Source organism: Salinarimonas soli, from assembly GCF_008386575.1.
Lineage (GTDB): Bacteria > Pseudomonadota > Alphaproteobacteria > Rhizobiales > Beijerinckiaceae > Salinarimonas_A > Salinarimonas_A soli.
Genome location: NZ_VUOA01000036.1, coordinates 29341 through 84509, shown reverse-complemented (window position 1 = coordinate 84509; position 55169 = coordinate 29341). Strand labels below are relative to the sequence as shown.

Here is a 55169-nt window from a genome sequence, read left to right as displayed (position 1 = left end):
AGACGCGCGCCCAGTCCGGCTCCTTCATGGTGAGCCAGCGCCGATAGGCGTCGAGGCGCCACTCGAGCATCCACTCGGGCTCGCCCTTCTTGGCCGAGATGTAGCGGACGGTGTCCTCGGTGAGGCCCTTGGCGGGCTTCTCCATCTCCACGTCCGTGACGAAGCCGTACTTATACTGGTCGACGTCGATCGACCGTACCTGTTCGATGGTCTCCTGCACCGCAGGCATCGCAATCCTCCTGTCACGGCTTCAAGGGCCGCGGGTCTGACGTGCCGGGGAAGGCGGACGGGGCGCAGCCTCAGGCCGCGTTCGCCTGCCCCTTATGTAGTGCGGCCAACGCCTTTTCGTAGGCCGCCGCGAAAGTTTCCACCGCCTGGGCGGTCGTGCCGCGCCCCATGCTGAGCCGCAGCGCCCCCTCGGCGAGAGCGGGCGCCACGCCCATGGCGTCGAGCACGTGCGAGCGCCGCACCTTGCCCGACGAGCAGGCCGATCCCGACGAGAGCGCGACGCCGGCAAGATCGAAGGCGATCAGCGCCGTCTCAGCCCGCAGGCCAGGGGTGGCGAAGAGCACCGTATTGGGCAGGCGCGGCGCGCCCGCCCCGAGCACCACGCTGCCAGGCGAGAGTCGCCCGATCGCCGCCTCGAAGGCCCCCCGCAAGCCGGAGAGCCGCTCACCTTCGGCCACGAGATCTCTAAGGACGGCCTCGGCCGCGGCTCCGAACGCGGCGATGCCGGCCACGTTCTCGGTCCCGCCCCGGCGGCCGCGCTCCTGCCCGCCCCCGCGCACCAGCGGGGCGAGCTCGTAGCCCTCCGAGGCAAGCACCAGGGCGCCGACGCCCTTCGGCGCACCGAGCTTGTGGCCCGACAGCGTGAGGGCATCGACGCCGAGCGCCGCCATGTCGACCGGGATGCGGCCTGCCGCCTGCACCGCGTCGGAGTGGACGAGGCCGCCATGCGCTCTCACCCTTTCCGCGATGCGGGCGAGCGGCTGGATGACCCCCGTCTCGTTGTTCGCAAGATGCACCGACACCAGCACCCGCCGAGGCGCGAGCTCGGCGAGACGCCGCTCCAGCCAGGCAAGGTCGACGACGCCGTCGCGATCGACGGGAATGCGCTCGACCGCGTCCTCGGGGAAACGGTGCCCCTCGAGGACGCAGACGTGCTCGGTGGCGCAGACCAGCAGCCGCTCGGGCCGCGCGCCGTCGGAGAGCCGCCGGAAGCCAGGGCTCATCACGAGGTTGGCCGCCTCCGAGCCGCCGCTCGTGAAGGTCACGCCGCCCGCACGAGCGCCCGCGAGGGCCGCGACGCGATCCCGTGCAGTCTCGACGAGCGCGCGGGCCGCCCGGCCCTCGGCATGCACGGAGGACGGGTTTCCAGGCAGCTGGAGCGCGTGCGTCAACGCCTCCGCGGCCTCCGGCAGGAGGGGCGCGGTCGCGTTGTAGTCGAGGTAGGTGCGCTGCGTTGCCGCCATCGTCATCCCGGCCCGGACAGAAAAGCCCAGCAAATTCTTGCCCCGGTCCCCGGTTGCCGTGTTAAGGCACGGCCACCACATCCCGGCGGTCAATCGCGCGCCGGCACTCCGCGGCCCCGGCAGCAGTTTAGAACGGCTCTAATTGGTTAGAACCATTCTAAAGGTCAATTAGGGGTCGGCTGGTCGGTGAGTCAAGGCGTGGTGAACGGATTTGTCGGCTGAGGCCGAACGGGTGCGAGATCGGGGACCTGAACCATGCCTGAAGTCGTTTTCACTGGCCCGGCCGGCCGTATCGAAGGCCGCTATCACCCCTCCAAGCAAAAGGGTGCGCCGATCGCCATCATCCTTCATCCCCACCCGCAATTCGGCGGGACGATGAACAACCAGATCGTCTACAACCTCTACTACACGTTCGTGAACCGCGGCTTCTCGGCCCTGCGCTTCAACTTCCGCGGCGTCGGCCGCAGCCAGGGCTCGTTCGATCATGGCGGAGGCGAGCTCTCCGACGCCGCCGCCGCCCTCGACTGGGCGCAGTCGGTGAACGGCGACGCGCGCACCTGCTGGATCGCTGGCGTGTCCTTCGGCGCCTGGATCGGCATGCAGCTCCTCATGCGCCGCCCCGAGGTGGAGGGCTTCATCTCCATCGGGGCGCCCGCGAACCGCTTCGACTTCTCGTTCCTCGCCCCCTGCCCGTCCTCCGGGCTCTTCGTCCACGGCTCCGAGGACCGGGTCGCCCCAGTCAAGGAGGTCATGTCCGTGATCGAGAAGGTGAAGACCCAGAAAGGCATCCAGATCGAGCACGCGGTGGTCGACGGCGCCAACCACTTCTTCGACGGCCGCATCGAGGAGCTGATGCAGACGGTCGACGGCTACCTCGACAAGCGCCTGGGCAAGCCGGACGAAGAGGCCGCCTGAGGTCAGGCTTCGGGGCCGGAGGCATCGCATCTCCGCCCGGGAGAAATCGCCCGAGGGGCTTCCCCTTCGGCGCCGGCCTCCCTATATTGAGGGGGTCGGTTTAGCGGCCGGCTATGGTGATAAACAGCCATCGTAATAAACCTTTCAGACCCGGGGGCGGCACCCAGCGCCCCTATCCGAGCCCAGGCTCAGCCTGGGTTTCGCCGTGGGCGAAACAGGATCGACGAAGGTGTAAAGGGTGGGCTTTCGCCTGGGATGGTTCCGTCGTCACAGGGCCGAACGATAGCTGCCGACGACAACTGTGCCGTGGATGTTTGCGCGGCCGCGTCATGCGGGCTAGCAAGTCCGACCAAAGCCCTCGGGGGTAGCACTTCGAGGCAGGGTTCGCAGGCACCTCGCAACACAAGCCTCTACTTTCCCTTTTGGACGTGCCGATGGCCAAAGACCTGATCCGCTACGATCTTCTCGTGCAGGACGCGCTGAAGGGCGTGGTGCGCAAGGTGCTGGGCGACGCCACCCGCGAGGGGCTGCAGGGCGACCACCACTTCTACATCTCCTTCCGGACGGACTTTCCCGGCGTGCGGCTCTCGCAGCGCATGCGGGAGAAGTACCCCCAGGACATGACGATCGTCCTCCAGCACCAGTTCTGGGACCTCGGCATCACGGAGCACGCCTTCGAGGTGGGCCTGTCGTTTTCGGGCGTGCCCGAGCGGCTGCTCATCCCCTTTGACGCCCTGACCGGCTTCTTCGATCCGTCCGTCCATTTCGGGCTGAAGTTCGAGATCCAGGACGCCGCGGCCGGCGCCGACGAGAGCGCCGCGCCTGTCGGCGACAGTGCTCCCCCTGTCGCCCTGCCGACCCGGCCCGCGCCGGAGCCCTCGCGGGCCGCGGAATCGGCGGCCGACAACGACAAGCCTACCGCCGACGGCTCCGCGAGCGGCGCCGAGGTCGTGAGCCTCGACGCGTTCCGCAAGAAGCCTTAGGCGCGCCGCGACACCCGCATCGGCAGCCCGCCCTCGGGGCGCAGGGTCACCCGGTGCACGGGCGTGACCTGGTGCCCCTCGGCGAGCTCGAAGCGCGCCGTGCGGATGATCTGCGCGAGCACCACCACGGCTTCCTGAAGCGCGAAGCTCGCGCCGATGCAGACCCGCGGGCCCGCCCCGAAGGGCAGGTAGGCGAAGCGGTCGACGGACCCGCGGCAATCCTCCATGAAGCGGTCGGGGTCGAAGGCGTCGGGATCGGACCAGAGCGTCCGGTGACGGTGCAGGATCCAGGGCGCCACGATCACGAGCGTGCCCCGGGGCACCTTGTAGCCCGCCACCCGGTCGTCCTCGACCGCGGCGCGGCTCATGAAGGGCACGGGTGGGAAGAGCCGCATCGTCTCCTCCAGCACGGCCCGCACGAAGGGCAAGCGCGCCAGGTCCTCGGGCCCGATCGGGTCGTCGGAGAGCGCCGCGTCCACCTCCGCCTCCAACCGCGCGCGCACGTCCGGCGTCTGCGAGATGAGGTAGAGCGCCCACGACAGCGCGTTGGCCGTGGTCTCATGCCCCGCGCCGATGAAGGTGATCACGTTCGCGCCCACCGCGATGTCCGACAGCCCCCTCCCCGTCTCCGGGTCGCTCGCTTCGAGGAGAAGCGTGAGGATGTCCCGCGGCACGGGCCCGCCCGCCGCGCTGAGGGCTTTGCGGGCGTCGATCAGCTCCGTGACGACCCGCTCGAAATAGGCGAGCGCCGGACGGGCCTGGAGGCGCCCGAGGCGGGGCAGCCAGTCCGGCATACCGAACACGTCGAGCGGATCGATGGGCCCGACCGCCTCGAAGAAGCGGGTGATGGCGCGCCCGAGCGCGTCCGGGTCGTGGGCAGGCCCCTGCGTGAAGATCGTGCGCTCCAGGACGTCGAGGGTGACCCGAGTCATCTCCAGCGACATGTCGAGGATGCGCCCGTCGCGGCGCCGCCAGCGGCGCAGCATCCGCTCCGTGGCAGCCCCCATGGCGGGTACGAAGCCCTGCACCGTGCGTGGCGTGAAGAGCGGCGCCAGGGTGCGACGCTGGAGCCGCCATTCCTCCCCATCCGCGGTGAGCAGGCCGTCCGCCATGCCGGGCGCCAGCACCCGCCGCTGCAGCTCGTCCTTGCGGTAGGCACCCGCGTTGTCGACGAAGACGTGCCGGATCGCGGCCGGGTCGTTCACGATCATGACGCGCCCGAGCACGCCCTTCGTCATGACGATCGGCTCCTCGAAATGCACGTCCATCCAGCTTGTCAGCGGGTTGGTGCGGGCCGCGTGCAGGAACGCGAAGAGGTCCGGCTGCGTGGTTCGGGGCGTCGGTGCGGGCGGGCGAAACAGGGTCTGGGCGGTCACAGGAGCCATCGTTCTAGGGGTGTAGGGCACAACGGGGATCGCAAGGGTTCGATCCGCTTCCTACATGGGGCGGGCGCTTCACCGCAGGGAGTGACCGATGACCGCGACCCGCACCGAGACCGACACCTTCGGACCCATCGAGGTTCCGGCCGACCGCTACTGGGGCGCCCAAACCCAGCGCTCGCTCCAGAACTTCCGCATCGGCGGCGAGCGGATGCCGGTGCCGCTGGTGCGAGCGCTCGGCCTGGTGAAGCAGGCCGCGGCCCTCGTGAACCGCGATCTCGGCGCCCTGGAACCGCGCGTGGCGGATGCCGTCGCGGCGGCAGCCGCTGAGGTCGTGGAGGGCCGCTTCGACGACGAGTTCCCCCTCGTGGTCTGGCAGACGGGCTCGGGCACGCAGTCCAACATGAACGCCAACGAGGTGATCGCGAACCGGGCCAACGAGGCGCTCGGCGGGCAACGGGGCCAGAAGTCGCCGGTCCACCCGAACGACCACGTCAATCGCGGCCAGTCCTCCAACGACACGTTCCCGACCGCGATGCACCTCGCCGCGGCGATCGAGATTAACCAGCGTCTCGTGCCGGCCCTGCGGCACCTGCGCCGGGAGCTCGCCGCGAAGGCCGACGAGTTCGCGGACGTGGTCAAGATCGGCCGCACCCATCTCCAGGACGCTACTCCGGTCACGCTCGGCCAGGAGTTCGGCGGCTATGCGGCGCAGGTTGAGCTCGGGATGCAGCGCGTCGAGGCGACCCTGCCGGGGCTCTACGCCCTCGCGCAGGGCGGCACGGCGGTGGGAACGGGCCTCAACACCCATCCCGAATTTGCCGAGCGCTTCGCCGCGAAGGTCGCGGAGCTCACGGGCCTGCCCTTCGTGACGGCGCCGAACAAGTTCGAGGCGCTAGCCTCCCACGACGCCCTCGTGTTCACCCAAGGCGCGCTCGCGAGCCTCGCCGCCGGCCTGTTCAAGATCGCCAACGACGTGCGCCTCCTGGGCTCGGGGCCGCGCTCAGGCCTCGGCGAGATTTCGTTGCCGGAGAACGAGCCGGGGTCGTCGATCATGCCCGGCAAGGTCAACCCGACCCAGGCGGAGGCCCTGACCATGGTCTGCGCCCAGGTGATGGGCAATGCCGCCACGGTCTCCTTCGCGGGCAGCCAGGGGCATTTCGAGCTCAATGTGTTCAAGCCCGTGATCGCGAACGCGGTGCTGCAATCGGTGCGGCTTCTCGCCGACTCGGCCGTGAGCTTCGCCGACAACGCGGTGAGCGGCATCGAGGCGAACCGCGAGCGCATCGGGGATCTCATGAGCCGCTCGCTCATGCTCGTCACGGCGCTCGCGCCCAGCATCGGCTACGACGCGGCGGCGGCGATCGCCAAGGCGGCCCACAAGAACGGCACGACCCTCAAGGAGGAGGCGGTCCGCTCCGGCCACGTTACGGCCGAGGAGTTCGACCGCGTGGTGCGGCCGGAGGGCATGCTGGCGCCGGGCTAGGGTCGCGATCCACCCTCCCCGCGCTTGCAGCGGCTCGCCCCTGCATGACAGCGCGCCGCCTCCCGGCTAATCAGGGGCAGCGAGGGGGGATGCCACATGACGGACGACACGAAGGTCGCGCTGGTGACGGGCGCAGCGCGGGGGATCGGGCTTGCGGCCGCGAAACGCTTCCTCGCCGACGGATGGCGCGTCGCGCTTCTCGACGTCCAGGGCGACCTCCTGCGCGAGAGCGTGGCCGCCCTCGACGCGCCAGACGCCGCGCTCGCCGTGGAGGCCGACGTGTCCGACCCCGGCGCGGTGACCCGCGCGGTGGCGGCCGTGGCGGCCCGGTTCGGGCGGCTCGACGCGCTCGTAAACAATGCGGGCATCGCCGTGTTCAAGCCGCTGCTCGAGACCACGCACGAGGACTGGACGCGGGTGCTGGCCGTGAACCTCACCGGCCCGTTCCTGTGCGTCCAAGCCGCCGCGCCCCTCATGGCCGAGACGGGCGGTGGCGCCATCGTGAACATCACCTCGATCTCGGGGCTGCGCGCATCGACCCTTCGCGTCGCCTACGGCACCAGCAAGGCGGCGCTGGCGCATCTCACCAAGCAGGCCGCAGTGGAGCTTGCCCATCTCGGCATCCGGGTGAACGCCGTCGCCCCGGGCCCGGTCGACACGGCGATGGCGAAGGCGGTCCACAGCCCGGAGATCCGCGCCGACTACCACGACGTGATCCCCCTGGAGCGCTACGGCCTGGAGGAGGAGCTCGCCGAGACGATCCACTTCCTGTGCAGCCCCCGCGCCTCCTACGTCACGGGCCAGGTCCTTGCCGTCGACGGCGGCTTCGACGCGGCCGGGATCGGGCTCACCACCCTGCGGGCGGCTCGGCGGAACCTGTGATTCCCCTCCCAGTCCCTCTGCCTGCATGGCGGGGAGAGGACGGCACGACGCGACGCCGCGGCACGTGACAGCGGCGCCGACCCTGCTAAAACCGTGCCCAAACCAACGGCATGCCGCATGAGGACCCGATGATCCCGAACGCCTCCCGCGAGTTCAATTTCGACCTCGGCGAGACCGCCGACGCCATCCGCGAGAGCGTGCGCGGCTTCGCCCAGGAGCGCATCGCGCCCCGCGCCGAGGAGATCGACCGCACCAACACCTTCCCCCGCGACCTGTGGCCCGAGATGGGCGCGCTCGGCCTGCACGGCATCACGGTCGACGAGGAGTACGGCGGCACGGGCCTCGGCTACCTTGAGCACGTGGTCGCCATGGAGGAGGTGTCCCGCGCCTCCGCCTCGGTGGGCCTGTCCTACGGCGCCCACTCGAACCTGTGCGTCAACCAGATCAGCCGCAACGGCAACGACGCGCAGAAGCGGACATACCTGCCCAAGCTCATCTCCGGCGAGCATGTCGGCGCGCTCGCCATGTCCGAGCCGGGCTCCGGCTCCGACGTGGTCTCCATGCGCACCCGCGCCGACAAGCGCGGCGACCGCTACGTCCTCAACGGCAACAAGTTCTGGATCACGAACGGCCCCGAGGCCGAGACCCTCGTGGTCTATGCCAAGACCGACCCGGAGGCCGGCCCACGCGGCATCACTGCCTTCCTGATCGAGAAGGGCATGAAGGGCTTCTCCACCCACCAGAAGCTCGACAAGCTCGGCATGCGCGGCTCGGACACGTGCGAGCTGGTGTTCGAGGATTGCGAGGTGCCCGAGGAGAACGTGCTCGGCGAGGTGGGTAAGGGCGTGAACGTCCTGATGTCCGGCCTCGACTACGAGCGCGCCGTGCTTGCCGCTGGACCGCTTGGCATCATGCAGGCCTGCATGGACGTGGTTCTTCCTTACGTTCACGAGCGCAAGCAGTTCGGCAAGCCGATCGGCACCTTCCAGCTCGTCCAGGGCAAGGTCGCCGACATGTATGTCGAGATGAACGCTGCCAAGGCCTATGTCTACGCGGTGGCCAAGGCCTGCGACCGCGGCGAGACCACCCGCGAGGACGCGGCGGGCGCCATCCTCTACGCCGCCGAGAAGGCGACGAAGTGCGCGCTGGACGCCATCCAGCTGCTCGGCGGCAACGGCTACATCAACGACTACCCGACGGGCCGCCTGCTGCGCGACGCCAAGCTCTACGAGATCGGCGCCGGCACGAGCGAGATCCGCCGGATGCTGATCGGGCGGGAGCTGTTCGAGAAGACGGCCTGACGGCCGAGGAGACGCGGGCCACGCGAGCCGAGCCACCTCCTCCGGCCTCTGGTGCCGTGAGGTCAGCCGTGGCATCGTCCGGCCGCCACAAGGAGAACCCTCGATGACAGCAGCCCACCTCGTCCAAGCCAGCGGCGCCGCGATTCCGGCGATCGGCCTCGGCACCTGGCCGCTCAAGGGCGAGGACTGCTCGCGGGCCGTCGCCGAGGCGCTGCGGGTCGGCTACCGGCACATCGACACGGCGGCGATGTACGGCAACGAGGAGGCCGTCGGCGCGGGGCTGAAGAGCTCAGGGTTGGGCCGCGACGAGGTCTTCGTCACCACGAAGGTCTGGTACGAGGAGATCGCGCCCGGCCGCCTTGAGCGATCGGCGGAGGCCAGCCTGCGGCGCTTGGGTCTCGACCAGGTCGACCTTCTGCTCATCCACTGGCTGAGCCCCGACGTGTCGGTGGAGGATTCGGTGGGCGCGCTCTGCAACGCGAAACGCCAGGGTCTTGCCCGGCACGTGGGCATCTCGAATCATCCAGTCGCGCTCATGCGGCGCGCCCTGAGCGCCACGACCGAGCCCCTCGTGGCGAACCAGTGCGAGTACCACCCGCGGCTCGAGCAGAGCGCGGTCCTGGCGGCCTGCCGCGAGGCCGGGATGGCCTTCGTGTCCTACTCGCCCATCGGGCGGGGCGACCTGTCGGACGACCCGGTCGTGACTGAGATCGCGGCCCGCCATGGCAAGACCTCGGTCCAGATCTTGCTGCGCTGGCACGTGCAGCAGCCCGGCGTGGTGGCGATCCCGAAATCCGGCAACCCGACGCGCATCGCCGAGAACCTCGCCGTGTTTGACTTCAGCCTCTCCGAGGAGGAGATGGCCCGCCTTCACGGCATGGCGCGCCCGGACGGCCGCAAGGTCGCGCCGGACTTCGCGCCGCGCTGGGATTGAAGGCTACACGGCCGGCAGCCAGGCGCGCAGCCGGCGCACCGCCTCGCGGCAATCGTCGTGCGACCCGGCGAAGGAGAAGCGCACGTGGTGCGCCCCCTCGGCGGCGTCGAAATCGACCCCGGGCGTCGCGGCGACGCCCGCCTCGGCCAGCATGCGCCGGCAGAAGGCGATGGAGTCGTTCGTGAAGCGCGCCACGTCCGCGTAGATGTAGAAGGCGCCGTCCACGGGATGGGTATCCCCCAGGCCGAGCGAGGGGAATGCGTCGAGGAGGAGGGCCCGGTTCGCCGCGTAACCCTCCTTCACGGCCTCCAGCTCCTCGCGCGCCTCGAAGGCGGCGAGCGCCGCGACCTGCGAGAGATAGGGCGCCGAGATGTAGAGGTTCTGCGCCAGGCGCTCGACGGCACGGGTCAGGCGCTCGGGGACCACGAGCCACCCGACCCGCCAGCCCGTCATGCAGAAGTACTTCGAGAAGCTGTTCACGATCACCGCGTCGTCGTCGACCGACAAAGCCGTGCGGGCGGGCTCGCCATAGGTGAGCCCGTGATAGATCTCGTCGGAGACGAACCACAGCCCGAGGCGGCGGCACGCGCCGCCGAGATCGGCAAGCGCCGCGGCGCCGATCATCGTGCCAGACGGATTGGCGGGGCTCATGGCAAGGATGCCGCTGAGCGGCCGCTCGGCGTGAGCCCGCTCGACGGCGGCCGCTGTCATCACGTAGCCGGTCGCCCGCTCCAGGGGCAGCGCGACCGCCTCGATGTCGAGGGCCTCCAGGATGTTGCGGTAGGCCGGGTAGCCAGGAGCGGTGATGGCCACGCGCGCGCCCGCGTCGAAAAGGCTCAAGAATCCGAGAACGAAGCCCGCCGACGAGCCCGTCGTCACCACGATCCGCTCGGGCGCGACCGCGACGCCGTAGGTCTCGGCATAGTGGCGGGCGATGCGCTCGCGCAACGGCGCGATGCCGAGAGCCTCCGTGTAGCCGATCCGGCCGAGGTCCAGGGCGGCCTTCGCGGCCTCGCGCGCGGCCCGTGGCGCGGGCGCGGAGGGCTGGCCCACCTCCATGTGGACCACATGGTCGCCCCGGCGCTCCTTCGCGGTCGCGGCGGCGAGCACGTCCATGGCGAGGAAGGGGGCGACGCGCTCGGCGCGGCGCGAGAGGGCCGGAAGGGCGGAGGGATGTCGGGTCATGGGGGACAGGTACAGCCTCGCCTCCCCGCCCTCAAGCGCGCCGGGCCGGCCGGCTTGCGAAGGCGTGATTTGACCGGCCGCCCAGAAAGCCTTTAACGCAAGGGCTCATGAGGCCGTTCAGCTCCCTCCCCTCCCTCGCCCGCCGCGCGCTCGCGGCAGCGCTCGCCGTGAGCATCGGCGCGGGCGCGGCCCAGGCCCAGGCGCCGAACGGCCGCTCGCTCCCGATCATCCGCGACGCCGAGATCGAGACCCTCCTGCGAGAATACGCGGCGCCGATCTTCAAGGCGGCCGGCATCGACGCCAAGGCGGCGCAGATCATCCTGGTGAACGACCGCTCCTTCAACGCCTTCGTGGCGAACGGGCGAAAGATCTTCGTGAATGTCGGTGTGCTCATGGACGCCGAGACCCCCAACGAGGTGATCGGCGTCCTCGCCCACGAGGCCGGGCACATCGCCGGCGGTCACCTGGCACGGCTCAGGGCGGAGCTCGCCAACGCCCAGATTCTGTCCGTGGTGGGCATGCTGGCGGGTGCCGCCGCGGTGGCGGGCGGGGCGGCCTCGGGCGGGCGCATCGGCTCCAACGGCGCGGGCGCGATCGGGGCGATCGTCGGCCCGCAGGAAATGGTCCGCCGCAACCTCCTGTCCTACCAGCGCTCCGAGGAGCAGGCGGCCGACCAGGCGGCGGTGCGCTACCTCAACGCCACGGGCCAGTCGCCGCGCGGCATGATCACCACGTTCCGGCGCTTCGCCGAAAGCGGCCTGTTCCGCTCCACGTCCGTGGATCCCTATCTCCTGAGCCACCCCCTGCCCACCGAGCGGATCGCGCAGCTCGAGACCCTCGCCAAGGCGAGCCCGCATTACGGCGCCAAGGACGCGCCGGCCCTCCAGGCCCGCCACGATCTCATGAGGGCGAAGCTCTACGGCTTCATGGAGCGCCCCGACGTGGTGCTGCGCCGCTATCCGCCCGGCGCCGCCACCCCCGCGGCCCGCTATGCCCGCGCCATCGTGGCTCATCGCTCAGGACGGCTGTCCGAGGCACAAAGCCTCATGAGCGAGCTCACGCAGGCGCAGGCCTCGAATCCTTATTTTCACGAGCTGCACGGGCAGATCCTCCTCGAGAGCGGCCGCGCCCGCGAGGCCGTGGGCCCCTTGCGCCGAGCGGCCTCGCTCGCGCCGAACGCGGCCACGATCCGCGCGATGCTGGGCCAGGCGCTCGTGGCGCTCGGCGACCGCGCCTCCCTCGACGAGGCGATCCGCCAGCTCTCCAATGCGGCGCAGCGCGATCCCGACGCGCCCGACACCTTCCGCCACCTCTCCCAGGCCTATGGGCAGAAGGGCGACATCGGCATGGCCGAGGTCTCGGCCGCGCAGGCCGCGATGAACGGCGGCGACCTCAAATATGCCCAGACCCTCGCCTATCGCGCCATGTCGAAGCTCAAGCCCGGCTCGCCCGGCTACGTCAAGGCGGACGACATCGTGAACTTCCGCCCCTCCTCGGCCCGCTGACCGCGCCCAAAAGGACCCACCATGCTGGCACGCACCCTCCTCCCCGGCCTCGCCCTCGCCCTCGCGCTCTCGACGGCGCCGGCCGGCGCCCAGACCGCGCCCTTCAACCCCGAGCAGCGCCGGGCCATTGAGGGGATCGTCAAGGACTACCTCCTCGCCCATCCGGAGCTCCTTCAGGAGGTCTTCGCGGAGCTGGAGAAGCGCCAGGGCGAGGCGCAGCGCACCGCGCAGGCGGACGCCCTCCAGAGCGAGCGCGCGCGGCTCCTCGATTCGAGCCGGGATCATATCGGCGGCAACCCGGCGGGCGACGTCACCCTCGTGGAGTTCACCGACTACAATTGCGGCTTCTGCAAGCGGGCGCTCGGCGACATCAAGGCGATGATCAAGTCCGATCCGAAGCTGAAGGTGGTGTTCAAGGACTTCCCCGTCCTAGGGCCGGGCTCGGTGGAGGCGGCGCGCGTCTCGGCCGCCGCCCGGATGCAGCTGAAGGCCGACCGGCAGTTCGATTTCCACACCCGCCTCATGGAGACCAAGGGCCCCGTGAACGGCGAGCGCGCCCTGACGCTGGCCAAGGAGATGGGGCTCGACATGGGGCGCCTCCAGAAGGACATGGACGGCGCCGACGTGAAGGAGTCGATCCAGACCAACGTGATGCTCGGCGACAAGCTAGGCCTGACCGGCACGCCCGCCTTCATCGTCGGCGACGAGGTGATCTTCGGCGCCGTCGGGCTTGAGCCCCTGCGCAAGGCGGTGGACAACACCCGCAAGTGCGGCAAGGCCACCTGCTGAGGCGGCCCGCCCCACGGGCCTTGGGACGACGGCGTCGCCGGCCTTTGCGCCGGCGCGGCCCTCGGCTATGAGACGCTTCGAATCCAGCGGAGCGCACGACCGCCGATGAACGCCGTCCACGTCCTCAACGGGCCGAACCTGAACCTGCTCGGCCGCCGCGAGCCGGGGATCTACGGCACCACGACGCTCGCCGACATCGAGACCATGCTCGCCGGGGCGGCCCGCGCCGCGGGCGTGACCCTCGCCTTCCGTCAGTCGAACCACGAGGGCGAGCTCGTCTCGTGGATCCACGAGGCCGGCCTCTCGGGGGCCGGCGTGCTCATCAACGCGGGCGCCTATACCCACACGTCGATCGCTCTTCGCGACGCGATCGCGGGTTCCGGCGCCGCGGCGGTTGAGGTTCATCTCTCGAACGTGTACGCGCGGGAGAGCTTTCGCCACACGTCGCTCATCGCACCCGTCTGCATCGGGGTGATCTGCGGCTTAGGGGCGACCGGTTACCGCCTCGGCTTCGATGCGCTCGTCGCGCATCTGGGCCGCGGGACGCCCACGAAATGAAAACGGACGAGCCGGGCCGCACGCGGCGCCGCCCGGCGCCAAGAGGGTACGATGTCATGGCCAAGGCGAACCCGTTCGATCCCGAGCTCGTGCGCGAGCTCGCCACGCTTCTCGCGGACACCGATCTGACCGAGATCGAGGTGGAGAAGGGCGACCTGCGCATCCGCGTGGCCCGCTCGCTCGCCGCGCAGGTCACCATGCCGATGCCGCAGGCCTACGCGGCCCCCGCGCCCGTCGCGGCGCCGGCAGCCCCCGTTTCGGCGGCGCCCGCCGCGCCGGTGAGCGCCAAGGAGCATCCGGGCGCCGTCCCCTCGCCCATGGTCGGCACCGCATATCGCCGCCCCTCCCCCGACGCCAAGCCCTTCGTGGAGATCGGCGCGCGGGTCGAGGCCGGCGAGAAGGTGCTCCTCATCGAGGCCATGAAGACCTTCAACGAGATCGTCGCGCCACGGGCCGGCATCGTCACGGCGGTGCTCGTCGAGGACGGGCAGCCGGTGGAATACGGCGAGCCCCTCATGATCATCGAGTGAGGGCCGACCGGCACGGGGCCCGGGCGCGCCGGGCCAGAGAGATTGACGGCGTCGCGTCAGGCGCTCCACCAAGGGGTATGAGGCCGCATGTTCGATAAGATCCTCATCGCGAACCGGGGCGAGATCGCGCTGCGCATCCTGCGCGCCGCGAAGGAGCTCGGCATCGCGACCGTCGCGGTGCACTCCACTGCCGACGCGGACGCGATGCATGTGCGCCTCGCCGACGAGAGCGTCTGCATCGGCCCGCCGACCGCCCGCGATTCCTACCTCAACATCCCGGCCCTCATCTCGGCCTGCGAGATCACGGGCGCCGACGCGGTCCACCCGGGCTACGGCTTCCTGTCCGAGAACGCGGCCTTCGCGGAGGTGCTCGACCACCACCGGATCACCTTCATCGGCCCCAAGGCCGAGCACATCCGCACCATGGGCGACAAGATCGAGGCCAAGCGCACCGCCAAGCGCCTCGGGATTCCCTGCGTGCCGGGCTCGGAGGGCGGGATCAACGACGAGGACGAGGCGCGGCGCGTCGCAGCCGACATCGGCTATCCGGTCCTCATCAAGGCTGCGGCGGGGGGCGGCGGGCGCGGCATGAAGGTGGCGCGCAACGAGGGCGATCTCGTCCACGCCTTCCAGACCGCCCGCACCGAGGCGAAGGCCGCCTTCGGCGACGACGCGGTCTACATGGAGAAGTACCTCGAGAAGCCCCGGCACATCGAGATCCAGGTGCTCGGCGACGGGCGGGGCGGCGCGATCCACCTCGGCGAGCGCGACTGCTCGCTCCAGCGCCGGCACCAGAAGGTGTGGGAGGAAGGCCCCTCCCCCGCCCTCAACGCCGACGAGCGAGAGCGCATCGGCAGCACGGTCGCCAAGGCCATGCAGGATCTCGGCTATTCGGGCGCCGGCACGGTGGAGTTCCTCTACGAGGACGGCAATTTCTATTTCATCGAGATGAACACCCGCATCCAGGTGGAGCATCCGGTGACCGAGATGATCACCGGGATCGACCTCGTGAACGAGCAGATCCGGATCGCCGCGGGCCAGGCGCTGTCCGTGGCGCAGGAGGACGTGCGCATCAACGGCCACTCCATCGAGTGCCGGGTGAACGCCGAGCACCCCGCGACCTTCCGGCCCTCGCCGGGCCTCATCACCTATTTCCATCCCCCGGGAGGCCTCGGGGTCCGGGTTGATTCGGCGGCCTACCAGGGTTACCGCATCCCGCCGCACTACGACTCGCTCGTGGGCAAGCTCATCGTCCACGGGCGCACCCGCAACGAGTGCCTCATGCGGCTTCGCCGCGCCCTCGACGAGTTCGTGGTGGACGGCATCGAGACCACGCTGCCGCTCTTCCGCACGCTCGTACGCAACCCCGACATCCAGAACGGGTTATACGACATCCACTGGCTCGAGACGTTCCTGCGGACCGGCGGGCTGGACGGGGAGCCGCGGAGCGAGGGCTGAGGGCATGAGCCGGGAAAGCCGCGAGACCTGCGCCTGCGCCTCGCGCACCCTCCTGGAGGGCTGACCGATGCATGGCGGCGGTATGATCGAGATCACCCCGGACATCCTGCTGCGGGCCTATGCGGCCGGCATCTTCCCCATGGCCGAGAGCGCGCAGGACACCAGCCTGTTCTGGGTCGAGCCGCGCGAGCGCGGCATCATCCCCATCGAGGGCTTCCATGTCGGCAAGCGCCTCGCCCGCACCGTCCGCTCCGACGAGTTCGCCGTGCGGGTCGACGGGGACTTCGACGCGGTGATCGAGGGTTGCGCCGCGCCGGGCCCCGACCGCGACCGCACCTGGATCAACGAGCGCATCCGGCGGCTCTACGGCGAGCTGTTCGACCTCGGCCATTGCCACACCGTCGAGGTCTATCGCGAGGGGCGGCTCGTGGGCGGCCTCTACGGAGTGAGCCTCGGGGCGGCGTTCTTCGGCGAGAGCATGTTTCACCTGGAGCGGGATGCCTCGAAGGTCGCCCTCGTCCATCTCGTGGCGCGCCTCAGGCGGGGTGGCTACGCGCTGCTCGACACCCAGTTCCTCACCACGCACCTGGCGCAGTTCGGCGCCTACGAGGTGCCGCGCCGGGTCTACCGGCGCATGCTCGCCGAGGCGGTGGCAGGCGCTGGCGACTGGGGCGTGTGGCCCATGGACGAGCCGGTCTCCGGCGCCGCGGCCCTCGAAGCGCTCGCCGCTCCGAAGCCCTGAACGCTCAGCGGTTGCTGTTACCCGCCGGGTCCCAGGTATTGCCCGTTGGGTTGGTCGGGAAGAAGCGCTGGCGCGGCTGCTGGACCGGGCGGGTCTCGCGCCCGCGCGGGGGCGCCACGTCGAGGCGCTGCTCGCCCGCCAGCACCGTCGAATCGATCCCCCGCGGACCGCGCTCGGGGCGCGCCGGGGTCTCGGCCACGCTCGGCGCCTCCTCGGCGCGCGGCTCGGCGATGATCTCGCTCCCGCCTTTGCACTCGACGAGCCAGATGTCGTAGACGGCGTGCTCGATGCCGTGGAGGCCGGGGCTCGAGGCGAACATCCACCCCGTGAAGATGCGGCGGTACTTGCCCTCGAGCGTCACCTCGTCCACCTCGACGAAGGTCGTGGTGTTGGGGCTCTCGGTCGGCGGGCGGCTGAAGCAGACGCGCGGGGTGAGCTGCAGGGCGCCGAACTGCACCGTCTCGTCGACGGATGCCTCGAACGAGATGATCCGGCCCGTGATCTTGTCGAGCCCGGAGAACACCGCCGTCGGGTTCTTGATCTTGTCGGCCTGCACCGGCCCGGCGAGCGCGAGCATCGCCGTCGCGCCGAGAAGCGCTTTCAGGAGAAAAGGATTCGACCGCACCGGAGCCCCGCTTGATTTGGCGCGGACGTTATCACGGGGAAGATGGCGGTAAAGGGGCGCCATTCTCCCCTCTCCCGGATGGGAGAGGGGCCGGGGGTGAGGGTGGCACGCTTGCACCAGTGCGCACCAACACTCCGCTTGTCATGGCCGGGCTTGATCTAGCCGTTCCCTCGACGCGTGGGCCTGGGTCCCCGGGGCAAGCCCGGGAATGACGGTGGAGGAACGGGTCCGTCGTGCGAAGCTCCCAATGTGATCCCTCACCCCCGGCCCCTCTCCCTTTCGGGAGAGGGGAGACCCGCCTACTCTCCGGGCGTCCAGGCCACATAGTCGCCCGTGGCGGCGGGGCGCTCGCCGGTGGAGAGGGTGGAGCCGCGGGGGCGGTAGGCGGCGGGGGTGCCGGTCTGGTTCGCCACGTGCTCCTTCATCCACTCCTTGGGCTGGAAATCTTCCTGGTCGGGGGTGAGGTCCGTGGTGTGGGCAAGCCACCCGCGCCAGCCCGGCGGGACCACGGAAGCCTCCGTCTCGCCCGCATAGATCACCCAGCGCCGATCGAAGCCCAGCGCCGGATCCGGCTTGCCGCCCTTGCTGCGGTAATACTTGTTCCCGAACTGGTCGGTGCCCACGAACTCCCCGTAGCGCCAGGTATGGAAGCGCGTGCCGGGGGTCTGACCGTTCCACCAGGTCAGCATGTGAAGGGCGAAATCCTTGAGGGACATGGGCTCCGGTCCAGGGTCTGTCGATTGCGGCGGACTATGGCGAGGGAGGGGTGGCAAGTCCAGAGGGCGCGGATGCCCGATGCCCGCCTCGCGCAACGCGAACCCGACTCAACCCCGATCCCGGCCGGATTGTTTCGCGTCCGCAGCCACTTGAGGCGACGGGTCGCGCCGCGTGCCGATGCGCCGCATGTGGCAGCGTTGCCGCACCGGACAAGCTTCACCGTGGAGGGTTCCGCGGGGTGAGGTCAGCCGGGCCGATTTTTCTCGCGCCGATTCCGCGCGACTCCTGAGGCACTTAAGGCCAAGTTAGGGAGATATCCACAGTTTCCACACTCACACACAACATGTAGGGGGAACCCACCTGAGCGGACACTAGTTCTTGACGTGAGGCTTTCGACGCGACTAGCTTTCCCGGGTGCCGCGACGGATGCGGCGGCCGGCGGAGGCGCCGGCCCAACCTCCCAGAACGGGTCCGCGCCATGCTCCTCCGCCACCCCATCGGTGCCGGATGGAGGCGATGGCGCGCCCGGGTCTTCGAGGGGCGTCCGGCCCGGCATCAACGATTGAAGCGCCGTCCACAGGCGCGCCGGGGCGTTGGAAGCAAGTCAGGGGCTGTAGGGGCCGCGCACCGTCGCGGCCAGGGGATAGTCGTCCCCGTGCAAGGGTTTTGAGCGATGCGGATCGAACGGCGTTACACCACCACGGGGCAGTCGCCCTATTCGACGATCCCGTTCCGGACGGCGACGAGCGAGATCCGCAACCCGGATGGCTCCATCGTCTTCCGCCTGGAGGGCATCGAGGTCCCCGAGGCGTGGAGCCAGGTCGCGAGCGACGTGCTGGCGCAGAAATACTTCCGCAAGGCCGGCGTGCCGCAGCGCCTGAAGCGCGTCGAGGAGAACGACGTCCCCTCCTTCCTCTGGCGCTCCGTCCCCGACGAGGCGGCCCTGAGCAGCCTGCCCGAATCCGAGCGCACCGGCTCCGAGATCTCCGCCAAGCAGGTGTTCGACCGCCTCGCGGGCTGCTGGACCTATTGGGGCTGGAAGGGCGGCTACTTCAGCTCCGAGGAGGACGCGCAGGCCTTCTTCGACGAGCTGCGCTTCATGCTGGCCCGCCAGATGGTGGCGCCCAACTCGCCGCAATGGTTCAACACCGGCCTGCACTGGGCCTACGGCATCGACGGGCCGAGCCAGGGCCACTTCTACGTGGACTACAAGACCGGCAAGCTCGTGAAGTCGAAGTCGAGCTACGAGCACCCGCAGCCGCATGCCTGCTTCATCCAGGGCGTCCAGGACGACCTCGTCAACGAGGGCGGCATCATGGACCTGTGGGTGCGTGAGGCGCGCCTGTTCAAGTACGGCTCGGGCACGGGCTCGAACTTCTCCATGCTGCGCGGCGAGGGCGAGCGGCTCTCGGGCGGCGGGCGCTCGTCGGGCCTGATGTCCTTCCTCAAGATCGGCGACCGGGCGGCGGGCGCGATCAAGTCGGGCGGCACCACGCGCCGCGCGGCCAAGATGGTGGTGGTCGACGTCGATCACCCGGACATCGAGACCTATATCGACTGGAAGGTGCGCGAGGAGCAGAAGGTCGCGGCGCTGGTCGCGGGCTCCAAGACCGTTCACAAGCACATGCAGGCCGTGATGAAGGCCTGCGTGAACTGCGAGGGCGAGGGCGAGGCCTGCTTCGATCCGGAGCAGAACCCGGTGCTCAAGAAGGAGATCAAACTCGCCCGCCGCGCCTCGGTGCCGGACAACTACATCAAGCGCGTCATCCAGTTCGCCCGCCAGGGCTACACGAAGATCGAGTTTCCGATCTTCGACACGGACTGGGACTCGGAGGCCTACCTCACCGTCTCGGGCCAGAACTCCAACAACTCGGTCTCCCTCACGGATGACTACCTGCGCGCCGTCGAGGCGGACGCGGACTGGAACCTCATCCGCCGCACGGACGGCAAGCTCGCCAAGACCGTGAAGGCCGCGGACCTGTGGGAGAAGATCGGCTACGCCGCCTGGGCGTCGGCCGATCCCGGCCTGCACTTCAACACCACGATGAACGACTGGCACACCTGCCCGGCGGGCGGGCGGATCCGGGCGTCCAACCCGTGCTCGGAATACATGTTCCTCGACGACACGGCGTGCAACCTGGCCTCGGCTAACCTGCTCGCCTTCTTCGACCGCGAGGCGAAGGCCTTCGACGTCGACTCGTACGAGCATGCCTGCCGGCTCTGGACCGTGGTGCTCGAGATCTCGGTGCTCATGGCGCAGTTCCCGAGCCGCGAGATCGCCGAGCTCTCCTACGAGTACCGCACCCTGGGTCTGGGCTACGCCAATATCGGCGGCCTGCTCATGACCATGGGCCTGCCCTACGACTCCGACGCCGGTCGCTCGCTCTGCGGCGCGCTCACCGCGATCATGACGGGCGTGGCCTATGCCACTTCGGCCGAGATGGCGGGCGAGCTCGGGCCCTTCCAGGGCTACCGCAAGAACGCCAAGTCGATGCTTCGGGTGATCCGCAACCATCGCCGCGCCGCTCACGGCGAGAGCCACGGCTATGAGGGCCTCAACACCAACCCCGTGCCGCTCGACCATGCCTCCTGCCCCGACCCCCGCCTCGTCGAGCACGCCCGGGCGGCGTGGGACCGGGCCCTGGAGCTCGGCCAGGAGAACGGCTACCGCAACGCGCAGGCCACGGTCATCGCGCCGACCGGCACGATCGGCCTCGTCATGGACTGCGACACCACCGGCATCGAGCCCGACTTCGCGCTGGTCAAGTTCAAGAAGCTCGCCGGCGGCGGCTACTTCAAGATCATCAACCAGGCGGTGCCGGACGCCCTGCGGACGCTTGGCTACCGCGAATCCGAGATCGCGGAGATCGAGGCCTACGCGGTGGGCCACGGCTCGATGAAGCAGGCGCCCGCCATCAACCCAGGCTCGCTGCGGTCAAAGGGCTTCACCGACGAGAAGATCGAGGCGATCGAGGGCGGGCTGAAGAGCGCGTTCGACATCAAGTTCGTCTTCAACAAGTGGACGCTCGGCGAGGACTTCCTGACGGGCACCCTCGGCGTCCCGGCGGAGAAGCTGAACGACCCCTCGTTCGACCTCCTCGTCCACCTCGGCTTCAAGCGCGCCGACATCGAGGCCGCCAACATCCACGTCTGCGGCGCCATGACCCTGGAGGGCGCGCCCCACCTCAAGGTGGAGCACTACCCGGTCTTCGACTGCGCCAACCCGTGCGGCCGCATCGGCAAGCGCTACCTCTCGGTGGAAAGCCACATCCGCATGATGGCGGCGGCGCAGCCCTTCATCTCGGGGGCGATCTCCAAGACCATCAACATGCCGAACGACGCCACCGTCGAGGACTGCAAGAACGCCTACATGCTGTCCTGGCGCCTGGCGCTGAAGGCCAACGCCCTCTACCGCGACGGCTCCAAGCTGTCGCAGCCCCTCAACTCCGCCCTCATCGCGGACGAGGGGGAGGACGAGGCGGACGCGGTCGACGCCCTGCTCGCCCAGCCCATGCCGGCGCGGGCGGCCAATGTCGCCGAGAAGATCGTCGAGCGCGTCGTCGAGCGGGTCGAGCGCATGCGCGAGCGGGAGAAGATGCCCGACCGCCGCAAGGGCTACACCCAGAAGGCGATGGTCGGCGGCCACAAGGTCTATGTCCGCACCGGCGAGTACGACGACGGGCGCCTGGGCGAGATCTTCATCGACATGCACAAGGAGGGCGCGGCCTTCCGGGCGATGATGAACAACTTCGCCATCGCCGTGTCGCTCGGCCTCCAGTACGGCGTGCCGCTCGAGGAGTACGTGGAGGCCTTCACCTTCACGCGCTTCGAGCCGGCGGGCTTCGTCCAGGGCAACGAGTCGATCAAGAACGCGACCTCGATCCTCGACTATATCTTCCGCGAGCTCGCGATCTCGTATCTCTCGCGCTACGACCTGGCCCACGTCGACCCCTCCGACATCGGCCACGACGTGCTCGGCAAGGGCGAGGCGCAGTCCCGTCTCGCGGACGGCGCCCCGACCACCGCCACCCGCGTGGTGTCGAAGGGCTTCGTGCGCGGCCAGTCGGACAAGCTGATGCTGGTCCAGGGCGGGCGCAGCGGCACGGACGGGCGCCCCCGCGCCACGGCGCTCCTCACCGACGGCACGACGGCGTTGAAGGGCGAGCCCGTGACCTTCGAGGACGAGGACGAGAGCGACGACGTCGACCTCTCCCACCTCGGCTTCACCACGCCCGAAGCCCCCGCCGCCCGCTACTCCGCCGAGCGCGCCCCCGGCGCCGCATCGGCCGCCGACAAGCGCGCCGAAGCCCGCATGAAGGGCTATGTCGGCGAAGCCTGCCCGGAATGCGCCAACTTCACCCTGGTGCGCAACGGGACCTGCCTGAAGTGCGACACCTGCGGGTCGACGACGGGGTGCTCGTGAGCGCCCGGTCGCGGTGAAAAGCAAATGGGCCGCCCCTCGGGGCGGCCCAATTCGTTTCGTGGGCAAGTTCGAGGCCCGGCTTCCCGCGACGCCCCGGGCGAACGGCAGAGCGGCCGGCTCGCCCGGGTTCCAACCCTCCCACCTCGTCTCGAGGCGCCCGTGTCAGCGGGCCTCGAAGGGCGCTCAAGGGATCTCTGGAGAGCTGTGGCAGGCGCCCTCCCTCCCCTAAGGGGAGGGGCAGGGGTGGGGTAAGCCGCGCCAGCGGCTGCCTCCAGCCATGAAGCCGTTTCCGCGGCCGGGCGAGTCAACGGTCCCGCCCTTTCGATGGGGATCGGCGTCGAGCCGCCCGTGCTGTCGCGCGGTACCCCGCTCGTCGGCTTGCAGCCGACACTCTCCCCTGAGGGGAGAGAGGTGCGGCGGCGCTGTCGGGAATCACTGGATCGGCGTGGTACCCCCTCACCCCCGGTCCCTCTCCCCGTGGGAGAGGGGAGTCACCTCGGACTTCATCAGGGGAGTCTCGAAAGCCGCTCCAGGAGTCTAAGACCGGCTACGGCAGCCTGCTGCGGCTTCGAGACGGCCTGCGCCGCAGCCCTCCTCAGCCTGAGGGGAGAGGAGCCCGGCCCCTCCCCGCCTACTTCTTCTCCGGCGGGTTCAGCCGGATGTGCAGCTCGCGCAGCTGCTTCGGGGTGACGTCCGAGGGGGCGCCCATGAGGAGGTCGACGGCGGCCTGGTTCATGGGGAAGAGGGCGACCTCGCGCAGGTTCTGGGCGCCCACCAGCAGCATGACGATGCGGTCGATGCCCGCCGCCATGCCGCCGTGGGGCGGGGCGCCGTACTGGAAGGCGCGGTAGAGGGCGCCGAAGCGCTCCACCACGTCCTCCTCGCCGTAGCCCGCGATCTCGAAGGCCTTCACCATCGCGTCGGGGCGGTGGTTGCGGATGCCGCCGGAGGCGAGCTCGAAGCCGTTGCAGGCGATGTCGTACTGGAACGCCTTGATGGTGAGCGGGTCCTGCGTCTGGAGCGCCTCCAGGCCGCCCTGGGGCATGGAGAAGGGGTTGTGCGAGAAGTCGACCCGCTTCTCCTCCTCCGACCACTCGAACATCGGGAAGTCGACGATCCAGGCGAATTCGAACCGCTCCTTGTCGACGAGGTTCAGGTCCTCGCCCACCTTGGTGCGGGCCAGGCCTGCGAACTTCACGAACTTCTCGGGGTCGCCCGCGACGAAGAAGGCCGCGTCGCCGTCCTTGAGGCCGAGCTGCGCGCGGATGGCCTCGGCGCGCTCAGGCCCCACATTGTTGGCGATCGGCCCCTGGGCGCCGCCGTCCTTGAACATGATGTAGCCCAGTCCCGGCTGGCCCTCCCCTTGCGCCCAGGAGTTCATCCGGTCGCAGAAGGCGCGGGAGCCGCCGCCCGGCGCGGGGATCGCCCAGATGGCGGTCTTCGGCGCCTCGAGGATGCGGGCGAACACCTTGAAGCCCGCGCCGCGGAAATGCTCGGAGACGTCCTGCATCTGGATGGGGTTGCGCAGGTCCGGCTTGTCGGAGCCGTACTTGGCCATGGACTCGGCGTAGGGAATGCGCGGCCAGGGCGAGGGCGTCACGGGCTTGCCGCCGAACTCCTCGAACACGCCCCGGATCACGGGCTCCATCGCGGCGAACACGTCGTCCTGCGTGACGAAGCTCATCTCGATGTCGAGCTGGTAGAACTCGCCGGGCAGCCGGTCGGCGCGCGGGTCCTCGTCGCGGAAGCACGGCGCGATCTGGAAGTAGCGGTCGAAGCCCGCCATCATGATGAGCTGCTTGTATTGCTGCGGCGCCTGGGGCAGCGCGTAGAACCGGCCCGGGTGCAGCCGCGAGGGCACCAGGAAGTCACGGGCGCCCTCAGGCGACGACGCGGTCAGGATCGGCGTCTGGAACTCGAAGAAGCCGCCGTCCTTCATGCGCCGGCGCAGCGAATCGACCACCTGGCCGCGCTTGATGATGTTGGCGTGCAGCTTGTCGCGGCGCAGGTCCAGGAAGCGGTACTTGAGCCGCGTCTCCTCCGGATAGGACTGGTCGCCCGCCACCTGGAGCGGCAGCTCGGCCGCGGGCCCGAGCACCTCCATGTCGGTGATGAACAGCTCGACCGCGCCCGTGGACAGGTCCGCGTTCTCCGTGCCGGCGGGGCGCTGGCGCACGCGGCCGTCGATCCGCACCACCCACTCGGCCCGCACCGTCTCGGCGAGCTTGAAGGCGGGGCTGTCGGGGTCGGCGACGCATTGCGTGATGCCGTAATGGTCGCGCAGATCGATGAACAGCACGCCGCCGTGATCGCGGATGCGGTGGCACCAGCCCGAGAGGCGGACGGTCTGCCCGATGTCGGAGGGGCGGAGCTGGCCGCAGGTGTGGGTGCGGTAACGGTGCATGATCGGTGCCTGGATCTGGAGGTCGGGCGCACCATTCATGGGCGGCGGGGGAAGTCAAGGCGCGACGGGCGGGGCGAAGGCCGGCGTGAGGGTACGGCGCCGCTGCGCGGCAGGTTCATGCGAGGCTGGATTCCGCGGCGAAGCCGCTCCGCCTACCGTCCGGAGCGCGAGTCGATATGCTCCCGCACAGCCCCGAAACCCTTGGAAAACAAAAGGGGAACACCCATATATCCCCTATGTCCGACAAGGGTTTGCGCACGATGAACACGATCACCAGCCTGGGCCTCATGGCGCTCGGCGCCGTGGGCCTGTGGGCGCTCGGCCACGGGCCCGGGGAGGCCTTGCCCGTCGCGCTCGCAGGCATCGCGCTGTCGCCCGCGGCGGCGTTCCTGCGGCCCGATCACGACGACGGTCCGCGCGACGAGGGCGCCTGGCGCGTCCTGCCGTTCGAGGGCGCGTTCGAGCTCTCCTATACCGACGCCACGGGCCAGTGGAGCGTGCGCCGGCTGATCTCGCGCGAGGTGAAGATCGGGCCGGGCAAGGTGCTGCTCGGCGGGTTCGACATGGCGACGGGCGAGTACCGGGGCTTCCGGGCCGACCGCATCGTGCGCCTGCACGACGCCGAGACCGGCGAGACCGTCGACCGCAACATCGTCGACTGGCTCATGAAGCGGGCGTCCGCGCGGCGCCTCCCTAAGCCCGCCGCGCCCGACGCGACGGCGGGCTGACCCGGCCTCACGGCTCCAGGCAAGCCTCGAGCGCCTGGTCGCGCCGCACCACGCAGTCGGCGGAGAAGCCCTCGGCCGAGGGCGCCACGATGACCGTGGTGAGGGGCGGCGCGGGCAGGCGCTCGCGGATCACGGCGTTGACCTCCGGCGCGGTGGCGGCCGCGATGCGCCGGCTCATGGCCGCGACCTCGGCGGGGTTGCGGCCCCGGGTCATGGCGTTGCGCAGCGCGCCCGCGACCTCCGAGCGGACGAGCCCCTCCTCCGCGCCGTTCGCCGCGCGCGCGCGCAGGGGCGCGAGCTCCGCCTCGGTGATGCCGTCCCGGTGGAAGCGCGCATATTGCTCGCGCAGCGCCGCGAGCGCGCGGCCCGCAAGGGCGTGGTCGACGGCGGAGGTGATCATGAACACGGCCGCCTCGTCGCCGAGCGTCACGAAGGACGACTGGCTGCCATAGGTCGCGCCGAGCTCCTCACGTACCGAGCGGAACAGGCGCGAGGCCGGCCCGCTCGAGAAGGCCTGGTTGGCGAGGTTCGAGCGCAGCGTCTCGTCCGCGTCGTGCGTTCGCAAGCCCGTCCCGCCCGCGAGCACGAGCTGCGTCTGCGCCACGGGGCGCTCCATCACGACGGTGCGGGCATCGCCGCGAAAGGCGGTCGACGGCCGCTCCGGCACGGCCGAGCGCTCCGGCAGCTCTCCGAAGATGCGGTCGACGAGGCGCACGAGATCGGGCTCGGCGAGCGGGCCCGCGGCCGCGACCACGAGGTTGTCGCGAGAGAGCACCGCCCGGCGCCACGCCTCGACGTCGGCGCGCCCGATCGTGTCGATCGTCGAGCGGGCGGACGCGACGTGCTCCAGGACGAACGGGGTATCGCCTGCCACGAGCATCAGCGCGAGGGTGCGGGCGGAGGAGCCCGGCGTCTGCCGCGCCTGGGCGATGGAGGCTCGCTGGCTACGCTTGAGGCGGCTCAAAGCCGCCTCGTCCAGGGCAGGCTCCAGGAGCACCGCCCGCAGCCGGTCGGCGGCCTTGTCCAGGCGGTCGGGCGGAGCGGAGAGGCTCCCGGCCGTCCGCCCGCCGCCGCCTCCGAGGGACAGGCCGATGCTGTCGTCGCGCAGATCCTCGCGGAACTCCGCCGCGCTCATGCCCTTCGGCCCCGCCGCATGCCACGCGGCGGCGAGCCCGGAGAGCCCCTCCTGGCCGGCGCGCGCCTCGCCGAACCCATCGCGCCAGGCAAAGCTCAGCACGACGAGCGGATTGGCCGGGCGCGGCGCCAGGGCATAGGCGATGCCCCGCGGGGTCACCCCCTGGATGATCGTTTGCGCGAAGGCGGCAGACGGCGCGAGCGCCAGCCCGAGGATCAGGAGGAGGGCCCGGATCATGGCGCCGCTCCCGCACCTTTAGGCTCCCCGGGCAGCAGGATGCCTGCGACCTCCCTCCCCTCCCCCGCGATCGCGCGGATCAGGCGGTTCACGTCCGCCACCGTCACGGCGGCGATGCGGCGGGGCCAGACGGCAAGGGTGTCGTATTCGTTCCCCATCCCGATCCAGTCGACGATGCGCGCATAGATGCGGTCGCCCTGCCGATCCGCGAGCTTCTGGCCCTCGACGAAGCGGCGCTTGAGCCGGTCGAGGTTGCGCTCGTCGATGCCCGTCGCTGCAAGGTCCTTCCAGTATTTCCGGAGGGCGTCGGCAAGCCGCTCGGGGTCGGCCTCGTCGTGCGGCTCCGCCCCGATGCTGGCGCGGTAGACCCCCGGCACGAGGCGGGTCACCTCGGTATAGGCCACGGCGTCGGTGACGTTCTCGCGCTCGACGAGCACGTCGTGCGGCGAACCCGGCAGCTGGCTGCGCAGGAAGGCGACGAGAAGGCTACGGGCGGGCCGCAGGGTCGGGTTGTCGTCCTCGACCGCGACGATCTTGCCGGTCACCACGGTCCGCCGCCGCACCGATTCCGAGGTGTCGCGCACCACCGCCTGGAGGGGCTCGACGGGGAAGGTCTGGCGCCAGGCGCGCTCCGGCAGGGGCTGGTCCGCCGCGCCCCCGAGCGTGCGCTCGACGATGCCCTTGAGGGCGAGCTCGCTGATGTCGCCCGACACCACGAAGAACGCGTTGTTGGGCACATACCACGCCTTGTGGAAGGCCTTCGCCTCCTCGACCGTGAAGGACTTGATTGTCTCGCGCGTCCCGATCACCGGCTCGCCGAGGGGATGGTGGGGCAGGAGCAGGCGGTTGAGCCGGGTCTGGAACTGCGCGAACGGGTTGCCGCCCAGGCGCAAATTGTACTCCTGGAGCACGACGTTGCGCTCGCGCTCGGCGTCCTCCGGCGAGACCTCAAACCCCTTCAGGCGGTTGCCGTAGAAGGAGAACAGCTTCTCCAGGTCCGCCTCCGCCGTCTCCCGCTTCGGGATCCGGTGGACATAGGCGGTGGTGCGGTCCGAGGTCCAGCCGTTGGCGCTGCCCTCGGGGAAGAAGCGGAACGCCGTCTCCTTGTGGTCGGGGTTGCGGCCGACCAGGATGAGGTGCTCGAGGTAGTGCGCGATGCCGCGGCACTTGAGGTTGGGCTCGTCGGCGCAGCCCGCCCGCACCATCATCGTGAACTGGATCGACCGCGCGGTCGGGTCCCGCACCAGCACGACCCGGTCGCTGATCCGGACCTCGGCGGGGCGCAGGTCGGCAGGGGGCTCGGCCGGGGGCGTTCCGACCGCGGGCGCGGGGTCGGTGGCCGGGGCCTCGGGCTGCGCGCCGACCGGCCCCGCGAGAGCGAGGGCTGCGGCAAGGAGGAGGCACGAAGTCGGGAGATGACGCATCGACCTGCTATGAGACGTAGAACGCGGCGGTTTTTCGATTGAAGCGCAGATCGCCCCCGATGCCAAATGTCGCGCTCGCCCGGGGGCCGGAACGGGGCCGCTCGTGAGCGCAAGGGAGTCGCGGGAGGCGCGGCGATCCGCTATGACCGCCTCATGGACCTCATCGCCTCCTCCGACGCGCTCCAAGCCGTCTGCAGCCGCCTCGCCCGCCAGCCCTTCGTGACCGTCGACACGGAGTTCATGCGCGAGACCACCTATTACGCCCGGCTCTGCCTCATCCAGCTGGCGAGCGAGGAGGAGGCGGTGCTCGTCGACCCGATGGCGCCCGGCCTCGACCTCAAGCCCTTCTTCGACCTCATGGCCGACGCGAACGTCGTCAAGGTGTTCCATTCGGCCCGGCAGGACCTGGAGATCGTCTGGCAGATGGGCGGGGTGATCCCGACGCCCCTCTTCGACACGCAGGTGGCCGCGATGGTCTGCGGCTATGGCGACTCGGTGTCCTACGAGCAGCTCTCGAACGACCTCGCCAAGGCGCGCATCGACAAGTCCTCGCGCTTCACCGACTGGTCGCGCCGGCCGCTCTCCGAGGCGCAGCTCTCCTATGCCCTCTCCGACGTCACCCACCTCGTGGTCATCTACAAGACGCTCCTGGAGCGGCTCACCGAGAACGGCCGGCTGAGCTGGCTCGACGAGGAGATGTCCGTCCTCCTCTCGCCCGACACCTACAAGGCCGATCCCGACAACGCCTGGCGGCGCCTGGCCGGGCGGCTGCGCAAGCCCAAGGAAATAGCCGTCCTCATGGAGGTGGCGGCCTGGCGCGAGCGCGAGGCCCAGAACCGCGACGTGCCCCGCGGGCGCGTGCTGAAAGATGACGCCGTGATCGACCTCGCGATCTCGGCGCCCCGCACGCCGGAGGCCCTGGGCAGGCTGCGCTCGATCCCCAGCGGCTTCGAGCGCTCCCGCACGGCGGGCGACATCCTGGCGGCCGTGGAGCGCGGCCTGAACCGCGATCCGGCGACCGTGCCCGCGATGGAGCGCTCGCGCTCGCGGGGCAGCGTCGGCGCCGTCGTGGAGCTCCTCAAGGTGCTGCTGAAGGCCGTGGCGGAGCAGGAGGGCGTCGCCCCGAAGATCATCGCCACGGTGGACGACCTGGAGGCGATCGCCGACGACGACGAGGCGGACGTGCCCGTGCTGCACGGCTGGCGCCGCGAGCTCTTCGGCGGGCCGGCGCTCGCGCTCAAGCACGGGCGCCTCGCCATCGCGATGGAGAACGGCCGCGTGGTCCTGGAGCCGCGGCGCTAGAGCCCCTTCAGCCGATCAGGATGCGCGGGTCGCGGCCCGTGATCTTGGCGAGCTGGCGCATGCGGCCCACGAGGCGCTCGCCGGCGAGCTCGGCGAGGTCCTCGGGCAGATCGAGGACGAGCTCGGAGCCCCGCGCCTCGAGGGGCACGCGGGGCAGGATGCCCGCCATGGCGACGGAGACCGGATAGGCCACCCGCATGGCGCCGCCCAGGAGCCGCGCCCGCTCGGCGAGCCGGGGCCCGGCGAGGCGCAGGAGGGTCGGGCTCGCCTTGTCGCCCCCTAGGCCCTCGTGACGGAAGAACACGGCGAGGGAGAGGAAGGCGCGACCCGGATGGTCGATGCCGATGAAGTTCGCGTTGGCGATGAGATTGACGCTCTGGTCGCCGCGATAATCGGGATGGGCGCGCCAGCCGATGTCGGCGAGAAGGCAGGCCGCGTGGCGCAGGCGCCGCTCCTCCGCCGTCTCCTCCAGCCGGGCGCTCTCGAAGAAGTGGTCCGTCCAGGCGATCAGCTCGGCATTGTGGGCGGGCGAGCGCGAGCGCAGGACGTTGAACTCCTGCGCGGCGGCGAGCAGGGGATCCTGAGCCTTCTGGGCGTCGCTCAGGCGCTCGTAGAGAAGCCCCTCGCGCACGCCAAGCGCCGAGATCGCGATATCCCGCGGTTTGCCGAGCCGGATGATCTCCTCCAGCACGATCGCCCCGTACGCAAGGAGCGGCCGGCGCGCCTCGGAGACCGCCTCGATCTCCTTGAGGACGGCCGCGTCGGTGCGCTCCACCATCTTCAGGAAGTCGATCCCGTCCTCGGGCGGCAGGCGGTAGCCGTGCATGACGCGCAGGGGATAGTTGCGCTCGGCCATGTGCAGGCGCGCCAGCGCCCGCCAGGTGCCGCCGACGGCGTAGAAGGTCCGCCCGCGCATCGCCTTGAGCTGGGCCACCCCTTCCAGCGCCTCGCGCACTATGCGTTGCGCCTTGCGGGGCGAATCGCCCGAGAGGTCGAGGAGCGCGAGGCCGCCGATGGGCAGGGTCACCCCCGTGCCGGCGAGACCTCCGCGTACGTCGATCAGCTCCAGGCTGCCGCCGCCGAGATCGCCCACGATCCCGTCGCCGCCATAGAACCCTGAGATGACGCCGAGCGCCGAGAGCGCCGCCTCGCGGGCGCCCGACAGGAGCTCGATGTCGAGCCCCACCGCCTCGGAGGCCGCGGCCAGGAAGGCGGGGCCGTTCCCCGCGTCGCGCGCGGCCGCGGTCGCGAGCACGCGCACCTCGCCGACATCCATAGTGCGGCACAGGATCCGGAAGCGCTTGAGGGCCGCGATGGCCCGGGCCATGCCGTCCTCGTCGAGCCACCCCGTGGTCGCCACGTGGCGGCCGAGGGCGCACAGGACCTTCTCGTTGTAGATCGGCGTCGGCGCCCGCGTGGTGCCCTCGTAGGCCACGAGGCGCACGGAGTTCGAGCCGATGTCGATGACCGCGAGGGGCCGCCCGACCTTCAGGCGTCCGGGCGCGTCCGCGCCGCCGGGAGACTCCGGAAGCTCAGGAGCGCTGGCGTTTGGCGAGCGCACGGGGACTTGACGTTTTGAGCGACTTCCCACGACCTGACAGGCTCGGGTTCGTCATGAAATACTTGTGCGCGTTGAACGGTTCCTCTCCGTCACCCGGAGTGATCCGCTCGCTCGCGCCGGTGGGTAGTACCCGCCAGCTCTGCTCGTTGTCGAGCAGATTCGCGAGCATGATCTGGTCCAGCACCTGCTGATGCACAGTCGGATTGAGGATCGGCAGGAGCACCTCCACCCGCCGGTCGAGATTGCGCTGCATGAGATCGGCGGACGAGATGTAGACCGTGGCCTTGGGGCTCGGAAGGCCGTGCCCGCGCCCGAAGGCGTAGATGCGCGAGTGCTCCAGGAAGCGCCCGACGATGGACTTCACCCGGATGTTCTCGGACAGGCCCGGCAGCCCCGGCCTGAGGCAGCAGATGCCGCGCACGATGAGGTCCACCTGCACCCCGGCCTGCCCGGCCTCGTAGAGCGCGTCGATGATCTCGGGGTCAACGAGGGAGTTGCACTTGCCCCAGATGGCGCCGGGTCGCCCGGCGCGGACGTGCTCCACCTCCTCGGCGATGTGCTGGAGGAGCCGCCGCTTCGCGGTCACGGGCGACACGGCCATGCGCTCCAGCTCGGCGGGCTCGGCATAGCCCGTGACGAAATTGAAGATGCGTGCCACGTCCCGGCCGATCACGGGATCGGCGGTGAAGAAGGACAGGTCGGTGTAGATGCGGGCGGTGATCGGGTGGTAGTTGCCCGTGCCGACGTGGCAATAGGTCACGAGTTGCCCCGCCTCGCGCCGCACCACGAGCGAGAGCTTGGCGTGGGTTTTCAGCTCGATGAAGCCGAACACCACCTGCGCGCCGGCCTTCTCGAGATCCCGCGCCCAGCGGATGTTCGCCTCCTCGTCGAAGCGGGCCTTGAGCTCCACCAGCGCCGTCACCGACTTGCCGGCCTCCGCCGCTTCCGCCAGCGCCGCAACGATCGGCGAGTTCGAGGAGGTGCGATACAGCGTCTGCTTGATCGCCACCACGTTCGGGTCGCGGGCCGCCTGGCCGAGGAACTGCACCACCGCGTCGAAGGATTCGTAGGGGTGGTGGACGATGAAATCTTTCTGGCGGATCGCCGCGAAGCAGTCGCCGCCCTGCTCGCGGATGCGCTCGGGGAAGCGGGGATTGTAGGTCTTGAACTTGAGCTCCGGGCGGTTGAGGGAGACGAGCTGGGCAAGCTCGTTGAGGGCCAGCATGCCCTCGACCTCGAACACCTCGTCGGCGCCCACCCCGAGCTCCTCGGCGACGAAGCCCCGCAGGTCCTCGGGCATGCCCCCGTCCACCTCCAGGCGGATCACGGTGCCGCGGCGGCGCTGCTTCAGCGCCGTCTCGAACAGCCGCACGAGGTCCTCGGCCTCCTCCTCGATCTCGAGGTCGGAGTCGCGGATCACCCGGAAGCCGCCCTTGCCCACCACCTGGTAGCCCGGGAACAGGCGCGAGGTGTGGATCACGATCGCCTGCTCCAGGGCGATGAAGCGCGTCGCGCCCGTATCCGCGAAGTCCGGCAGGCGGATGAAGCGCTCGACCTTCGCCGGCAATCGGATGAGCGCATTGAGCATGCGCCCGTCCTTCCCCCGCTGGAGCTTCAGGGCGATGGAGAAGCCTGCGTTCGGGATGAAGGGGAAGGGATGCGCCGGGTCGATGGCGAGCGGGGTGAGGATCGGGAAGACGTGGTGCAGGAAATAGTCGTCGAGCCAGCCGCGCTCGGCCTTGCTGAGCTCGGCCCCTTCGGCGAGCACGATGCCCTCGTGCAGGAGGTCGTCGCGCAGCTCGCGCCAGCGCCGCTGCTGGTCGGAGGCCAGGATCGTGACCTCCTGGTCGATCTGCTCCAGCTGCTCCACGGGGGTGAGCCCGTCCTGCGAGAGCGTCGCCACGCCGCTGCGTACCTGCCCCCGCAGGCCCGCGACGCGGACCATGAAGAACTCGTCGAGGTTGTTGGCCGAGATGGAGAGGAAGCGCAGCTGCTCCAGCAGCGGATGGTTGCGGTTGCTCGCCTCCTCCAGGACGCGGCGGTTGAACTGCAGCCAGGAGAGCTCGCGGTTGACGAAGCGGGCGGGCGTGCCGCGCAGGGCCGCGCCGTCGAGGCCCGAGGGATGGAGGGCGGGCTCGGCCGCCGCCTCCGCGAGGGCCACGGGGTCCGGTTGCGCCTCCTGCACCGTCTGTCCCCTCACCGCGCTCTCCCGTTTGGCTCGACGTGTGCTCATGTCATCCTACATCACGATAGGGGCGCAACGGATCGGTGAGAAGCCGTCGGGTGGCTGGATCGGGGGGGGGCGGCTCACCCCTCCTCGTCGGGGGAGAGGCGGGCCACGAGGTCGTTCGCCATGGCCCGGGTGATGCGCCGCCCGCGGCTCAGGGCCTCCTTGTCGAGGGCCGCGACCGCCTCCGCCGCGCGGGCGAGCGAGCGCTCGATGCGAAGCGCCAGCGTATCCACCACGGTGGTGTCCACCACGAGCTGGCGGTCGACGAAGAGCTTCACGAGCACCGCCTTGAGGAGCGCGTCGTCGGGCGGATCGAGGGCGACGGCGGGGGCGAGCCGCAGGCGCGAGAGGAGGTCGGGGGTGCGCAAACCCCACCGATCCGGCGGCCCCGAGCCCGTCACCACCACGGACGCCTTGCGCTCGCGGGCAAGGTTGAGAAGGTGGAACAGGGCCGCCTCGTCGATCGGGCCACGGTCCGCGTCCTCGATCACGAGCGCGCCGGCCGAGATGAGATGAGGCACGCGCTCGCCCCTCACCTCCCGGGCGTCCACCGTCCAGCCCCGGGCGTCCGTCGCCCAGATCGAGGCGAGGTGGCTCTTGCCGCTGCCGGGCGGTCCCTCCAGGCGCAGGACCGTATCGGGCCAGTCCGGCCAGCGCTCGACGAGGGCATAGGCACGCTCGTTCGAGGGGCTCACCAGGAAGTCCTCGCGGCCGTAGCGGGGGTCGAGGGGCAGGTCGAAGGCGAGCTGCTTCGGCGGGTCGCGCCGGGGCGGGCCGCGGTCGGAGGGCTCACGCATCGCCGGCCGCCCGCACGTCGGTGATGAGGGCCGGCTCGTGCCCGGCGATCGACCGGGGCGCACCCGAATAGAGCGAGCTTGCCAGATACCGGCGCAGGGCGAAGCGCGCCAGGACGCCCGCCGCCGCCGCGAGCGGCACGGCGAGCAGCAGGCCCACGAAGCCGAACAGCGAGCCGAAGGCGAGCAGCGCGAACATGAGCCAGACCGGATGCAGCCCCACCGACGCGCCGACGAGCTTCGGCGACAGGATGTTGCCCTCGACGAACTGCCCGAACACGAAGACCCCGAGCGTCGCCGCCACCATGAGCCCGTCGGGCCAGAACTGCACGATGGCGACGCCCACCGACAGCAGCAGGCCCGTGAGCGAGCCCACATAGGGGATGAAGCTCAGGAGCCCCGCCGAGAGGCCGATCAGCACCCCGAAATTGAGCCCCAGCACCGACAGGCCGATGGCGTAGAACGTGCCGAGGATGAGGCACACCGCCGTCTGGCCCCGGATGAACCCCGCGATGGCGGCGTTGATCTCCACGAACAGCTCGCGGATCGTCGCCTGATGCGGGCGCGGCAGCCAGGAATCGACCGCCTCGACCATGTGGTCCCAATCGATGAGGAGATAGAACGCCACCACGGGCGTCACGACGAGCAGCGCCACGATGCTGACGAGCGCCTGCCCGCCCGACCACAGCGAGCGCAGGAACGCCGTGAGCCAGCCCGCGCCCTGGCTCACGAGATCGCCCACGGACGCCTCCACGTCGCGAAGGCTTTGCGGCCCGCCGAGCCGCTCGACGATGGGCTGGCCGTAATCGAGCGCGAGGCGCTGGAGCCGCGCCGCATAGGCCGGGAGGTTGGCCACGAAGCTCCCCACCTGCCCCGCCACGAGCGGCGCGAGCAGGAAGAGCACGAGGACGAAGCCGAGCACGAAGAGGCCGAGGATGAGCAGCGTCGCCCCGAGCCGCCCGAGGCCCAGCCGCTCCAGGCGGTCCGCGAGCGGATCGAGGAGATAGGCGAGCGCCAGCCCCGCCACGAAGGGCAGGAGCACGTCGCGCAGGAGCCAGAGGCCGAGCGCGAAGACGACGAGCGCCGCGATCCAGAACCCGACCTGCTTTTGGATGGTCATGCGACGGGTCCCGGCATCAGGCGGTCATGTGGGTGAGCCATTTGCCGAGATAGGCGCCGCCCGAGAGGACCGTCAAGACGGCGACCGCTATCATGAGCGCGTCCTCCAGGCCGCCGAGGCCGATGCCGAAGGCCTTCGTGGCGAGGATCGTGGCGGCGTAGCCGATCTGCGCCGCCGTGTTGGCCTTGCCCACGAACATCGGCCGGATCTCCATGCGACGCTCCATGAGCCAGGACACCATGATCGCCATCACCATGATGACGTCCCGCGACACCACCACGACGGCCACCCAGTCGGGCAGCACGCCGATGACCGCAAGGGTGATGTAGATCGAGACGAGGAGCGCCTTGTCGGCGAGCGGATCGATGATCGCGCCGAACTCGGAGCGCATGTCGAAGCGCCGGGCGATATAGCCGTCGAGGCCGTCCGACACGCCCGCCACCACGAAGGCCGCGAAGGCCACGCCCCAGCGGCCCTGGAGGATCATCAGGACGACGAGCGGCACCAGGACGAGGCGGAAGACGGTGATGAGGTTGGGGATGGTCATCGGCGTAGCGGGCGTGGGGAGGGATCGTGCCGCAGAACGGCGCCGGCGCCAAGCGTAGGCCCGTCTCCTCCCCACCGTTCCGCTTGCGCCCGCGTCCTGCGGGGCTTAACTGCCGCGATCGCGAGGGGAACGGCGGCATGAGCGAGAGGCCCAACGGACTGACCTATTCGGAGGCCGGCGTGGACATCGACGCGGGCAACGCGATGGTCGAGGCCATCAAGCCGCTCGTGCGCTCCACGCGCCGCCCCGGCGCCGACGCTGAGATCGGCGGCTTCGGCGGGCTGTTCGACCTCAAGGCCGCGGGCTTCCGCGACCCGATCCTGGTGGCCGCCAACGATGGCGTCGGCACGAAGGTGAAGATCGCCATCGACACCAACCGCCACGATACGATCGGCATCGATCTCGTGGCGATGTGCGTGAACGACCTCGTCGTGCAGGGCGCCGAGCCCCTGTTCTTCCTCGACTATTTCGCGACCGGCAAGCTGACCCCGGAGATCGGCGTCGCGATCGTGAAGGGCATCGCGGAGGGCTGCCGGCAGGCAGGCTGCGCCTTGATCGGCGGCGAGACCGCCGAGATGCCGGGGCTTTACGCGCAGGCCGATTACGATCTCGCGGGCTTCGCGGTGGGCGCCGCCGAGCGCGACGGCCTCCTGCCGCGGCCGGGCGTCGGGGCAGGCGACGTGCTCCTCGGCCTCGCCTCCTCGGGCGTCCACTCCAACGGCTTCTCCCTCGTGCGCCGCATCGTCGAGCGCGCGGGGCTCGCCTACGACGCCCCCTCCCCCTTCGCGCCCGGCCGCTCGCTCGGCGACGCCCTGCTGGAGCCCACGCGCATCTACGTGAAGCCGCTACTCCAGGCTCTTCGCGCGGGTGCCGGCATCAAGGCGCTCGCCCATATCACCGGGGGCGGCTTCCCCGACAACATCCCGCGCGTCCTCCCCGATGGCGTCGGCGTCGAGCTCGACCTCGCGAGCATCAATGTCCCGCCCGTCTTCGGCTGGCTCGCCCGCGAGGGCGGCGTCGCCGAGGCCGAGATGCTGCGCACGTTCAATTGCGGGATCGGCATGGTGGCCGTCGTGGCCGAGAGCGACGCGGACGCCACAATCGCGGCGCTTGCGTCCGCAGGCGAGCAGGCGACGCGTATCGGGCGGTTGGTGGCCCACGAAGGCGGCGAGCGCGTCGCGACGCGCGGCACGCTGAGCCTATGATCTCGACGCCGATGCAAGCCGCCACGCGCCCCCTCCCCCCTTGTGGGGGAGGGCTGGGTTGGGGGGTGGCGGCGGTGTCCTACCCGGAAAGGTCACCAGCCGATCGGTCGTGTTCCATACTGCCTCGACACCGCCGTCACCCCCACCCCCAACCCCTCCCCGCAAGCGGGAGGGGAGCCGGTCGGGCCTCGCTCACCATGTGGGCGTACGCCGGGTGCGACCAGCGGACAGAAGCGCCGGCATGCTCCCTCAATCCTCGCTCCGCCGCGAACGATGAGAGAGCCCACCCGCACCACCCGAGGCTCCCATGAAGCGGCGGACCGCCATCCTCATCTCGGGACGCGGGTCGAACATGGTCTCGCTCATCGAGGCCGCTGCGGCGCCGGGCTTTCCCGCCGAGATCGCCCTCATCCTCTCCAACCGGCCCGACGCGGGCGGCCTCGCGCGGGCGGCCGCTGCGGGTCTCGCCACCGCAACGATCGACCACAAGGCCTATCCCGACCGAGAGAGCTTCGAGCGCGCCCTCGACGAGGCGCTGACCCAGGCGGGCATCGAGCTCGTCTGCCTGGCGGGCTTCATGCGGGTGCTGACCCCGTGGTTCGTCGAGCGCTGGACGGGGCGGATGCTCAACATCCACCCCTCCCTCCTCCCCGCCTTCCGCGGCACCCACACCCACGAGCGCGCGCTCGCCGAGGGCGTCCTCATCCACGGCTGCACCGTGCATTTCGTGGTGCCGGAGCTCGACGCCGGTCCCATCGTGGCGCAGGCCGCCGTCCGGGTCCTCCCCGGCGACACGCCGGAGACGCTCGGCGCCCGGGTGCTGGCGCAGGAGCACGTGCTCTATCCGCAGGCGCTGCGGATGGTGGCTGGCGGTTTGGTGCGGCTTGAGAACGGGCGGGTGGTGCGGGCGTTGGGGGGCGGCTGACCCGAGCCGCTGCGCGGCAGGTTCTTGCGCTGGATCCCGGATCTGCGATCCGCTCCGGCTAAAGCCTCCGCTCCTCTTGTCCGGGAGAGTGGCGTCGGAGGTTCGGGAGAACCCTCCTGACAGCCTCCCCCACTTTCGCGGACAAGCGTCGCGAAGCGAGGCGCCGATCCGGGATCCAGGATTCAGCTGCCGCGAAGCGGCTCCGCCTTTCAGCCTTCCGCCGCCTCCAACGCCGAGAGCGGCACCTCCGCCACCTCAGGCGGCGCGGCCCGGGCCAGCGCGACGCGGTTATCGTGGAACGCCGCGCCGCCATAGGGAGCCACCGCGTCCGCGCCCGTGAGCGTGTTGATGCCCCGCCCACCCGGGTGGGCGGCGTTGGGCCAGATCGACTCGGCGATGAGCACGCCCCGGCGTACGCCCTCGAAGAGGCGGGCGCGCAGGAACACGCTGCCGCGTGCATTGGAGAGGCGCACCCAGTCGCCGTCCGCAATGCCCTTCAGGGCCGCGTCGACGGGGTGGATCATCACCTCAGGCCGCCTCTCCTTGCTGGCGGAGGTGGGCGTCTCGGTGAAGGTGGAGTTCAGGAATTGGCGCGCCGGGCTGGTCGCGAGGCGGAACGGGTGGTCCTCCGTCGCCTCCTCGATCACGCCCCAATGGTCCGGGAGCGAGGGCATTGCGGCCCAGGGGCCCATGGGGCCGTCGTTCGGCGCGGGCACGCTCGTCCAGTCGGGCCGGAAGCGGAATTTCCCGTCCGGATAGGCGAATCCGTCGAGATAATGCGCCTCGCGGAAACCGGGCTGCGCGTCGACGAAGCGGCTCGCCTCGAGCTCCGCGTAGGTGCCCCGGCCCGAAGCCTGGAGCGTCCAGTCGACGATCTCGCGCGGGGTCATCGCGAAGCCGCGGTGCTCGGCGCCAAGGCGCGCGGCGAGCCCGCAGATCACCTCGTGGTTCGAGCGGCATTCGCCGGGCGGGTCGACGAGCTTCGGGCCGAGCTGGAAGTGCTGGTGCCCTCCCCCCTGATAGAGGTCGTCGTGCTCCATGAACATCGTGGCGGGCAGCACCACGTCGGCCATGAGGGCCGTCTCGGTCATGAACTGCTCGTGGACGCACACGAACAGGTCCTCGCGGGCAAAGCCCCGCTTCACGAGCTCCTGCTCGGGGGCGACCGAGACCGGATTCGTGTTCTGGATCAGCATAGCGGTCACGGGCGGGCCGTGGCGCAGGGCCTCCGGGTCGCCCGTGAGCACGCGGCCGATCTGCGACTGGTCGAGCCGGCGCACCTCCGGGTCGACGGCGTCGAGCCCCTCGATGAGCGTCTTGTTCCAGCGATAGATGGCGCCGTTGTTGTGGAACGCGCCGCCGCCCTCCAGGGCCCAAGCGCCGGTCACCGCCGCGATGCAGGAGGCTGCGTGCATGTTGGTGACGCCGTTGCGCTGGCGGCCGAAGCCGTAGCCGAGGCGGAAATAGGTCCGCTTGCGCTCGCCCACGAGCCGCGCTAAGGCCTCGATCTCCTCGACCGACAGCCCCGTGATCGCCGCCGCCCAGGCCGGGTCGCGGGTGGCGAGGTGGTCGCGCAGGTCCTCGGGGCAGTCGGTGTAGCGACGCAGGTAATCCCAGTCGGCGAGGCCGTCGCGGAACAGCACGTGCATCACGGCGCAGGCGAGCGCGCCGTCGGTGCCGGGTCGGACCAGGAGCGCCATGTCGGCCTGCTTCATGGTCGCGTTCATGTAGACGTCGACCGCCACGATCTTCGCGCCGCGCTCCTTGCGGGCGCGGATCGCGTGGGTCATCACGTTGACCTGGGTGTGGACCGGGTTCGTACCCCAGATCACCACGCAATCGGAGAGCGCCATCTCGCGCGGATCGGGCCCGGCGAGGCGGCCCGTGCCGGCGATGTAGCCCGTCCAGGCCATGTTGGTGCAGATGGTCGAGAACTGGCCCGAATAGCGCTTGGCGTGGCGCAGGCGGTTGATCCCGTCACGCATCACGAGCCCCATCGTGCCCGCGTAATAGTAGGGCCACACGGCTTGCGAGCCATGCACGGCCTCGGCCTCGCGGAACCGCCCGGCCACGAGGTCGAGCGCCTCGTCCCAGGAGATGCGCTCGAACTGTCCCGATCCCTTCGGCCCCGTGCGGCGCAACGGGTGGGTCAGGCGGTCGGGGTGGTGGATGCGCTCGGCGTAGCGCGCGACCTTGGCGCAGATCACGCCCGCGGTGTAGCTCTGCCGCTCGTCCCCATGCACCCGCCCGATCGTGCGGCCCTCGACCACCTCGACCTCCAGGGAGCAGGTGGAGGGGCAGTCGTGCGGGCAGACGGAGGCGCGACGTTCGATGCGAGGGGGAGCGTTCATGGGGCAGCCATGCGGGAGGACGTTGGCGGCATCATGACGGAGGGCGCTCGCCCTGTCTCCCCTCTCCCGAATGGGAGAGGGGTCGGGGGTGAGGGATCACGCCGAGAGTGGCGCACCACCCTGCCGCCACTCCAACCGTCATCCCCGGGCCTGACCCGGGGACCCAGGCCGACGCGCCACCTGGATGGCCGGGTCAAGCCCGGCCATGACAAGCGGAGGTGTTGGTGCGCACTGGTGCAAACGCGCCACCCTCACCCCCAGGCACTTCGTGCATCCCTCTCCCATCCGGGAGAGGGGAGCCTCCTCAGCCGACGATCTCGTTGCCGGAGAAGAATTGCGCCACCTCGATGGCGGCGTTCTCGACGCTGTCGGAGCCGTGGACCGAGTTCTCGCCCACCGAGAGGGCGAACTGCTTGCGGATGGTGCCCTCGGCGGCGTTGGCCGGGTTCGTGGCGCCCATGATCTCGCGGTACTTGGCGACGGCGCCCTCGCCCTCGAGCACCTGCACGACGACGGGCTCGGAGGTCATGAACTCGACGAGCTCGCCGAAGAAGGGACGCTCGCGGTGCACGCCGTAGAAGGTCTCGGCCTGGTCGCGGGTCATCTTGATGCGCTTTTGCGCGACGATGCGCAGGCCCGCGCCCTCGATCACGGCGTTGACGGCGCCGGTGAGATTGCGGCGGGTCGCGTCGGGCTTGATGATCGAGAAGGTACGCTCGAGAGCCATGGGGTCTGCTTTCCTTTAGGGGATCCGGCCGCGCTTATAGCCATGCGGGCCCCTCCCCTCAAGCCGCCACCCGCCTCAAGGGCACGTTTTCGCGCTACCACCAGCCGGCGGCGGTTCCGAGCAGGAACGCCATGACGCACACGGCGCCGATCTCGACCGCCCGGAGAGCGAGGGTGCTCACGTCAGTGCCGGGTCAGCCAGAGGCGCGCCTCGCGCTGCGCTGCGGCGATCTCGTCGCCCGACATCTCGGCGGCGAGCTCGGCCCGGCGGGTCGCCGCGGCCTTGAAGCCCTTCGCCACCGCGACGTTGAGCCACTTGTGGGCGGCCACGAGGTCGAGAGGGACCGAGCGGCCGGCGGCATACATCAGCCCCAGCTCGTAGAAAGACTCGCCCGTCGCACCCGCCGGAGCCATCGCAGCGATGTCCGCCGCACCCATCTCGAAACGCGCCATGTTCGTCACCTTTTCGTCGTCGTGTTGATCGGTCTTGGGTGAGCCGATTTCGTCTCGCCCGATACGATGACGCTAGATGGAGTGAGCGAAAACTTGCTTAAAACTTGAGTTGAACGAGTTCTGAACGAAACTTTTCGGTCCGGTAAATTTTCACGAACCCGAAACCATCATCCCGGGCCATCTGTGCGAATCCGGCGCGTTTGGGGAACCCGCGCGCGGGGCGTCGGGAGCGGATCATTTACCCTGCGCAGGAGAGGCCGCGCCGCTTGGTTCGCGGCGCGCGCTGCCCTAGCTTTCGGGGCATCACGGCCGCAAACGGCCGCTTTCGCGGAGAAAGCACATGAGAACGATTGCGATTACGGGGCTGGCGCTGGCGTTTCTCGCCGGCCCGGCGCTGGCGCAGACCGCCGACCCCTCGGGCGTGTGGCAGAGCGAGACCGGCGACACGCGGGTGCGGATCGCCCGCTGCGGCGACGCCTATTGCGGCACCATCGTCGCGGTGCGGGGCGAGACGAAGGACGTGAACAACCCGAACGAGGCGCTGCGCTCGCGCAACCTCGTGGGCGCGCGCATGATCGAGGAGATCCGCCCGGTCCAGGGCGGCGGCTTCCAGGGCCAGCTCTACAATTTCCGCGACGGCAAGACCTACACGGGCAAGATGACCCTCAAGAGCGCCAGCGCCATGGAGCTCTCGGGCTGCGTCCTCGGCGGCCTGATCTGCCGCTCGCAGACCTGGACCAAGGCGAACTGACGCCCCGATCCCTTACTTGGCGCGCTGGCCGAAGAGCACGGCCCGCGCGGCCGGGTCGGTGAGATCGGTCCTCGCCCGGTCGGCCGCGTTCACGGCGAGGCCCCGTTGCACGGCGGGGCGCGCCAGGATCGTCTCGAGCCAACGCTTCACGTTGGGAAAGCCGTCGATCTGCTGCCCCTGGCGCTCCCAGAGCTTCGCCCAGGACACGATGGCGATGTCGGCGATGGAATAGTCGCCCGCCACGAAGGCGCGGTCGGCGAGGCGCCGGTCGAGCACGCCGTAGAGCCGGTTCGTTTCGTTGGTGTAGCGCTCGATGGCGTAGGGCACCTTCTCGGGCGCGTAGATCCGGAAATGGTGCGTCTGGCCGAGCATGGGCCCGAAGCCGCCCATCTGCCACATCAGCCATTGGTCGACCTCGACCCGGGCGCGCTCGTCGCCAGGGTAGAGGAGCCCCGTCTTGCGGCCGAGATATTGCAGGATCGCCCCCGACTCGAACACCGAGATCGGCTCCCCGCCCGGCCCGTCGGGATCGACGATGGCAGGCATCTTGTTGTTGGGCGAGATCCGCAGGAAGTCCGGCGTGAACTGGTCCCCCTTGCCGATATTGACGGGGATCACGTCGTAGGGGAGACCGCACTCCTCCAGCATGATCGAGATCTTCCAGCCGTTCGGGGTCGGCCAGTAATGGAGCTGGATGGGACGCTGCTGGGCCATGAACGGTGCTTCCGGTGGGCGGTCGCGGGAATGAGGGGAGCCGGCGGGGCGGGCGCAAGTGCGGCCCCGCACGGCGTGATCACGCGCGCCCTCAGGCGGCGCGCGTCTCCTGCGGCAGGCACTCGGTGGCGGGTCGGAAGCCCGGCAGCGCCTCGATGCGCCGCATCCAGGCAGCGACGTTCGGGGTTTCGGCGAGGTCGTGGCCGGCATCCCCGGCATAGGCGGTGACGCCGTAGATGTCGATGTCGGCGATGGTCAGGCCTTCGCCGACCAGGAAGGCGCGGCCGGCGAGATGCTCGTCGAGGCTCGCGAGCGCCGCCCGGCCCTCCGCGGTGTAGTGCTCCAGCACCTCGGGAGCCGCCTTCATGAAGCCGGCCCTGATGCCGCGCGGGCGGTAGACGCCGCGGGCGAGACGGTCGAAGTCCCAGTACATCCATTCCCGCGCCGCGATGCGCTCGTCGAGATCGGCGCCGCCGAAGCGGCCCGTGGTGTCGGCGAGATATTCGAGGATCGCCGCCGATTGGGTGAGATGCCGGCCGTTATGGGCGTCGACGAGGAGCGGCACCTGGCCGTAGCGCTGACGCGCGACATAGTCCGGTCGCTTGTGCTCGCCCGCCCGCAGGTCGACATGAACGTAGTCGAAGGGCTCGCCGGCGAGCGACAGGAACAGGCCGACCTTGTAGGTCGGGCCGGAGAGCCAGACGCCGTGGAGGGTGAAGCGGTTGGGCATGATCGGCTCCGGGTGCGGCGCGAGTCGCCGGGTTGGGTCGGCGGGCACGTTAATCCCTCAGCCCGCGATGTGGAATCGACTCCTGGCCCGCGCCGCTCCATTCTGGCGCCATGACGGACACCACGGGAACCGACCGGCTGGAACGCGAGCGCCGATGGCTGCAGGGTGCGGTGGCGCTCGGCTGCCTCGTGCCCCTGAGCGCGGGGCTCGCGGGCGTCGTCCTGGGGCCGGCGCTCACGGGCGACCAGGCCGGCGTCGCGGGCGACAGCCACTACCGCTACCTCTCGGGCCTGCTCCTCGGCATCGGGATCATGTTCGTCTCGACGATCCCCGGCATCGAGCGCAAGGGGCCGCGCTTCCGCCTCCTCACGGGCATCGTCGTGATCGGAGGCCTCGGCCGGGCGCTGGGCTATGCCCGCATGGGCGCGCCGGACCTGGCGATAACGCTCGCGCTCGGCATGGAGCTCGCCGTGACGCCGCTTCTGTGCCTCTGGCAGGCGCGGATCGCGCGGGCGTTCCGGTGACCGTCAGCGCAGCAGCGGGACTACGGCGAAGAGGAGCTGGCCGGCGAGGCCCATGAGCTTGTCGGCCTCGCGATAGCTGGCGAGATGCTCGGCCGGGCTGCGGCCGAGGCCGAGCACGGCGACGGCAAGCTCCAACGTCATGAGAGCCGCGAAAGCGATCGCTCCCATGAGAAAGCGCGGGCCGGCTTGCGGCGGCACGGGCCAGCGGCGCAGGACAGCCCCACAGGCGATCCACGAGGCCGCGAGCATGAGCGGCAGCTCGACGGCGACGGCGCCGATGCCGCCGAGGCGGGGCTCTACGACGAGGACCCGCAGCGTGCCGAGCGCGAAGCCGACGGCGAAGACGAGCCCCACATAGACGGGGCCTGCCCGGACGGCCGCGATCACGACTCCCTCCCCGTGCGGAGCGTCAGCCGGCGCCGAGCTCCTTCGCATAGAAGTACTCCACCGAGTTCGACACGTCGCCGAGGTCCCGGGTTCCCGGGGCGCGCACGTAGCCCAGGCGCTCGTAGAGGCGGTGGGCGTTCGTGAAGCGGGTGTCGGACCAGAAGACGACGCGCCGGGCGCCCTGCCCCGCCGCATGGGCCTCCACCAGGCGCACGAGGCGCTCGGCGAGGCCGCGGCGGCGCAGGTCGGCGCGGACATAGAGGCGGTGCAGCTCGGCGGTGCCGGGCTCGGGGAAGTCGACGCACACGCAAGCCCCCACCCTCCCCCGCTCGTCCTCGACGGCCCAGAACGCGCCGCCGGGTTTGCCGGCGATGGCGGTTGCGGGCGCGCGCAGGTCCGGCAGGTCGCCGTGTGGATCGGTGAAGCAGCCGGGAAACTCGGCGAAGCACAGGGTGAGGAGGCCGTAGAGGTCCTGCGCGTCGTCGTCGCGCACGGGGCGCAGGACGAGCGCGGCAGCTCCAGCGATCTCTAGGGTCAGCACCGCGGCACCCTCACTCAATCCCGAGCTTCGACTTCAGCATCTCGTTCACGGCGCCCGGGTTCGCCTTGCCGCCGGTCTGCTTCATGACCTGGCCCACGAACCAGCCGAGCAGGGTAGGCTTCGCCTTGGCCTGCTCCACCTTGTCCGGGTTGCCGGCGATCACGGCATCGACCGCCGCCTCGATGGCGCCCGTGTCGGTCACCTGCTTCATGCCGCGGCTCTCGACGATCGCGCGCGGGTCGCCGCCCTCGCTCCAGACGATCTCGAACAGGTCCTTGGCGATCTTGCCGGAGATCACGTTCTCGCCGATGAGGTCGATGATCGCGCCGAGCTGCGCCGCCGAGACAGGCGAGGCGGCGATGTCCCGGCCCTCCTTGTTGAGGCGCCCGAACAGCTCGTTGATCACCCAGTTCGCGGCGGCCTTGCCGTCACGCCCCTCCGCCACCGCCTCGTAGAAGTCGGCGGATTCGCGCTCGGCGATGAGCACGGAGGCGTCGTAGGGCGAGAGGCCATACTGGCTCATGAACCGCGCCTTCTTGGCGTCGGGAAGCTCGGGCAGGCCCTCCGCCAGGGCGTCCACATAGGCCTGGTCGAACTCGAGGGGCAGCAGGTCCGGGTCGGGGAAGTAGCGGTAGTCGTGCGCCTCCTCCTTGGAGCGCATGGAGCGGGTCTCGCCCTTTCCGGGATCGAACAGGCGGGTCTCCTGGTCGATCTTCCCGCCGTCCTCCAGGATGCCGATCTGCCGGCGCGCCTCGTACTCGATGGCCTGGCCGATGAAGCGGATCGAGTTGACGTTCTTGATCTCGCAGCGCGTGCCGAGCGGTTCGCCCGGGCGGCGCACGGACACGTTCACGTCGGCGCGCAGGCTGCCCTTCTCCATGTCGCCGTCGCAGGTGCCCAAGTAGCGCAGGATCGAGCGCAGCTTCGTGACGTAGGCCTTGGCCTCCTCCGAGGAGCGCAGGTCCGGCTTCGACACGATCTCCATGAGCGCGACGCCCGACCGGTTGAGGTCGACGAAGCTCATCGAGGGGTGCAGGTCGTGGATCGACTTGCCGGCGTCCTGCTCGAGGTGCAGGCGCTCGATGCGCACGTTGATGGTGCCTTCGTCGGGCACGTCGACGAGCACCTCGCCCTCGCCGACGATGGGATCCTTGTACTGGCTGATCTGGTAGCCCTGCGGCAGGTCCGGATAGAAATAGTTCTTCCGGTCGAACAGGGAGCGCAGGTTGATCTGCGCCTTGAGCCCGAGGCCCGTGCGGATCGCCTGGCGCACGCATTCCTCGTTGATCACCGGCAGCATGCCGGGCATCGCGGCGTCCACGAGGGAGACGTTGGAATTGGGCTCCGCGCCAAAGCGCGTCGAGGCGCCGGAGAACAGCTTCGCCTCGCTGGTGACCTGGGCATGGATCTCCATGCCGATCACGATCTCCCAGTCGCCCGTGGCGCCTTTAATGAGCTTCTTGGGGTTCACGGGAGCGTTCATCGCACATGCCTCGTCAGCGGGTCGAAGGGGTGCGTAATGCCCCTGCGCGCCCGCTTCAAGGGGCTTGGTGCGCCCCCGCGCGGCGGCCGCTCATGAAACTTCGCCAACCGGGGCACGTTGTCGCCTCATACGGATCAGCTTTTTGGAGCGCCCCGATGCAGAACGATCATGACCCGAACCTCACCCACGGGCACAACGTGAAGATCACGGACGTGCCCTCTTCCTCAAGCGACGCGTCGTCCACCATGGCCCGCTCGGACCTGAACACGACCTCGGGCGACACGAACTACCAGGCGTCCTACGACCGCCCGGCTCACCGCTCGAACGCGATGGCCTACATCATCGGCGGCCTGATCATCGCGCTGGGCCTGCTCGCCTTCCTCGTCTATGGCGGCACGGATAACGGCCCCGGCGCCACGGGCTCGACCACCGCCCGCGACTCCATGGAGACCGGCGCCCGCGGCCCGACGCCGAATGCCGGCGCCACGGGCGCGCAGCGCACCCCCACCGCGCCGGCCACCCCGGCCCCGGGCACCCGCGGCCCCTAATCGACACGTCCTTGGTGGTTCGAGGATGGAGGCCGGAGCTCACGCTCCGGCCTTTTTCGTGTCTTTACGGAAGAGGGAGTCACACGCGCTTCAAGCGCCTCGCCCCGAACGCCGCCCCGGCCCACACCAGGGCCGCGATGGCGCGCACGTTGAGCAGCGTCGGGTAGTCCCGCCCGACCGGGGCGGGCCAGGGCAGGCCGATGGAGGTGACCAGCCAGCCGACGAGGATAGACGCCACGAGGGCCGCGATGGCGGCGATGAAGATCTTCGCCGCCTGGTCCGCCTTCCAGCCCAGCAGCACCGCGACCGCGATGAGCACGGGATCGACGGCGGCGAGGATCCAGGCGTCGAAGGGGACCGAGGGAGGGGTCACCGGCCCCACCAAGCCTCCGGCAGCGCGATCCGCCCGGCCGCGTCCTCGATCACCTGGGAGGCCGCGAACAGCGTCTCCTCGTCGAAGGGACGGCCGATCAGCTGGAGGCCGAGCGGCAGGCCGCCCGCGTCGAGGCCGCCGGGCACGGCGATCCCGGGCAGCCCCGCCATGTTCACCGTCACCGTGAAGATGTCGTTGAGGTACATCTCCACCGGATCGCCCGAGCCCTTCTCGCCGATGCCGAAGGCGGACGAGGGCGTGGCGGGGGTGAGCACCGCGTCGATGCCGTCGGCATAGACCGTCTCGAAGTCGCGCTTGATGAGGGTGCGGATCTTCTGGGCGCGCAGGTAATAGGCGTCGTAGTAGCCCGCCGAGAGCACGTAGGTGCCGATCATGATGCGGCGCTTGACCTCTCGGCCGAAGCCCGCAGCCCGGGAGCGCTCGTACATGTCGACGATGTCGCGGCCCTCGACCCTGAGGCCGTAGCGCACCCCGTCGTAGCGGGCGAGGTTCGACGAGGCCTCGGCCGGCGCCACGATGTAATAGGCCGGCAGCGCGTATTTCGTATGCGGGAGCGAGATCTCGACGATCTCGGCGCCGGCCGCCTTGAGCCACGCGGCGCCCTGCTGCCACAGGCGCTCGATCTCGTCGGGCATGCCGGCGACCCGGTACTCCTTCGGGATGCCGATCTTGAGGCCCCGGACCCCACGGCCGATCGCCGCCTCGTAATCGGGAACGGGCAGGTCGGCGCAGGTGGTGTCGCGCGCGTCCGGGCCCGCCATGGAGCGCAGCATGATCGCCGCGTCGCGCACGGTGCGGGCGATGGGGCCCGCCTGGTCGAGGGAGGAGGCGAAAGCCACCGTGCCCCAGCGCGAGCAGCGGCCGTAGGTCGGCTTGATGCCCACCGTGCCTGTGAAGGCCGCGGGCTGGCGGATTGAGCCGCCGGTGTCGGTCGCGGTCGCCGCAAGGCAAAGCCGCGCCGCGACCGCGGCCGCCGAGCCGCCGGACGAGCCGCCCGGCACGAGGGGCGCGTCGGAGCCCGGGCGGCGCCAGGGCGAGACCACCGGGCCGAAGGCGGAGGTCTCGTTCGACGAGCCCATGGCGAACTCGTCGAGGTTGAGCTTGCCGAGCATCACGGCGCCGTCGCGCCACAGGTTGCCGCTCACCGCCGATTCGTAGGCCGGCTCGAACCCCTTGAGGATGTTGGAGCCCGCCGTGGTGATCACGCCCTCGGTGCAGAACAGGTCCTTGATGCCGAGCGGCAGGCCCTCCAGCGGCCGCCCGTCGCCCGACGCGATCCGCGCGTCCGACGCCCGCGCCATGGCGAGGGCGCGCTCGGGGGTCTCGACGAGGAAGGCGTTGAGGCCACGCGCCGCCGCCATGGCGTCGAGATGGGCCTGAGTCAGCTCCACGGCCGAGAAGGCCCGGCGCTGGAGGCCGTCGCGGGCGTCCGCGAGGGTGAGATCGGTGAGGTTCGTCACGGGAGGCGTACTTTCGCGAGGGGGCGGGCCGGCGGTCGGATCACTCGACGACCTTCGGGACCAGGAAGAAATCGTCCTCGGTGGCGGGGGCGTTGCGCACGATCTTGTCCGGGTAGCCGCCGTCCGTGACGCCGTCCTGGCGCTTCTTCATCGCCATGGGGGTCACGGAGGTCATGGGCTCCACGCCTTCCACGTCCACCTCGCCGAGCTGCTCGACGAAGGCCAGGATGGCGTTGAGCTCGCCCTGGAGGTGCGGGACGTCCTCGTCCGTGACGGCGATGCGCGCCAGGCGCGCGATGCGGCGAACCGTCGTCTGATCGACCGACATATGGGATCCGTGCGGCGTGGTTGGATCGGGCGCCTATAGCACCCGCGCGGCGACAGCCGCAACCGCGCTCCCGCTTGACGGCGCATGCGCCCGGAAGAACAATCTCTCCCCCTCGTGCCGAGGAGGCCGCGTCAGCGGACGTCTCGAAGAACGTAGTACGCTTCCACAGCCGGAGGGAGATCCCTGAAGCCGTCTTCGAGGCCCGCTTCGTGGGCACCTCCGAGCCTGCCCCCGGAGGGCTGGGGACGAGAGACGCGAGCTATTCCGGCCCGCGCCGTCAGGTCACCCGGTGGTCAGGCACGGCAGCGTCGGGCACGAGGATGGCGCGGGTCGTCTTCGCGGTCTTGAAGGTGTGGGCGAGCCCTGTAGCCATGATGATCGCGGCCGCCCCAAGATAAAGGATGCGCCGCCGGCGCTCCCCCGGGGTCGGAAACGGGATCGGCGCCGAGCGTGGCGCGGGATGCGCCGGCAGGGTCGCGAGGTCGAGCACGTCGTCGTCCGCGGGCCGATTCGCGGGAGCGGCGACCGGGCGGCCAAGATCCAGCATGTCCTCCTCGGGCACGCGGCGCGGGGCGGACCGCGCCGCTTCGCTCGCGCGGCGCTCGGCGAGGTTCACGACGGGCGCCGCCGGAGGGGCCGGCGGCGGGAACGCCCCGGCCAGGCGCACGCCGAAGGAGGCGGGCCAGCCGCGGGTCACACCCTCCCCGCCGACGGGCGCCCACCCGGGAGCGACGGATGGCCGGGAGGGATCGGTCGCGTCGGAGCGCATGGAGACGGCCCTCAGGGTTAACGAAAGGTCAACCCACTATGCCGCCCCGGGCCCGCCGCCGCCACATCATGGTGAGGAAAGGGTTAACGCCCGGGCTCCGCGTCGATGCGCACGCCCATGCCCTTGTGCGGCACCACGACCTGCATCCCGCTGCCCTCCATCGCGGCCACGAAGCCGTCCGCGTCGGGCGCGATGACGGGGAAGGAGCCGTAATGGCAGGGGATGACCGCCTGCGGCTTGAAGAAGCTGCGCACCGCGAAGGCGGCGGTCTGCGGGCCCATGGTGAAGCGGTCGCCGATGGGCACCATTAGCACGTCGGGGCGGTGCATCGCGGCGATGAGCGCCATGTCGCCGAACACGTCCGTGTCGCCCATGTGGTAGACGACCGGCTCGCCCGGGGCCTTGACGATGAGCCCGTTGGCGCTGCCCAGCGGGAACGGGACGCCCGCCTCCACGAGGCCGGAGGAATGGTCGGCCCGCACCATGCTCACCTGGAAGCCGCCCGCGTCGATCGTGCCCCCGGTGTTCATGGGCTCGAAGGTCTTCAGGCCTTTGGTGGCGAGATACATGCACAGCTCGAAATTCGTCACCACCTTGGCGCCGGTCTCCGCGGCGATCTCGACGGCGTCGCCGATGTGATCGGCGTGGCCGTGGGTGATCAGGATGTGGGTTGCGCCCGCGCTCGCCTTCGCGCGGTCGCCCTCGAAGGCGGGATTGCCGGTGAAGAACGGGTCGATCAGCACGACCTTGTCGGCGAAGTCCAGGCGGAAGGCGGCATGGCCGAACCAGGTGATCTTCATGGGGGCTCTCCTCGGATGGGAGCCTCATGCCTTAACGGAAAGCCACGCCCGCGGGGAGCCCCGACGGCGCCGGCCGGGCCTTCACGGGGCACGGAAACGGGCTACAGATGAGAGGACCCGTCCGGGAGACCCCATGACCGCGCCGCTCACCACCGACTTGCCGTCCCTCGCGCCCAGCCTCGGGCGGCACGCCCGCCTCATGGGGGTGGACCTCGGCACGAAGACGATCGGGCTCGCGATCTCCGACCTCGAGCGCCGCATCGCGACGCCGCTGGAGACGATCCGGCGGACGAAGTTCACCGCCGACGCGAACCGGATGCGGGCGCTCGCGGAGGAACACGGCGTCGCGGCCCTGGTGTTCGGGCTGCCGCTCAACATGGACGGATCGGAGGGGCCCCGGGTGCAGTCCACCCGGGGCTTCGTGCGCAACCTCGCGGCCCTGCTGCCGCTCCCCGTCGTCTATTGGGACGAGCGGCTCTCCACGGTCGCGGTGACCCGCACGCTCCTCGACGCGGACGCCTCGCGCGCCCGCCGGGCGGACCTCGTCGACAAGATGGCGGCGGCCTACATCCTGCAGGGCGCCCTCGACCGGCTCGACCATCTGGCCCGGGCGGCGCGGGGGGATGATGAGGGCCGGTGACGGCGGGCGCTGTCCCGCCGTCGTCCGAACCGCAGCTCAGTACCGGTAGACCGGCGCGAAGCGGAGGCGGCGCTGCGGGACGGGCGGCTCGTCGTAGCCGTCGTCATAGCCGTAAGCGGGGCTCTCGTAATGGCCACGCGATCCGTAGCCGTAGCCGGGGCTGACCGGAGCGTACCCGCCCTCGTAGCCATAGCCGCTGCCATAGGCGGGCGCATAGCGGTGGCTCGGCGCATAGCCATAGTCCGGCCCGTAGGCATAGCCGCGCGGCTGCGAGCGTGCCGCCGCGATGGCTCCGAAGGCGCCGAGCGCGAGGGCGCCGGCCACGGCCGCGTTGCGGGCGCCCCGGCGCGAGCGGATCTGGGTCACGGGCGCATCGCCCGCGACGGCGGCGCCCGTGGTCACGGGCAGGGGCCGGGCCTCCGCGACGGCCGTCAGGATCGGAGCCGCCGCTGCCACGCAAGCGGCGACGAGCAAGGCGCGTGCTGGAACTCGGCGGATCATAGCGTCACTCCACTGGGACCGCTCCCTCGCGGTGCGGTTTCATGCAGATCCTGCCGTGCCACGCCGTTCATGCGCGCTGCCGACTTGGACCCGTAGTGGGCTAACGTCCCGCCCAGGCCGGAGTTGCACCATGTTGCGTTCTGCGCGAAACTTGGTGATATATCGCGTCAAAAAGGAAAATTGCAACCTAGAGTTATTTGATCTGCGTATAAACGTGCTATAGTTGCGTGTGGTGGCTTGAGCCACCATGTGGCTCGTTCTGCGCCGAGGGCACCGACATGGCACCGAAGAAGCCGTCCGACGAGGGGGCCGTGATCGCAGGCCCCGAGACCGCGCCGCCGGATCCCGTGGCGGCGGCGGAATATGTGGCCGCGATGACGAACGAGCTGGCAGCCCTCTCCCGCCGCTCGGGCCTCGACCTCCTCGCCTATTTTCTCGACATCGCCCGGCTCGAGGCTCTGGAGCAGGCCCGGCGCCCCCGCGCTGCCTCCTGACCCCCTCAGCCCAGGAGCGACACGGCGTTGCCGCCATGGCGTTCGAGGCGCCCGCCGAGCTCCAGCTCCAGCAGGATGAGCTGAACCGTGCGTACCGGCACCCCGGACTGGCGCGTCAGGTCGTCGATGCGGATCGGCGAGGGGCCGAGCAGGTCGACGACGATCCGGCGGTCGTCCTCCCGGGCCTCCGGCTCGGCGGGCGCGTCGTACCCCTCTGGCGCCACCGGAGCGGCCGGGGCCGCCGCGATGTCGTCGAGGTCGAGCTCGTCCCAGAGCGGCTCGTGCGGCACGCGGCCCTCCCCGCCGGGCTCGCTCGCGCCCTCCGGGCCGGCGGGCATCCCGCCGAGGAGCGGCGCCAGCACCGAGGTGACGTGATCGACCGCCGCGCATAGGGTCGCGCCCTCGCGGATGAGATCGTTGGTGCCCTCGGCGCGCGGGTCGAGGGGCGAGCCCGGCACGGCGAAGACCTCCCTCCCCTGCTCCAGGGCGAAGCGCGCCGTGATGAGCGACCCTGAGCGCCGGGCCGCCTCCACCACGACCACGCCGTAGCACAGGCCGGACACGATGCGGTTGCGGCGGGGGAAGTCGCGCCCGCGCGGCTCCCAGCCCATGGGCATCTCGGAGAGGATCGCCCCGCCTTCCGCCACGATCTGCTCGGCCAGCGCCACGTTCGACGCGGGATAGATCCGGTCCTGCCCGCCCGCCAGCACCGCAACGGTGCCCGTGCGAAGCGAAGCGCGGTGCGCGCTGGTGTCGACGCCGCGGGCGAGGCCTGAGACCACCAGGTAGCCCTCGGCCCCGAGCTCGCCCCCGAGCCGCCCCGCGAAGGTGAGGCCGGCGGCGGAGGCGTTGCGCGAGCCCACCAGGGCCACCATGGGCTTCGTGAGGCAGGCCGCGTCGCCGCGCAGCGCGATGAGGGGCGGCGCGGTGTCGACGCCCGCCAGGATCCGCGGATAGTCCGGCTCGCCCGCCGCGACGAAGCGCACGCCGATGCGCCCGGCCGCCTCCATCTCGCGCAGGGCCTCGTCGCGGGTCGCGACCTTGAGGAGGAGGCGCCCGCCCCGGCGCGCGAGGTCGGGGAGCGCGTCGAGGGCGGGCCCCGCGCCGCCGAAGCGGTTCACGAGGGCGCGGAAGGTGCGCGGGCCGACGCTTTCGGAGCGGATCAGCCGCAGCCAGGCGATGCGCTGCTCGTCGGTGAGGTGCGTGCCGGTCATCGGATCAACCCTTCTGCCCGATCTTGCCCTCGGTACCCCGTAGCAGGCGCCGGATGTTCTCCCGGTGCTTCCACCACAGCAGCACGACGAGGGGCACGAAGAGCTGGGCCATCTGGCCCTCGCCCATGAACCACAGCACCACGGGAGTGACCGCGCTCGCAACCAGGGCGGCAAGCGACGAATAGCGCGTCGCGAAAGCGATGCCGAGCCACAGGCCGGCGAAGATCAGCGCGGCCGCTATCTTGAGCCCGATGAGCACGCCGATGAAGGTCGCGACCCCCTTGCCCCCGCGGAAGCCGAGCCAGACGGGGAAGAGATGGCCCAGGAACGCGCCGAGCGCCGCGAGCACCGCGAGGTTCGGCCCCCAGCGCCAGGCGATCAGCACCGGCACCGTTCCTTTCAGCGCGTCGAGGAGCAGGGTGGCGGCGGCGAGCTTCTTGTTGCCCGTGCGCAGCACGTTCGTGGCGCCGATATTGCCCGAGCCGATCTGGCGCACGTCGCCCAGCCCCGCCGCCCGGGTGAGGATCAGGCCGAAGGGGATCGAGCCGCAGAGATAGCCGAACGCGAGCGCCGCCAGGAAGTAAGGCAGATCGAGCGACCAATTCATCGACACGGGCATCGCGGCGGCAGTCCTCAACTCACAGGTGGGTGAACCCTAGCCGTGGACGATCCGTCCCGCCACCATCGTCTTGAGGACCCGGCCGTCGAGCCGGGCTTCGTCGAAGGGCGAGTTCTTGGAGCGCGAGCGCAGCGTCCGCTTGTCGAGGACATAGGCCTCGTCGGGATCGAGCAGGATGAGGTCAGCGGGCGCGCCGGGGGAGAGGCGGCCGCCGGGAAGCCCCAGGATCTCCGCCGGGCGGGTTGAGAGCGCGCGTAGGAGGCGCGGCAGGGTGATGCGCTCGGCGTGCACCAGGCGCAGGGCGGCCGAGAGCAGCGTCTCGAGGCCGAGCGCCCCGTTCGCGGCCTCCGCGAAGGGCAGCCGCTTCGTCTCCACGTCCTGCGGATTGTGGTCGGAGACGATGACGTCCACGAGGCCCGAGGCGAGCGCGTCGATGGTGGCCTGCCGGTCGGTCTCGTGGCGCAGGGGCGGCGAGAGCTTCAGGAAGGTGCGGTAGTCGCCGATGTCGTTCTCGTTGAGGGTGAGGTTGTTGATCGACACCCCGCAGGTGACCGGCAGGCCCGCCGCCTTGGCGCGTGTCAGGATCTCGAACGAATCGGCGCAGGAGACCATCGCGGCGTGGTAGCGGGCGCGGGTGAGGCGCACGAGGCGCATGTCGCGCTCCAGCATCACGGTCTCGGCCTCGCGGGGAATGCCGAGGAGCCCGAGCCGGCTCGCGAGTTCGCCCTCGTTCATCACCCCGTCACCCACGAGGTCCGGGTCCTCCACGTGGTGCACGATCAGGGCGCCGAAATCGCGGGCATAGGTGAGCGCGCGCCGCATCACCTGCGCGTTCGTCACGGACCGGGCGCCGTCCGTGAAGGCGACCGCGCCGGCTTCCATGAGCAGGCCGAACTCCGTCATCTCCCGCCCCGCCATGCCCTTGGTGAGCGCCGCCGCGGGATGCACGTTAACGACCGCCGTGTCCCGGGCGCGCCGCACCACGAAGTCCACCACGGCCGGGTCGTCGATGGCAGGGTTGGTGTCCGGCATGCAGACGAGGCTCGTGACGCCCCCCGCCGCCGCCGCTTCGCTCGCCGTGCGCAGGGTCTCACGGTGCTCGGCTCCCGGCTCGCCCACGAAGGCGCGCATGTCGACTAGGCCCGGCGCCAGCACGTGGCCCATGCAGTCGACCGACGCGGCCCCCTCCGGCGCCGCAGGGGCCGCGCCGCCCCAGACCACGCCCGCGATCGCGCCGTCCCGCACG

Annotated in this window: 53 protein-coding genes and 1 other RNA gene (2 of these 54 only partly in view); 23 read left to right on the top strand and 31 right to left on the bottom strand. The window is 70.4% G+C overall.

Features of this window, described 5'->3' with window-relative positions; all coding sequences use genetic code 11:
• Together sufB and F0L46_RS20225 are read right to left on the bottom strand one after the other, a co-directional pair.
• Positions 1 to 229, bottom strand: the start of a protein-coding gene (sufB, locus tag F0L46_RS20230) for a Fe-S cluster assembly protein SufB (RefSeq protein ID WP_149820940.1). It extends 1241 nt beyond the left edge of the window; the window shows 229 of its 1470 coding nt (coding positions 1-229); it begins with the start codon at positions 227 to 229; its stop codon lies beyond the left edge, outside the window.
• 70 nt (positions 230 to 299) lie between these two features.
• A complete protein-coding gene (locus F0L46_RS20225) occupies positions 300 to 1472 on the bottom strand; it encodes a cysteine desulfurase family protein (protein WP_149820938.1) in 1173 nt (390 codons plus the stop codon).
• Between the two features lie 255 nt (positions 1473 to 1727).
• On the opposite strand from F0L46_RS20225, the gene F0L46_RS20220 reads away from it, so the two are divergent.
• From F0L46_RS20220 to F0L46_RS20210, 3 genes are all read left to right on the top strand, one after another.
• Positions 1728 to 2387 carry an alpha/beta hydrolase gene (locus tag F0L46_RS20220; protein ID WP_149820937.1) on the top strand — a complete coding sequence of 220 codons (660 nt, stop codon included), beginning with the start codon at positions 1728 to 1730 and terminating at the stop codon, positions 2385 to 2387.
• A gap of 55 nt (positions 2388 to 2442) precedes the next feature.
• Positions 2443 to 2802: a transfer-messenger RNA gene (gene ssrA / locus F0L46_RS20215) on the top strand.
• Between the two features lie 19 nt (positions 2803 to 2821).
• Complete coding sequence (locus F0L46_RS20210; protein ID WP_149820935.1) at positions 2822 to 3370, top strand: SspB family protein; 549 nt, start codon at positions 2822 to 2824, stop codon at positions 3368 to 3370.
• Here the strand turns inward: F0L46_RS20210 and F0L46_RS20205 are convergent.
• Positions 3367 to 4755, bottom strand: a complete 1389-nt coding sequence (locus F0L46_RS20205) for a cytochrome P450 (RefSeq protein ID WP_149820933.1) — start codon at positions 4753 to 4755, stop codon at positions 3367 to 3369. The genes F0L46_RS20210 and F0L46_RS20205 overlap by 4 nt on opposite strands.
• Before the next feature lie 88 nt (positions 4756 to 4843).
• Between F0L46_RS20205 and fumC the strand changes: the two genes are divergently transcribed.
• The 4 genes from fumC (at position 4844) to F0L46_RS20185 (ending at position 9352) form a co-directional block, all read left to right on the top strand.
• Entirely contained in the window at positions 4844 to 6235 is a 1392-nt protein-coding gene (gene fumC / locus F0L46_RS20200; protein WP_149820931.1) for a class II fumarate hydratase, read from the top strand.
• A 96-nt stretch (positions 6236 to 6331) separates the two neighbouring features.
• Positions 6332 to 7117, top strand: coding sequence for an SDR family NAD(P)-dependent oxidoreductase (locus F0L46_RS20195; RefSeq protein ID WP_149820929.1), 786 nt, complete (start codon positions 6332 to 6334; stop codon positions 7115 to 7117).
• A gap of 128 nt (positions 7118 to 7245) precedes the next feature.
• Positions 7246 to 8418, top strand: a complete 1173-nt coding sequence (locus F0L46_RS20190; protein WP_149820927.1) for an isovaleryl-CoA dehydrogenase — start codon at positions 7246 to 7248, stop codon at positions 8416 to 8418.
• A gap of 103 nt (positions 8419 to 8521) precedes the next feature.
• Positions 8522 to 9352 (top strand): aldo/keto reductase, encoded by an 831-nt coding sequence (locus tag F0L46_RS20185; RefSeq protein ID WP_149820925.1) that lies wholly within the window; start codon positions 8522 to 8524, stop codon positions 9350 to 9352.
• A 3-nt stretch (positions 9353 to 9355) separates the two neighbouring features.
• Here F0L46_RS20185 and F0L46_RS20180 read toward each other — a convergent pair whose 3' ends face one another.
• A complete protein-coding gene (locus F0L46_RS20180; RefSeq protein ID WP_149820923.1) occupies positions 9356 to 10537 on the bottom strand; it encodes a pyridoxal phosphate-dependent aminotransferase in 1182 nt (393 codons plus the stop codon).
• A 107-nt stretch (positions 10538 to 10644) separates the two neighbouring features.
• Here F0L46_RS20180 and F0L46_RS20175 point away from each other — a divergent pair, with 107 nt between their 5' ends.
• From F0L46_RS20175 to aat, 6 genes are all read left to right on the top strand, one after another.
• Complete coding sequence (locus F0L46_RS20175) at positions 10645 to 12042, top strand: M48 family metalloprotease (protein WP_149820921.1); 1398 nt, start codon at positions 10645 to 10647, stop codon at positions 12040 to 12042.
• A gap of 21 nt (positions 12043 to 12063) precedes the next feature.
• Positions 12064 to 12831 (top strand): DsbA family protein, encoded by a 768-nt coding sequence (locus F0L46_RS20170; protein ID WP_149820919.1) that lies wholly within the window; start codon positions 12064 to 12066, stop codon positions 12829 to 12831.
• Positions 12832 to 12936: 105 nt separating this feature from the next.
• Positions 12937 to 13389, top strand: coding sequence for a type II 3-dehydroquinate dehydratase (gene aroQ / locus F0L46_RS20165; RefSeq protein WP_149820917.1), 453 nt, complete (start codon positions 12937 to 12939; stop codon positions 13387 to 13389).
• Positions 13390 to 13445: 56 nt separating this feature from the next.
• A complete protein-coding gene (gene accB, locus F0L46_RS20160) occupies positions 13446 to 13919 on the top strand; it encodes an acetyl-CoA carboxylase biotin carboxyl carrier protein (protein WP_149820915.1) in 474 nt (157 codons plus the stop codon).
• 87 nt (positions 13920 to 14006) lie between these two features.
• Positions 14007 to 15377: an acetyl-CoA carboxylase biotin carboxylase subunit gene (gene accC, locus F0L46_RS20155; RefSeq protein ID WP_149820913.1), complete on the top strand. Its 1371-nt coding sequence runs from the start codon at positions 14007 to 14009 to the stop codon at positions 15375 to 15377.
• Positions 15378 to 15444: 67 nt separating this feature from the next.
• On the top strand, positions 15445 to 16119 hold the full coding sequence (gene aat, locus F0L46_RS20150; RefSeq protein WP_149820911.1) for a leucyl/phenylalanyl-tRNA--protein transferase: 675 nt from the start codon (positions 15445 to 15447) through the stop codon (positions 16117 to 16119).
• 4 nt (positions 16120 to 16123) lie between these two features.
• On the opposite strand, the gene F0L46_RS20145 is transcribed toward aat, so the two are convergent.
• Entirely contained in the window at positions 16124 to 16696 is a 573-nt protein-coding gene (locus F0L46_RS20145) for a DUF2155 domain-containing protein (RefSeq protein ID WP_149821051.1), read from the bottom strand.
• 347 nt (positions 16697 to 17043) lie between these two features.
• The gene (locus F0L46_RS20140) at positions 17044 to 17460 is read right to left on the bottom strand and encodes an NADH:ubiquinone oxidoreductase subunit NDUFA12 (protein WP_149820909.1); all 417 of its coding nucleotides are present in this window, start codon (positions 17458 to 17460) and stop codon (positions 17044 to 17046) included.
• A gap of 674 nt (positions 17461 to 18134) precedes the next feature.
• Here F0L46_RS20140 and F0L46_RS20135 point away from each other — a divergent pair.
• On the top strand, positions 18135 to 21884 hold the full coding sequence (locus F0L46_RS20135; RefSeq protein ID WP_149820907.1) for a vitamin B12-dependent ribonucleotide reductase: 3750 nt from the start codon (positions 18135 to 18137) through the stop codon (positions 21882 to 21884).
• A 631-nt stretch (positions 21885 to 22515) separates the two neighbouring features.
• On the opposite strand, the gene aspS is transcribed toward F0L46_RS20135, so the two are convergent.
• Entirely contained in the window at positions 22516 to 24288 is a 1773-nt protein-coding gene (aspS, locus tag F0L46_RS20130; RefSeq protein ID WP_149821049.1) for an aspartate--tRNA ligase, read from the bottom strand.
• A gap of 260 nt (positions 24289 to 24548) precedes the next feature.
• Between aspS and F0L46_RS20125 the strand changes: the two genes are divergently transcribed.
• Positions 24549 to 25016 (top strand): hypothetical protein, encoded by a 468-nt coding sequence (locus F0L46_RS20125; RefSeq protein ID WP_240540077.1) that lies wholly within the window; start codon positions 24549 to 24551, stop codon positions 25014 to 25016.
• A gap of 7 nt (positions 25017 to 25023) precedes the next feature.
• Here F0L46_RS20125 and F0L46_RS20120 read toward each other — a convergent pair whose 3' ends face one another.
• Positions 25024 to 26388 (bottom strand): M16 family metallopeptidase, encoded by a 1365-nt coding sequence (locus F0L46_RS20120; protein ID WP_149820905.1) that lies wholly within the window; start codon positions 26386 to 26388, stop codon positions 25024 to 25026.
• Complete coding sequence (locus tag F0L46_RS20115; RefSeq protein ID WP_149820903.1) at positions 26385 to 27812, bottom strand: M16 family metallopeptidase; 1428 nt, start codon at positions 27810 to 27812, stop codon at positions 26385 to 26387. Before F0L46_RS20115 ends, F0L46_RS20120 begins: the two co-directional genes overlap by 4 nt.
• Positions 27813 to 27965: 153 nt before the next feature.
• Between F0L46_RS20115 and rnd the strand changes: the two genes are divergently transcribed.
• On the top strand, positions 27966 to 29114 hold the full coding sequence (rnd, locus tag F0L46_RS20110) for a ribonuclease D (RefSeq protein WP_149820901.1): 1149 nt from the start codon (positions 27966 to 27968) through the stop codon (positions 29112 to 29114).
• A gap of 7 nt (positions 29115 to 29121) precedes the next feature.
• On the opposite strand, the gene ppx is transcribed toward rnd, so the two are convergent.
• The 5 genes from ppx to F0L46_RS20085 form a co-directional block, all read right to left on the bottom strand.
• A complete protein-coding gene (gene ppx, locus F0L46_RS20105) occupies positions 29122 to 30675 on the bottom strand; it encodes an exopolyphosphatase (RefSeq protein WP_438646697.1) in 1554 nt (517 codons plus the stop codon).
• Entirely contained in the window at positions 30647 to 32908 is a 2262-nt protein-coding gene (locus tag F0L46_RS20100) for an RNA degradosome polyphosphate kinase (RefSeq protein WP_149820899.1), read from the bottom strand. The genes ppx and F0L46_RS20100 overlap by 29 nt, the downstream gene beginning before the upstream one ends.
• Positions 32909 to 32982: 74 nt before the next feature.
• Positions 32983 to 33702 carry a P-loop NTPase family protein gene (locus tag F0L46_RS20095; RefSeq protein WP_149820898.1) on the bottom strand — a complete coding sequence of 240 codons (720 nt, stop codon included), beginning with the start codon at positions 33700 to 33702 and terminating at the stop codon, positions 32983 to 32985.
• A complete protein-coding gene (locus tag F0L46_RS20090) occupies positions 33695 to 34819 on the bottom strand; it encodes an AI-2E family transporter (RefSeq protein WP_149820896.1) in 1125 nt (374 codons plus the stop codon). Before F0L46_RS20090 ends, F0L46_RS20095 begins: the two co-directional genes overlap by 8 nt.
• A gap of 16 nt (positions 34820 to 34835) precedes the next feature.
• Positions 34836 to 35366, bottom strand: coding sequence for a CDP-alcohol phosphatidyltransferase family protein (locus F0L46_RS20085; protein WP_149820894.1), 531 nt, complete (start codon positions 35364 to 35366; stop codon positions 34836 to 34838).
• Between the two features lie 137 nt (positions 35367 to 35503).
• Between F0L46_RS20085 and purM the strand changes: the two genes are divergently transcribed.
• Both purM and purN read left to right on the top strand, forming a co-directional pair.
• Positions 35504 to 36571: a phosphoribosylformylglycinamidine cyclo-ligase gene (purM, locus tag F0L46_RS20080; RefSeq protein WP_149820892.1), complete on the top strand. Its 1068-nt coding sequence runs from the start codon at positions 35504 to 35506 to the stop codon at positions 36569 to 36571.
• Positions 36572 to 36878: 307 nt separating this feature from the next.
• Positions 36879 to 37496 (top strand): phosphoribosylglycinamide formyltransferase, encoded by a 618-nt coding sequence (purN, locus tag F0L46_RS20075; protein ID WP_149820890.1) that lies wholly within the window; start codon positions 36879 to 36881, stop codon positions 37494 to 37496.
• Between the two features lie 209 nt (positions 37497 to 37705).
• Here purN and F0L46_RS20070 read toward each other — a convergent pair whose 3' ends face one another.
• The 3 genes from F0L46_RS20070 to F0L46_RS20060 all read right to left on the bottom strand — a co-directional run bounded on the left by F0L46_RS20070 (position 37706) and on the right by F0L46_RS20060 (position 41026).
• Positions 37706 to 39847: a molybdopterin-containing oxidoreductase family protein gene (locus tag F0L46_RS20070; RefSeq protein ID WP_149820888.1), complete on the bottom strand. Its 2142-nt coding sequence runs from the start codon at positions 39845 to 39847 to the stop codon at positions 37706 to 37708.
• A 304-nt stretch (positions 39848 to 40151) separates the two neighbouring features.
• Positions 40152 to 40574 (bottom strand): nucleoside-diphosphate kinase, encoded by a 423-nt coding sequence (gene ndk, locus F0L46_RS20065; RefSeq protein ID WP_149820886.1) that lies wholly within the window; start codon positions 40572 to 40574, stop codon positions 40152 to 40154.
• Between the two features lie 182 nt (positions 40575 to 40756).
• Positions 40757 to 41026: an SEL1-like repeat protein gene (locus tag F0L46_RS20060; RefSeq protein ID WP_149820884.1), complete on the bottom strand. Its 270-nt coding sequence runs from the start codon at positions 41024 to 41026 to the stop codon at positions 40757 to 40759.
• A 340-nt stretch (positions 41027 to 41366) separates the two neighbouring features.
• Here F0L46_RS20060 and F0L46_RS20055 point away from each other — a divergent pair, with 340 nt between their 5' ends.
• Positions 41367 to 41777, top strand: a complete 411-nt coding sequence (locus tag F0L46_RS20055) for a DUF2147 domain-containing protein (RefSeq protein ID WP_149820882.1) — start codon at positions 41367 to 41369, stop codon at positions 41775 to 41777.
• Between the two features lie 12 nt (positions 41778 to 41789).
• Here the strand turns inward: F0L46_RS20055 and F0L46_RS20050 are convergent, their stop codons facing one another.
• Both F0L46_RS20050 and F0L46_RS20045 read right to left on the bottom strand, forming a co-directional pair.
• Complete coding sequence (locus F0L46_RS20050) at positions 41790 to 42491, bottom strand: glutathione S-transferase N-terminal domain-containing protein (protein ID WP_149820880.1); 702 nt, start codon at positions 42489 to 42491, stop codon at positions 41790 to 41792.
• Positions 42492 to 42582: 91 nt separating this feature from the next.
• Positions 42583 to 43221, bottom strand: a complete 639-nt coding sequence (locus F0L46_RS20045; protein ID WP_149820878.1) for a glutathione S-transferase family protein — start codon at positions 43219 to 43221, stop codon at positions 42583 to 42585.
• Between the two features lie 137 nt (positions 43222 to 43358).
• On the opposite strand from F0L46_RS20045, the gene F0L46_RS20040 reads away from it, so the two are divergent.
• The gene (locus F0L46_RS20040; RefSeq protein WP_149821043.1) at positions 43359 to 43745 is read left to right on the top strand and encodes a DUF4345 domain-containing protein; all 387 of its coding nucleotides are present in this window, start codon (positions 43359 to 43361) and stop codon (positions 43743 to 43745) included.
• Between the two features lie 3 nt (positions 43746 to 43748).
• On the opposite strand, the gene F0L46_RS20035 is transcribed toward F0L46_RS20040, so the two are convergent.
• Genes F0L46_RS20035 through gatB form a run of 3 tightly spaced genes read right to left on the bottom strand, consistent with a single transcriptional unit; the run spans position 43749 to position 46156 of the window.
• Positions 43749 to 44132, bottom strand: coding sequence for a hypothetical protein (locus F0L46_RS20035; protein ID WP_149820876.1), 384 nt, complete (start codon positions 44130 to 44132; stop codon positions 43749 to 43751).
• 22 nt (positions 44133 to 44154) lie between these two features.
• Positions 44155 to 44691, bottom strand: coding sequence for a GNAT family N-acetyltransferase (locus tag F0L46_RS20030; protein WP_149820874.1), 537 nt, complete (start codon positions 44689 to 44691; stop codon positions 44155 to 44157).
• Complete coding sequence (gene gatB, locus F0L46_RS20025) at positions 44684 to 46156, bottom strand: Asp-tRNA(Asn)/Glu-tRNA(Gln) amidotransferase subunit GatB (RefSeq protein ID WP_149820872.1); 1473 nt, start codon at positions 46154 to 46156, stop codon at positions 44684 to 44686. The genes F0L46_RS20030 and gatB overlap by 8 nt, the downstream gene beginning before the upstream one ends.
• Before the next feature lie 155 nt (positions 46157 to 46311).
• On the opposite strand from gatB, the gene F0L46_RS20020 reads away from it, so the two are divergent.
• Positions 46312 to 46704 carry a hypothetical protein gene (locus F0L46_RS20020; RefSeq protein WP_149820870.1) on the top strand — a complete coding sequence of 131 codons (393 nt, stop codon included), beginning with the start codon at positions 46312 to 46314 and terminating at the stop codon, positions 46702 to 46704.
• Positions 46705 to 46783: 79 nt separating this feature from the next.
• Here the strand turns inward: F0L46_RS20020 and F0L46_RS20015 are convergent, their stop codons facing one another.
• The 5 genes from F0L46_RS20015 to F0L46_RS19995 form a co-directional block, all read right to left on the bottom strand.
• Positions 46784 to 47077, bottom strand: coding sequence for a hypothetical protein (locus tag F0L46_RS20015; protein ID WP_149820868.1), 294 nt, complete (start codon positions 47075 to 47077; stop codon positions 46784 to 46786).
• Positions 47074 to 48558, bottom strand: coding sequence for an Asp-tRNA(Asn)/Glu-tRNA(Gln) amidotransferase subunit GatA (gatA, locus tag F0L46_RS20010; protein ID WP_149820866.1), 1485 nt, complete (start codon positions 48556 to 48558; stop codon positions 47074 to 47076). Before gatA ends, F0L46_RS20015 begins: the two co-directional genes overlap by 4 nt.
• A 40-nt stretch (positions 48559 to 48598) precedes the next feature.
• The gene (gene gatC, locus F0L46_RS20005; protein WP_149820864.1) at positions 48599 to 48886 is read right to left on the bottom strand and encodes an Asp-tRNA(Asn)/Glu-tRNA(Gln) amidotransferase subunit GatC; all 288 of its coding nucleotides are present in this window, start codon (positions 48884 to 48886) and stop codon (positions 48599 to 48601) included.
• A gap of 277 nt (positions 48887 to 49163) precedes the next feature.
• On the bottom strand, positions 49164 to 49655 hold the full coding sequence (locus F0L46_RS20000; protein WP_149820862.1) for a hypothetical protein: 492 nt from the start codon (positions 49653 to 49655) through the stop codon (positions 49164 to 49166).
• A gap of 83 nt (positions 49656 to 49738) precedes the next feature.
• Positions 49739 to 50455, bottom strand: a complete 717-nt coding sequence (locus F0L46_RS19995) for a metal-dependent hydrolase (protein WP_149820860.1) — start codon at positions 50453 to 50455, stop codon at positions 49739 to 49741.
• 133 nt (positions 50456 to 50588) lie between these two features.
• On the opposite strand from F0L46_RS19995, the gene ruvX reads away from it, so the two are divergent.
• Entirely contained in the window at positions 50589 to 51095 is a 507-nt protein-coding gene (ruvX, locus tag F0L46_RS19990; RefSeq protein ID WP_149820859.1) for a Holliday junction resolvase RuvX, read from the top strand.
• A gap of 36 nt (positions 51096 to 51131) precedes the next feature.
• On the opposite strand, the gene F0L46_RS26290 is transcribed toward ruvX, so the two are convergent.
• Positions 51132 to 51596, bottom strand: a complete 465-nt coding sequence (locus F0L46_RS26290) for a hypothetical protein (RefSeq protein ID WP_188312061.1) — start codon at positions 51594 to 51596, stop codon at positions 51132 to 51134.
• Positions 51597 to 51874: 278 nt separating this feature from the next.
• On the opposite strand from F0L46_RS26290, the gene F0L46_RS19980 reads away from it, so the two are divergent.
• Positions 51875 to 52090 (top strand): hypothetical protein, encoded by a 216-nt coding sequence (locus F0L46_RS19980; RefSeq protein WP_149820857.1) that lies wholly within the window; start codon positions 51875 to 51877, stop codon positions 52088 to 52090.
• Between the two features lie 5 nt (positions 52091 to 52095).
• Here the strand turns inward: F0L46_RS19980 and dprA are convergent, their stop codons facing one another.
• The 3 genes in view from dprA to F0L46_RS19965 are tightly spaced (at most 36 nt apart) and all read right to left on the bottom strand, a layout consistent with a single transcriptional unit that may run on beyond the window.
• Complete coding sequence (gene dprA, locus F0L46_RS19975) at positions 52096 to 53304, bottom strand: DNA-processing protein DprA (protein WP_149820855.1); 1209 nt, start codon at positions 53302 to 53304, stop codon at positions 52096 to 52098.
• Positions 53305 to 53308: 4 nt separating this feature from the next.
• Positions 53309 to 53923 (bottom strand): glycerol-3-phosphate 1-O-acyltransferase PlsY, encoded by a 615-nt coding sequence (gene plsY, locus F0L46_RS19970; protein WP_149820853.1) that lies wholly within the window; start codon positions 53921 to 53923, stop codon positions 53309 to 53311.
• A 36-nt stretch (positions 53924 to 53959) separates the two neighbouring features.
• Positions 53960 to 55169, bottom strand: the 3' portion of a protein-coding gene (locus F0L46_RS19965; protein ID WP_438646698.1) for a dihydroorotase. Its footprint extends 80 nt past the window's final position; 1210 of the gene's 1290 nt are visible here — the last part of the coding sequence; the start codon falls outside the window, past its right edge; the stop codon is at positions 53960 to 53962.

What these genes read in the sequence shown, in the direction of transcription:
- F0L46_RS20095 (WP_149820898.1), bottom strand. Translation starts at nt 33,702, where the DNA reads ATGCGTGAGCCCTCCGACCGCGGCCCGCCCCGGCGCGACCCGCCGAAG.
- dprA (WP_149820855.1), bottom strand. Translation starts at nt 53,304, where the DNA reads ATGACCGGCACGCACCTCACCGACGAGCAGCGCATCGCCTGGCTGCGG.
- F0L46_RS20085 (WP_149820894.1), bottom strand. Translation starts at nt 35,366, where the DNA reads ATGACCATCCCCAACCTCATCACCGTCTTCCGCCTCGTCCTGGTGCCG.
- F0L46_RS20205 (WP_149820933.1), bottom strand. Translation starts at nt 4,755, where the DNA reads ATGGCTCCTGTGACCGCCCAGACCCTGTTTCGCCCGCCCGCACCGACG.
- gatB (WP_149820872.1), bottom strand. Translation starts at nt 46,156, where the DNA reads ATGAACGCTCCCGTGAACCCCAAGAAGCTCATTAAAGGCGCCACGGGC.
- F0L46_RS20210 (WP_149820935.1), top strand. Translation starts at nt 2,822, where the DNA reads ATGGCCAAAGACCTGATCCGCTACGATCTTCTCGTGCAGGACGCGCTG.
- F0L46_RS20045 (WP_149820878.1), bottom strand. Translation starts at nt 43,221, where the DNA reads ATGCCCAACCGCTTCACCCTCCACGGCGTCTGGCTCTCCGGCCCGACC.
- F0L46_RS20145 (WP_149821051.1), bottom strand. Translation starts at nt 16,696, where the DNA reads ATGCTCGCGCTCGCCGGGCCGGTGCAGGCCGACAAGATCAAGAACCCG.
- F0L46_RS20135 (WP_149820907.1), top strand. Translation starts at nt 18,135, where the DNA reads ATGCGGATCGAACGGCGTTACACCACCACGGGGCAGTCGCCCTATTCG.
- F0L46_RS20000 (WP_149820862.1), bottom strand. Translation starts at nt 49,655, where the DNA reads ATGCGCTCCGACGCGACCGATCCCTCCCGGCCATCCGTCGCTCCCGGG.
- F0L46_RS20060 (WP_149820884.1), bottom strand. Translation starts at nt 41,026, where the DNA reads ATGGCGCGTTTCGAGATGGGTGCGGCGGACATCGCTGCGATGGCTCCG.
- F0L46_RS20020 (WP_149820870.1), top strand. Translation starts at nt 46,312, where the DNA reads ATGCAGAACGATCATGACCCGAACCTCACCCACGGGCACAACGTGAAG.
- accC (WP_149820913.1), top strand. Translation starts at nt 14,007, where the DNA reads ATGTTCGATAAGATCCTCATCGCGAACCGGGGCGAGATCGCGCTGCGC.
- fumC (WP_149820931.1), top strand. Translation starts at nt 4,844, where the DNA reads ATGACCGCGACCCGCACCGAGACCGACACCTTCGGACCCATCGAGGTT.
- rnd (WP_149820901.1), top strand. Translation starts at nt 27,966, where the DNA reads ATGGACCTCATCGCCTCCTCCGACGCGCTCCAAGCCGTCTGCAGCCGC.
- F0L46_RS20180 (WP_149820923.1), bottom strand. Translation starts at nt 10,537, where the DNA reads ATGACCCGACATCCCTCCGCCCTTCCGGCCCTCTCGCGCCGCGCCGAG.
- F0L46_RS20120 (WP_149820905.1), bottom strand. Translation starts at nt 26,388, where the DNA reads ATGATCCGGGCCCTCCTCCTGATCCTCGGGCTGGCGCTCGCGCCGTCT.
- F0L46_RS19995 (WP_149820860.1), bottom strand. Translation starts at nt 50,455, where the DNA reads ATGAAGATCACCTGGTTCGGCCATGCCGCCTTCCGCCTGGACTTCGCC.
- plsY (WP_149820853.1), bottom strand. Translation starts at nt 53,923, where the DNA reads ATGCCCGTGTCGATGAATTGGTCGCTCGATCTGCCTTACTTCCTGGCG.
- F0L46_RS20220 (WP_149820937.1), top strand. Translation starts at nt 1,728, where the DNA reads ATGCCTGAAGTCGTTTTCACTGGCCCGGCCGGCCGTATCGAAGGCCGC.
- F0L46_RS20185 (WP_149820925.1), top strand. Translation starts at nt 8,522, where the DNA reads ATGACAGCAGCCCACCTCGTCCAAGCCAGCGGCGCCGCGATTCCGGCG.
- F0L46_RS20070 (WP_149820888.1), bottom strand. Translation starts at nt 39,847, where the DNA reads ATGAACGCTCCCCCTCGCATCGAACGTCGCGCCTCCGTCTGCCCGCAC.
- F0L46_RS20170 (WP_149820919.1), top strand. Translation starts at nt 12,064, where the DNA reads ATGCTGGCACGCACCCTCCTCCCCGGCCTCGCCCTCGCCCTCGCGCTC.
- F0L46_RS20190 (WP_149820927.1), top strand. Translation starts at nt 7,246, where the DNA reads ATGATCCCGAACGCCTCCCGCGAGTTCAATTTCGACCTCGGCGAGACC.
- ruvX (WP_149820859.1), top strand. Translation starts at nt 50,589, where the DNA reads ATGACCGCGCCGCTCACCACCGACTTGCCGTCCCTCGCGCCCAGCCTC.
- F0L46_RS20050 (WP_149820880.1), bottom strand. Translation starts at nt 42,491, where the DNA reads ATGGCCCAGCAGCGTCCCATCCAGCTCCATTACTGGCCGACCCCGAAC.
- F0L46_RS20055 (WP_149820882.1), top strand. Translation starts at nt 41,367, where the DNA reads ATGAGAACGATTGCGATTACGGGGCTGGCGCTGGCGTTTCTCGCCGGC.
- F0L46_RS26290 (WP_188312061.1), bottom strand. Translation starts at nt 51,596, where the DNA reads ATGATCCGCCGAGTTCCAGCACGCGCCTTGCTCGTCGCCGCTTGCGTG.
- F0L46_RS20225 (WP_149820938.1), bottom strand. Translation starts at nt 1,472, where the DNA reads ATGGCGGCAACGCAGCGCACCTACCTCGACTACAACGCGACCGCGCCC.
- aat (WP_149820911.1), top strand. Translation starts at nt 15,445, where the DNA reads ATGCATGGCGGCGGTATGATCGAGATCACCCCGGACATCCTGCTGCGG.
- purM (WP_149820892.1), top strand. Translation starts at nt 35,504, where the DNA reads ATGAGCGAGAGGCCCAACGGACTGACCTATTCGGAGGCCGGCGTGGAC.
- F0L46_RS20090 (WP_149820896.1), bottom strand. Translation starts at nt 34,819, where the DNA reads ATGACCATCCAAAAGCAGGTCGGGTTCTGGATCGCGGCGCTCGTCGTC.
- gatC (WP_149820864.1), bottom strand. Translation starts at nt 48,886, where the DNA reads ATGTCGGTCGATCAGACGACGGTTCGCCGCATCGCGCGCCTGGCGCGC.
- accB (WP_149820915.1), top strand. Translation starts at nt 13,446, where the DNA reads ATGGCCAAGGCGAACCCGTTCGATCCCGAGCTCGTGCGCGAGCTCGCC.
- F0L46_RS19980 (WP_149820857.1), top strand. Translation starts at nt 51,875, where the DNA reads ATGGCACCGAAGAAGCCGTCCGACGAGGGGGCCGTGATCGCAGGCCCC.
- F0L46_RS20175 (WP_149820921.1), top strand. Translation starts at nt 10,645, where the DNA reads ATGAGGCCGTTCAGCTCCCTCCCCTCCCTCGCCCGCCGCGCGCTCGCG.
- F0L46_RS20195 (WP_149820929.1), top strand. Translation starts at nt 6,332, where the DNA reads ATGACGGACGACACGAAGGTCGCGCTGGTGACGGGCGCAGCGCGGGGG.
- F0L46_RS20125 (WP_240540077.1), top strand. Translation starts at nt 24,549, where the DNA reads ATGAACACGATCACCAGCCTGGGCCTCATGGCGCTCGGCGCCGTGGGC.
- aspS (WP_149821049.1), bottom strand. Translation starts at nt 24,288, where the DNA reads ATGCACCGTTACCGCACCCACACCTGCGGCCAGCTCCGCCCCTCCGAC.
- F0L46_RS20140 (WP_149820909.1), bottom strand. Translation starts at nt 17,460, where the DNA reads ATGTCCCTCAAGGATTTCGCCCTTCACATGCTGACCTGGTGGAACGGT.
- aroQ (WP_149820917.1), top strand. Translation starts at nt 12,937, where the DNA reads ATGAACGCCGTCCACGTCCTCAACGGGCCGAACCTGAACCTGCTCGGC.
- purN (WP_149820890.1), top strand. Translation starts at nt 36,879, where the DNA reads ATGAAGCGGCGGACCGCCATCCTCATCTCGGGACGCGGGTCGAACATG.
- F0L46_RS20115 (WP_149820903.1), bottom strand. Translation starts at nt 27,812, where the DNA reads ATGCGTCATCTCCCGACTTCGTGCCTCCTCCTTGCCGCAGCCCTCGCT.
- F0L46_RS20100 (WP_149820899.1), bottom strand. Translation starts at nt 32,908, where the DNA reads ATGAGCACACGTCGAGCCAAACGGGAGAGCGCGGTGAGGGGACAGACG.
- ndk (WP_149820886.1), bottom strand. Translation starts at nt 40,574, where the DNA reads ATGGCTCTCGAGCGTACCTTCTCGATCATCAAGCCCGACGCGACCCGC.